The sequence below is a fragment of the Paracoccus simplex genome (genome assembly GCF_042648325.1).
Lineage (GTDB): Bacteria > Pseudomonadota > Alphaproteobacteria > Rhodobacterales > Rhodobacteraceae > Paracoccus > Paracoccus simplex.
The window spans coordinates 1-54,853 of record NZ_JBHRXE010000036.1 but is presented as its reverse complement, the minus strand read 5'-3'; the positions used below and the strand labels follow the sequence as shown (position 1 = coordinate 54,853).

Annotated in this window: 54 protein-coding genes; 25 read left to right on the top strand and 29 right to left on the bottom strand. The window is 68.9% G+C overall.

Going from position 1 to position 54,853, the window contains the following annotated elements; translation table 11 throughout:
• Positions 1-58: 58 nt before the first annotated feature.
• The 3 genes from ACFOMP_RS12700 to ACFOMP_RS12690 form a co-directional block, all read right to left on the bottom strand.
• Positions 59-1,165 carry a ParB/RepB/Spo0J family partition protein gene (locus ACFOMP_RS12700; protein WP_289895841.1) on the bottom strand — a complete coding sequence of 369 codons (1,107 nt, stop codon included), beginning with the start codon at positions 1,163-1,165 and terminating at the stop codon, positions 59-61.
• Positions 1,162-2,466 carry an AAA family ATPase gene (locus ACFOMP_RS12695; protein ID WP_289895840.1) on the bottom strand — a complete coding sequence of 435 codons (1,305 nt, stop codon included), beginning with the start codon at positions 2,464-2,466 and terminating at the stop codon, positions 1,162-1,164. Before ACFOMP_RS12695 ends, ACFOMP_RS12700 begins: the two co-directional genes overlap by 4 nt.
• A gap of 342 nt (positions 2,467-2,808) precedes the next feature.
• A complete protein-coding gene (locus tag ACFOMP_RS12690; RefSeq protein ID WP_289895961.1) occupies positions 2,809-3,045 on the bottom strand; it encodes a hypothetical protein in 237 nt (78 codons plus the stop codon).
• Between ACFOMP_RS12690 and ACFOMP_RS12685 the strand changes: the two genes are divergently transcribed.
• From ACFOMP_RS12685 to ACFOMP_RS12655, 7 genes are all read left to right on the top strand, one after another.
• Positions 2,950-3,624 carry a DnaA N-terminal domain-containing protein gene (locus tag ACFOMP_RS12685; protein ID WP_289895839.1) on the top strand — a complete coding sequence of 225 codons (675 nt, stop codon included), beginning with the start codon at positions 2,950-2,952 and terminating at the stop codon, positions 3,622-3,624. The two genes, ACFOMP_RS12690 and ACFOMP_RS12685, sit on opposite strands and share 96 nt — an antisense overlap.
• 94 nt (positions 3,625-3,718) lie before the next feature.
• Positions 3,719-4,687, top strand: a complete 969-nt coding sequence (bioB, locus tag ACFOMP_RS12680; RefSeq protein WP_289895838.1) for a biotin synthase BioB — start codon at positions 3,719-3,721, stop codon at positions 4,685-4,687.
• Complete coding sequence (locus ACFOMP_RS12675) at positions 4,684-5,805, top strand: 8-amino-7-oxononanoate synthase (RefSeq protein ID WP_379031103.1); 1,122 nt, start codon at positions 4,684-4,686, stop codon at positions 5,803-5,805. The genes bioB and ACFOMP_RS12675 overlap by 4 nt, the downstream gene beginning before the upstream one ends.
• Positions 5,802-6,422, top strand: coding sequence for a dethiobiotin synthase (gene bioD / locus ACFOMP_RS12670; RefSeq protein WP_289895836.1), 621 nt, complete (start codon positions 5,802-5,804; stop codon positions 6,420-6,422). The genes ACFOMP_RS12675 and bioD overlap by 4 nt, the downstream gene beginning before the upstream one ends.
• Positions 6,422-7,705 (top strand): adenosylmethionine--8-amino-7-oxononanoate transaminase, encoded by a 1,284-nt coding sequence (gene bioA, locus ACFOMP_RS12665; RefSeq protein WP_379031100.1) that lies wholly within the window; start codon positions 6,422-6,424, stop codon positions 7,703-7,705. The genes bioD and bioA overlap by 1 nt, the downstream gene beginning before the upstream one ends.
• Positions 7,702-8,304: a pimeloyl-ACP methyl esterase BioG family protein gene (locus ACFOMP_RS12660; protein ID WP_379031097.1), complete on the top strand. Its 603-nt coding sequence runs from the start codon at positions 7,702-7,704 to the stop codon at positions 8,302-8,304. The genes bioA and ACFOMP_RS12660 overlap by 4 nt, the downstream gene beginning before the upstream one ends.
• The gene (locus tag ACFOMP_RS12655) at positions 8,301-9,044 is read left to right on the top strand and encodes a methyltransferase domain-containing protein (RefSeq protein WP_379031095.1); all 744 of its coding nucleotides are present in this window, start codon (positions 8,301-8,303) and stop codon (positions 9,042-9,044) included. The genes ACFOMP_RS12660 and ACFOMP_RS12655 overlap by 4 nt, the downstream gene beginning before the upstream one ends.
• Here ACFOMP_RS12655 and ACFOMP_RS12650 read toward each other — a convergent pair.
• Genes ACFOMP_RS12650 through dld form a run of 7 tightly spaced genes read right to left on the bottom strand, consistent with a single transcriptional unit; the run spans position 9,041 to position 16,767 of the window.
• On the bottom strand, positions 9,041-9,706 hold the full coding sequence (locus ACFOMP_RS12650) for a GntR family transcriptional regulator (RefSeq protein WP_379031092.1): 666 nt from the start codon (positions 9,704-9,706) through the stop codon (positions 9,041-9,043). The two genes, ACFOMP_RS12655 and ACFOMP_RS12650, sit on opposite strands and share 4 nt — an antisense overlap.
• A 54-nt stretch (positions 9,707-9,760) precedes the next feature.
• A complete protein-coding gene (locus tag ACFOMP_RS12645) occupies positions 9,761-10,330 on the bottom strand; it encodes a 2'-5' RNA ligase family protein (RefSeq protein ID WP_289895831.1) in 570 nt (189 codons plus the stop codon).
• Between the two features lie 50 nt (positions 10,331-10,380).
• On the bottom strand, positions 10,381-11,037 hold the full coding sequence (locus ACFOMP_RS12640; protein ID WP_379031089.1) for a LutC/YkgG family protein: 657 nt from the start codon (positions 11,035-11,037) through the stop codon (positions 10,381-10,383).
• Positions 11,034-12,437, bottom strand: a complete 1,404-nt coding sequence (locus ACFOMP_RS12635; RefSeq protein ID WP_289895828.1) for a lactate utilization protein B — start codon at positions 12,435-12,437, stop codon at positions 11,034-11,036. The genes ACFOMP_RS12640 and ACFOMP_RS12635 overlap by 4 nt, the downstream gene beginning before the upstream one ends.
• Positions 12,434-13,204 (bottom strand): (Fe-S)-binding protein, encoded by a 771-nt coding sequence (locus tag ACFOMP_RS12630; RefSeq protein WP_289895827.1) that lies wholly within the window; start codon positions 13,202-13,204, stop codon positions 12,434-12,436. Before ACFOMP_RS12630 ends, ACFOMP_RS12635 begins: the two co-directional genes overlap by 4 nt.
• Positions 13,205-13,213: 9 nt before the next feature.
• Positions 13,214-14,980 carry an L-lactate permease gene (locus tag ACFOMP_RS12625; RefSeq protein ID WP_289895826.1) on the bottom strand — a complete coding sequence of 589 codons (1,767 nt, stop codon included), beginning with the start codon at positions 14,978-14,980 and terminating at the stop codon, positions 13,214-13,216.
• On the bottom strand, positions 14,968-16,767 hold the full coding sequence (gene dld, locus ACFOMP_RS12620; RefSeq protein WP_379031084.1) for a D-lactate dehydrogenase: 1,800 nt from the start codon (positions 16,765-16,767) through the stop codon (positions 14,968-14,970). The genes ACFOMP_RS12625 and dld overlap by 13 nt, the downstream gene beginning before the upstream one ends.
• A gap of 215 nt (positions 16,768-16,982) precedes the next feature.
• On the opposite strand from dld, the gene ACFOMP_RS12615 reads away from it, so the two are divergent.
• The 12 genes from ACFOMP_RS12615 (at position 16,983) to recN (ending at position 30,359) form a co-directional block, all read left to right on the top strand.
• Positions 16,983-17,756 carry an FCD domain-containing protein gene (locus ACFOMP_RS12615; protein ID WP_379031081.1) on the top strand — a complete coding sequence of 258 codons (774 nt, stop codon included), beginning with the start codon at positions 16,983-16,985 and terminating at the stop codon, positions 17,754-17,756.
• A 61-nt stretch (positions 17,757-17,817) separates the two neighbouring features.
• Positions 17,818-18,084, top strand: a complete 267-nt coding sequence (locus ACFOMP_RS12610; RefSeq protein ID WP_289895823.1) for a hypothetical protein — start codon at positions 17,818-17,820, stop codon at positions 18,082-18,084.
• A gap of 114 nt (positions 18,085-18,198) precedes the next feature.
• On the top strand, positions 18,199-19,575 hold the full coding sequence (locus ACFOMP_RS12605; RefSeq protein ID WP_379031078.1) for a GntP family permease: 1,377 nt from the start codon (positions 18,199-18,201) through the stop codon (positions 19,573-19,575).
• The gene (locus ACFOMP_RS12600; RefSeq protein WP_379031075.1) at positions 19,572-20,120 is read left to right on the top strand and encodes a gluconokinase; all 549 of its coding nucleotides are present in this window, start codon (positions 19,572-19,574) and stop codon (positions 20,118-20,120) included. The genes ACFOMP_RS12605 and ACFOMP_RS12600 overlap by 4 nt, the downstream gene beginning before the upstream one ends.
• A gap of 229 nt (positions 20,121-20,349) precedes the next feature.
• Positions 20,350-21,261, top strand: a complete 912-nt coding sequence (gene murB / locus ACFOMP_RS12595; RefSeq protein WP_379031119.1) for a UDP-N-acetylmuramate dehydrogenase — start codon at positions 20,350-20,352, stop codon at positions 21,259-21,261.
• 118 nt (positions 21,262-21,379) lie between these two features.
• On the top strand, positions 21,380-22,303 hold the full coding sequence (locus tag ACFOMP_RS12590; protein ID WP_289895819.1) for a D-alanine--D-alanine ligase: 924 nt from the start codon (positions 21,380-21,382) through the stop codon (positions 22,301-22,303).
• The gene (locus tag ACFOMP_RS12585) at positions 22,291-23,298 is read left to right on the top strand and encodes a cell division protein FtsQ/DivIB (protein ID WP_379031071.1); all 1,008 of its coding nucleotides are present in this window, start codon (positions 22,291-22,293) and stop codon (positions 23,296-23,298) included. Before ACFOMP_RS12590 ends, ACFOMP_RS12585 begins: the two co-directional genes overlap by 13 nt.
• A gap of 21 nt (positions 23,299-23,319) precedes the next feature.
• Positions 23,320-24,654, top strand: coding sequence for a cell division protein FtsA (gene ftsA, locus ACFOMP_RS12580; protein WP_289895817.1), 1,335 nt, complete (start codon positions 23,320-23,322; stop codon positions 24,652-24,654).
• A 218-nt stretch (positions 24,655-24,872) separates the two neighbouring features.
• Positions 24,873-26,531: a cell division protein FtsZ gene (ftsZ, locus tag ACFOMP_RS12575; protein WP_379031068.1), complete on the top strand. Its 1,659-nt coding sequence runs from the start codon at positions 24,873-24,875 to the stop codon at positions 26,529-26,531.
• A 238-nt stretch (positions 26,532-26,769) separates the two neighbouring features.
• Positions 26,770-27,711 (top strand): UDP-3-O-acyl-N-acetylglucosamine deacetylase, encoded by a 942-nt coding sequence (gene lpxC, locus ACFOMP_RS12570; protein WP_289895815.1) that lies wholly within the window; start codon positions 26,770-26,772, stop codon positions 27,709-27,711.
• A 128-nt stretch (positions 27,712-27,839) separates the two neighbouring features.
• The gene (locus tag ACFOMP_RS12565) at positions 27,840-28,682 is read left to right on the top strand and encodes an outer membrane protein assembly factor BamD (RefSeq protein ID WP_289895814.1); all 843 of its coding nucleotides are present in this window, start codon (positions 27,840-27,842) and stop codon (positions 28,680-28,682) included.
• A gap of 33 nt (positions 28,683-28,715) precedes the next feature.
• Entirely contained in the window at positions 28,716-30,359 is a 1,644-nt protein-coding gene (recN, locus tag ACFOMP_RS12560) for a DNA repair protein RecN (protein WP_379031064.1), read from the top strand.
• Here the strand turns inward: recN and ACFOMP_RS12555 are convergent.
• The 5 genes from ACFOMP_RS12555 to ACFOMP_RS12535 form a co-directional block, all read right to left on the bottom strand.
• The gene (locus ACFOMP_RS12555) at positions 30,356-30,682 is read right to left on the bottom strand and encodes a hypothetical protein (RefSeq protein WP_289895812.1); all 327 of its coding nucleotides are present in this window, start codon (positions 30,680-30,682) and stop codon (positions 30,356-30,358) included. The two genes, recN and ACFOMP_RS12555, sit on opposite strands and share 4 nt — an antisense overlap.
• Positions 30,683-30,763: 81 nt before the next feature.
• Positions 30,764-31,639, bottom strand: coding sequence for a 3-hydroxyisobutyrate dehydrogenase (mmsB, locus tag ACFOMP_RS12550; protein WP_379031061.1), 876 nt, complete (start codon positions 31,637-31,639; stop codon positions 30,764-30,766).
• Complete coding sequence (locus tag ACFOMP_RS12545) at positions 31,636-32,643, bottom strand: enoyl-CoA hydratase/isomerase family protein (RefSeq protein ID WP_379031058.1); 1,008 nt, start codon at positions 32,641-32,643, stop codon at positions 31,636-31,638. Before ACFOMP_RS12545 ends, mmsB begins: the two co-directional genes overlap by 4 nt.
• Positions 32,644-33,789: an acyl-CoA dehydrogenase family protein gene (locus tag ACFOMP_RS12540; RefSeq protein WP_379031055.1), complete on the bottom strand. Its 1,146-nt coding sequence runs from the start codon at positions 33,787-33,789 to the stop codon at positions 32,644-32,646. It lies immediately after the preceding gene.
• A gap of 122 nt (positions 33,790-33,911) precedes the next feature.
• A complete protein-coding gene (locus tag ACFOMP_RS12535) occupies positions 33,912-35,411 on the bottom strand; it encodes a CoA-acylating methylmalonate-semialdehyde dehydrogenase (protein WP_379031052.1) in 1,500 nt (499 codons plus the stop codon).
• A 108-nt stretch (positions 35,412-35,519) separates the two neighbouring features.
• On the opposite strand from ACFOMP_RS12535, the gene ACFOMP_RS12530 reads away from it, so the two are divergent.
• The 4 genes from ACFOMP_RS12530 (at position 35,520) to ACFOMP_RS12515 (ending at position 38,466) form a co-directional block, all read left to right on the top strand.
• Complete coding sequence (locus tag ACFOMP_RS12530; protein WP_289895808.1) at positions 35,520-36,413, top strand: LysR family transcriptional regulator; 894 nt, start codon at positions 35,520-35,522, stop codon at positions 36,411-36,413.
• 96 nt (positions 36,414-36,509) lie between these two features.
• Entirely contained in the window at positions 36,510-36,947 is a 438-nt protein-coding gene (locus ACFOMP_RS12525; RefSeq protein WP_289895807.1) for a CBS domain-containing protein, read from the top strand.
• A 107-nt stretch (positions 36,948-37,054) separates the two neighbouring features.
• Complete coding sequence (gene coaD / locus ACFOMP_RS12520) at positions 37,055-37,552, top strand: pantetheine-phosphate adenylyltransferase (protein WP_019353366.1); 498 nt, start codon at positions 37,055-37,057, stop codon at positions 37,550-37,552.
• A gap of 53 nt (positions 37,553-37,605) precedes the next feature.
• A complete protein-coding gene (locus tag ACFOMP_RS12515; protein WP_379031047.1) occupies positions 37,606-38,466 on the top strand; it encodes a DUF2189 domain-containing protein in 861 nt (286 codons plus the stop codon).
• Between the two features lie 47 nt (positions 38,467-38,513).
• On the opposite strand, the gene ACFOMP_RS12510 is transcribed toward ACFOMP_RS12515, so the two are convergent.
• The 8 genes from ACFOMP_RS12510 to pyrC all read right to left on the bottom strand — a co-directional run bounded on the left by ACFOMP_RS12510 (position 38,514) and on the right by pyrC (position 47,238).
• Positions 38,514-38,996, bottom strand: coding sequence for a bactofilin family protein (locus tag ACFOMP_RS12510; protein ID WP_379031044.1), 483 nt, complete (start codon positions 38,994-38,996; stop codon positions 38,514-38,516).
• On the bottom strand, positions 38,986-40,275 hold the full coding sequence (locus tag ACFOMP_RS12505; RefSeq protein WP_379031041.1) for a DUF5930 domain-containing protein: 1,290 nt from the start codon (positions 40,273-40,275) through the stop codon (positions 38,986-38,988). Before ACFOMP_RS12505 ends, ACFOMP_RS12510 begins: the two co-directional genes overlap by 11 nt.
• A 432-nt stretch (positions 40,276-40,707) precedes the next feature.
• A complete protein-coding gene (locus tag ACFOMP_RS12500; protein ID WP_379031038.1) occupies positions 40,708-42,102 on the bottom strand; it encodes a helix-turn-helix domain-containing protein in 1,395 nt (464 codons plus the stop codon).
• A gap of 61 nt (positions 42,103-42,163) precedes the next feature.
• A complete protein-coding gene (locus ACFOMP_RS12495) occupies positions 42,164-43,369 on the bottom strand; it encodes a multidrug effflux MFS transporter (RefSeq protein WP_289895802.1) in 1,206 nt (401 codons plus the stop codon).
• Between the two features lie 63 nt (positions 43,370-43,432).
• Positions 43,433-43,795: a DMT family protein gene (locus tag ACFOMP_RS12490; RefSeq protein ID WP_379031035.1), complete on the bottom strand. Its 363-nt coding sequence runs from the start codon at positions 43,793-43,795 to the stop codon at positions 43,433-43,435.
• On the bottom strand, positions 43,792-45,291 hold the full coding sequence (locus ACFOMP_RS12485; protein ID WP_289895800.1) for a replicative DNA helicase: 1,500 nt from the start codon (positions 45,289-45,291) through the stop codon (positions 43,792-43,794). The genes ACFOMP_RS12490 and ACFOMP_RS12485 overlap by 4 nt, the downstream gene beginning before the upstream one ends.
• 235 nt (positions 45,292-45,526) lie before the next feature.
• Entirely contained in the window at positions 45,527-46,198 is a 672-nt protein-coding gene (locus ACFOMP_RS12480; protein WP_379031031.1) for an orotate phosphoribosyltransferase, read from the bottom strand.
• A complete protein-coding gene (gene pyrC / locus ACFOMP_RS12475; protein ID WP_289895798.1) occupies positions 46,195-47,238 on the bottom strand; it encodes a dihydroorotase in 1,044 nt (347 codons plus the stop codon). Before pyrC ends, ACFOMP_RS12480 begins: the two co-directional genes overlap by 4 nt.
• A gap of 139 nt (positions 47,239-47,377) precedes the next feature.
• Between pyrC and ACFOMP_RS12470 the strand changes: the two genes are divergently transcribed.
• Positions 47,378-47,674 (top strand): antibiotic ABC transporter, encoded by a 297-nt coding sequence (locus tag ACFOMP_RS12470; RefSeq protein ID WP_289895797.1) that lies wholly within the window; start codon positions 47,378-47,380, stop codon positions 47,672-47,674.
• Between the two features lie 78 nt (positions 47,675-47,752).
• Here ACFOMP_RS12470 and gap read toward each other — a convergent pair whose 3' ends face one another.
• The 6 genes from gap to ACFOMP_RS12440 all read right to left on the bottom strand — a co-directional run bounded on the left by gap (position 47,753) and on the right by ACFOMP_RS12440 (position 53,907).
• Positions 47,753-48,754 (bottom strand): type I glyceraldehyde-3-phosphate dehydrogenase, encoded by a 1,002-nt coding sequence (gene gap, locus ACFOMP_RS12465; RefSeq protein ID WP_289895796.1) that lies wholly within the window; start codon positions 48,752-48,754, stop codon positions 47,753-47,755.
• Between the two features lie 234 nt (positions 48,755-48,988).
• On the bottom strand, positions 48,989-49,132 hold the full coding sequence (locus ACFOMP_RS12460) for a hypothetical protein (RefSeq protein ID WP_019352124.1): 144 nt from the start codon (positions 49,130-49,132) through the stop codon (positions 48,989-48,991).
• A gap of 115 nt (positions 49,133-49,247) precedes the next feature.
• The gene (locus ACFOMP_RS12455; protein ID WP_289895795.1) at positions 49,248-50,300 is read right to left on the bottom strand and encodes a flagellar motor switch protein FliG; all 1,053 of its coding nucleotides are present in this window, start codon (positions 50,298-50,300) and stop codon (positions 49,248-49,250) included.
• 60 nt (positions 50,301-50,360) lie between these two features.
• On the bottom strand, positions 50,361-51,677 hold the full coding sequence (purB, locus tag ACFOMP_RS12450; protein WP_289895794.1) for an adenylosuccinate lyase: 1,317 nt from the start codon (positions 51,675-51,677) through the stop codon (positions 50,361-50,363).
• Positions 51,678-52,083: 406 nt separating this feature from the next.
• Entirely contained in the window at positions 52,084-53,490 is a 1,407-nt protein-coding gene (gene glnA / locus ACFOMP_RS12445; protein WP_289895793.1) for a type I glutamate--ammonia ligase, read from the bottom strand.
• Positions 53,491-53,568: 78 nt separating this feature from the next.
• The gene (locus ACFOMP_RS12440; protein WP_289895792.1) at positions 53,569-53,907 is read right to left on the bottom strand and encodes a P-II family nitrogen regulator; all 339 of its coding nucleotides are present in this window, start codon (positions 53,905-53,907) and stop codon (positions 53,569-53,571) included.
• Between the two features lie 153 nt (positions 53,908-54,060).
• On the opposite strand from ACFOMP_RS12440, the gene ACFOMP_RS12435 reads away from it, so the two are divergent.
• A partial coding sequence (locus tag ACFOMP_RS12435) for an NAD(P)H-hydrate epimerase (RefSeq protein WP_379031024.1) occupies positions 54,061-54,853 on the top strand: 793 nt, incomplete at its 3' end.

Genomic DNA, 54,853 nt, shown 5'->3' with positions numbered 1-54,853 from the left:
TAATACCGCACTCATCCCCGGTCAAGACAGGCGCCTGAGGCCTTCCCCGCGGGGAAGGTCAGTCCAGGCTCTCCAGCATCGCCCGCACCGCCGCCTCCAGCCGGCGCCGGTCCACCGCCGAGAAATCCCGCGCCAGCCGGATCTCCAGCCGGCCGTTGGCGGCGGTGCATTTGGCGCTGCCCTGCGGCCGCTCGATCTGGAAGGTGGTGCGGGCCTTCCCCGCGGGGACGGTCGGCCCGGCGCTGCGCGGCGGCGCGGCCTCGGTCTCGTCCCCGCCCTGCCCGGCATAGCGGCGCAGGATCTCCAGCTCGTCCTTGATCGAACGCGTGTCCCAGTCCTTGAGCTCGGCGCGGATCGCGGCGGCGATGCCCGGCACCTCGTCCAGCCGCTGCGCCAGCGCCAGCCCCAGCGCCCGTGGGATTTCGGCGGCATACATCAGCGACTCGCCAAGCGCCTCGACCAGGCGGATGAAGCTGCGGATATAGCTGCGCTTCTGATAGCCCGCCGATTTGAACAGGATCGCCACCGCCTTTTCGGGGTCGTGCTCCTCGGTCAGCGGATCCATGGCGTAATGCAGCGCCAGCTGCGCCATCTCGGCGAAGGAGATGTCCTTGCGCACCAGGTTTTCGTCCACCATGCGCCGATAAAGCTGCTCCAGCTCGTCGCCGCGCGCGGCGATGCCGGCCGGAATGCGGCCCCATTTCCCGGCATCGCCGGTCTCCTCCAGCAGCTGGCGATAGGCCGACAGCCGGCGCCAGCCCTGGATCAGCTCGTAGCGCCCCTCTCCGGCCGGTTCGACCCGGATCGGGTTCGACAGGCCGATGTCGCGGATCGATTCCACCAGTTCGGCCAGCTCGTAATCCGGTCCCGGCGCCCGGTCGCGGATCAGCTTGCGGGTGTCGATGGCATCGAGCGGGATCATGTCGGTGATCAGCCCGGCGCGCTTCAGTCGCACATGCTCCTGGGCCAACGCGTCGTTCTCGGCCCGGATCTGCGCCTCGATGCGGGCGCGGTCACGGGTCGACTCGGCGGTCTCGACGATGGCGGTCGCCATGGGACCGCGGCGATGCTCCTTGTCGTCCTTCCCCGCGGGGAAGGTTTCCGGCGTCTCCGCGGCCGGATCGTCCGGCATCTCGATCTCGAATACCCGGCGCTTCCTGCTCATGCCTCGCCCTCCAGCTTGTCCCAGGCCGCGGCGACCCGCGTCTTGAACTCCTCATAGGCCTGGTCGAAGGTCGCCCGCGCCCGCCGCCAGGTGCCGCGCGTCATCTCGCGGTAGTCGATCTCGTAGATCGAGCTGAGGAACCGGCCGGATTGCTCGACCGCCCGGGTCAGCTCGATCGGATGTTCGGCCATGTGCTGGCCGAAAACCTGCTGAAAGGCACCATACATCGCCTGGTGCAACTCGTTCGACGGCTCAAAACGCGTCATCAGGAAGCGGATGTCGGCAAAGGCCTTGGGCAGCCGGATCTTCCCCGTGGGGAAGTTCTCGAACCCGTGCGCCAGATCCTCCAGCGCCTCCGAGAGCTGGCCGATGAAGCTGGTGGTCGAATCGTATTCCCAATAGCCGGGCCCCGAGGGGATATAGAGCATGTCGGCGGCGAAGACGGCGTTCATCGACTGGTAGCCAATGGCCGGCGGGCAGTCGAACAGGATCAGGTCATAGGCATCGTCCGCCAGGCTGTCGAGGAAGCGCGACACCGCGCCGAAGAACGTCCATTCCGGGTTCAGGTGCCGGTATTGCGCGCTGGCGAACTCGACGAAGGCGGCGTTGGCGCAGCTGGGGATGATGTCGATGGTCGGCCAGGCGGTTGGCTTGATGAAATCGGCCGGCCGCAGCGTGCCGAGGCCCATGTCGCGGATCGAGGCCGGCAACTTGCGCTGGGGCAGGGCGGTGCCGCTTTCGGCGCCGCGGGCGGCGGCGTTCATGCGGTCGGTCTCGCGCTCCAGATCGCGGGCCATGATGCCCCAGACGGTATGGTCCTCGCCGACATCGGTCAGGCCCATGCTGTGCGACAGCGTCGCCTGCGGGTCGAAATCCACCACCAGGATGCGATAGCCGTCCAGCGCCGCCGCATGGGCGAAATGCAGCGCCACCGTCGACTTGCCGGCGCCGCCCTTGAAATTGGCGATGGCGGCGCGGAAGGCGCGCTTGCCCTCGGGCCGCCAGGGCATCAGCGACTTGCGGTTGATGCGGATGCGGCGGCGCAGCTCGTTCACCTCGTCCAGCGAGAACCAGCGCTGGCGGCCGTCCTCCTCGACTTCCCCGAGGGGAAGGTTCGGGTCGGCGGCCAGCTTGCCGCGGAAGGTGGACTGGTTGATGCGGAAGATCAGCTCGGCCACCTCCCAGCTCGAGAAGCGGCGCAAGGTCTTCTCGTTGGCCGGGCTGAAGGTCTGGCGCCGGATCCAGCCCTGCATCTTCAGCGATTGCGCCTGCAGCTTGGCGAGGTCTTCATGCGTGTACATAGGATGCCTGTATTTATAGGACGCAGATTTTCTTCTGTTTCGCTTTTACGCCGGATTTGCAGTTTTGGCAAAACCCGTTTTCAATCAGAGTGTCAAAATCGGGAAATGCTGGGTTTCCAGGGCGATACTCGGCGAATCGGCGGCGCCGATTCGGTGCCGGAACCGGGGAACGCCAACGCCGGATTGGGGGACGCCCGCCTCGAAAGCCGGGCGGATTGGGGGACAAAACCCGGCAATGGGGTGTCATCCAGACTGTCCCCCTATACCATTGATACCGTTTTTTCTTTGAAGATTGAGGCGAGAAATCCGGCTCTGGGGCAAAGCGCTTGACAGAATCGGAAATCAGGACGCAAATACGAAACAGATGGCGAAAAGCGTTTCAGACGGCAGCAGATCGTCGCCGCCATCCAGGGTCACCGACGAAAAGCCGGGGCTCTTCGGGCAGTGAAGAAGGCAGCCGGCCAGAGCCGGGCAGGAGCAGTTATGCAGGTGATCCGCGCCGTCGGCCGAGAGGCCGCGGCAAAGAAATATGATTTGCTCAGTGCGATGATGGCGCACGGGCTTGCCGGCGACAAGCATCGCCAGCGGCTCATCTTGCGGCTCATGGCCTTGATCACCACCAGATATAACTGGCAGCGCGACGAATTGACCATCGGCCAGCGCGAGATCGCGCGGCTGTGGTGCGTGGACGAGCGCACCGTCAAGCGCGAGATGGCCAAGCTGCGGGCGCTTGGCTGGATCGAGATCAAACAGCAGGGCGCGCGCGGGCGGGTGTCGGTGCTGAGCCTCAATCTGGAGCGCATCCTGCTGGACACCAAACGGGAATGGGACAATATCGGCCCGGATTTCGTTGCGCGGCTCGGCGGCACCCAGCCCGAGCCGGCCAGCAATGTCGTGCCGCTGCATCGGCCCGAGCCGATGCCGGCGCAGGGCGTCTGGGCCGAGGCCCGGGCCCGACTGGCCGAGGAGGACCGGGCGCTGTTCGATGCCTGGTTCGCAGGGCTGGCCGAGGCCGGGGCCGCCGATGGATGCCTGACCTTGTTCGCGCCGACGCGCTTCCATGCCACCTATGTGCAGACCCATCTGCTGGATCGGCTGCGCGTCGCCGTGCAGCGGTGCGACGGGCGGATCGCCAAGGTGCGCGTGCTGGGGCCCTAATCTTGGCCAACAATAATAGATAATATATCCATCTTATCGGATGCCGCCGGCGCTTTTATAGATACCTCTTGAAACGAGGCTCAGGAGGACATCCATGCCCCAGCAGGCGCCGCAGCGCACCGCGCAAGAAATCTATAATCTTCCCTTGATGGATCTGCTGTTTCAGGCCCAGACCGTGCACCGGGCGCATTTCGACCCGAACCTGGTGCAATGTTCGAAACTGCTGTCGATCAAGACCGGCGGTTGCCCCGAGGATTGCGCCTATTGCGCGCAATCGGCCCGCAATGGCGCGGAACTGCCGGCCTCGAAGCTGATCGAGGTGCAGCAGGTGCTGGCCGAGGCCAAGCGCGCCCGCGATGCCGGCGCCACCCGCTATTGCATGGGTGCCGGCTGGCGCTCGCCCAAGGAGCGCGACATGCCGGCGGTGCTGGCGATGATCCGCGGCGTCAAGGCGCTGGGGATGGAGACCTGCATGACCCTGGGCATGCTGGACATGGACCAGGCGCTGCGGCTGAAGGACGCCGGGCTCGACTATTACAACCACAATATCGACACTTCGGAACGCTATTATTCCGAGATCATCACCACGCGCAGCTTTCAGGACCGGCTGGACACGCTGGACCGGGTGCAGGCGGCCGGGATCAATGTCTGCGCCGGCGGCATCGTCGGCATGGGCGAGACGGCCGAGGACCGCATTTCCATGCTGGAAACGCTGGCCGGGCTGGAGGTGCCGCCGCAATCGGTGCCGATCAACATGCTGATGCCGATGGCGGGCACGCCGCTGGCCGACGTGCCGAAGCTCGACCCGATCGAGATGGTGCGCACCATCGCCACGGCGCGCATCCTGATGCCCACATCCTATGTGCGGTTGTCGGCGGGACGCTCCGAGATGAGCGACGAGCTGCAGGCCATGTGCTTCCTGGCCGGGGCCAACTCGATCTTCGTCGGCGACACGCTGCTGACCGCGGGCAACCCCGGCGAGGACAAGGACGCGGTGCTGTTCGCCAAGCTCGGCCTGCGGGCCGAGGTGCTGGAAGGCTCGGCCGAGGGCTGCGCGGCATGAGCTTTCCTCGGCACGCGGCGGCGCTGGACGCCCTGACGCAGCGGGGCCGGCTGCGGCATCGGACGCCGGCTGCGGGGCTGGATTTCGCCTCGAACGACTATCTGGGGCTGGCGGGGTCGGACCTGCTGGCCGGCGCGGCGCGGGATGCGCTGGCGCGCGGCGTGCCGGTCGGGGCAGGGGGGGCGCGGCTGCTGCGCGGCAACCATGCCGAGCATGAGGCGCTGGAGACCGAGGCGGCCGCGTTTTTCGGCGCCGAGGCGGGCCTGTATATGGGCGGCGGTTTCCAGGCCAACCAGGCGATCTTTGCGGCGCTGCCGATGCAGGGCGATCTGGTGCTGCATGACGCGCTGGTCCATGCCAGTGCGCATGAGGGGATGCGGCTAGGCCGGGCCGAATGCCGCGGTTTTGCCCATAACGACGCGGGCGACGCGGCGCGGGTGATCGCGGACTGGCGCGACGCCGGCGGGCGCGGCCGGGTCTGGATCGCGGTCGAAAGCGTCTATTCGATGGCGGGCGATCTGGCGCCACTGCAGGCACTCGCGGCATTGGCGGCGCGCGAGGATGCGGTGCTGGTGGTGGACGAGGCGCATGCGACCGGCGTCTTCGGCCCGCAGGGCAGGGGGCTGGCGCATGGGCTGGCCTGCCCGCTGGTGACGCTGCATACCGGCGGCAAGGGGCTGGGCGCCTCGGGCGCGCTGGTCTGTGCCGACCGGGTGCTGGTCGAGACGCTGGTGAACAAGGCGCGGCCCTTCATCTATGCCACCGCGCCCTCGCCTTTGTCGGCGGCGGTGCTGCGGGCGGCCTTGCGGGCGCTGCAGGAGGTGCCGGCGCTGGTCGAGGCCGCGCGGGCCCGCATGGCGCTGGCCCATGAGGCGGCGCGGCGCTGCGGCATCGCGGCGCAAAGCCAGATCGTTCCGGTGATCGTCGGCGAGGATCAGCGGGCGCTGGCACTGGCCGCGGATCTGCAGGTGCAGGGCTTCGACATCCGCGCCATCCGGCCGCCGACGGTGCCGAAGGGGACGGCGCGGCTGCGGGTCTCGGTCACCGGCCATGTCGGGGCCGAGGATATCGCGGCGCTGTTCGCGGCCATCGCGGCGCAGGAAAGGGCGGCGGCATGAGCGTGGTGGTGGTCGCCGGCACCGATACCGGCATCGGCAAGACCGTGTTCAGCGCCGGGCTGACCCGGGCGCTTGGCGCGACCTATTGGAAGCCGGTGCAGTCCGGGCTGGAGGAGGAGACCGACAGCGAGGCCGTGGCGCGGCTGTCGGGCCGGCCGGTTCTGCCCGAGGCCTATCGGCTGCGGCTGCCCGCCTCGCCGCATCTGTCGGCCGAGCGCGAGGGGGTGGAGATCGACCCGGCGCGGCTGGTGCCGCCAAGCCTCGATGGCCCGCTGGTGGTCGAGGGGGCCGGCGGGCTGATGGTGCCGCTGACCCGGCGGCGGCTTTATCTCGACGTGATCGCGGATTGGGGGGCGCCGGTGGTGCTGTGCTGCCGCACCGCGCTTGGCACCATCAACCATGCGCTGCTGTCGCTGGCTGCGTTGCGGGCCGCCGGCTGCCGGCTGGCGGGCGTGGCCTTCATCGGCGAGGAGGCCGAGGACAGTCGCCGGGTGATCTGCGGGATCGGCGCGGTCAACGACCTGGGCCGGCTGCCGGTGCTGGAGCAGGTGACGGCCGAGACTCTAGCCAAGGCCTTTGCCGGCATCGACACCGACGCGATCCGGGGGGCGCTGTGATGCGGGATCTGGATTTCGACCGCCGGCATCTGTGGCATCCCTATTCCTCGATGCGCGAACCCGGGCCGGTGCATGAGGTCGCGGCGGCGGCCGGGGTGTGGCTGGAACTGGCGGACGGGACGCGGATGATCGACGCCATGTCGTCCTGGTGGGCGGCGGCGCATGGCCATCGCCATCCGCGGCTGGTCGAGGCGATGCAGGCGCAGCTGGCCCGGCTGCCGCATGTGATGTTCGGCGGGCTGACGCATGGGCCCGCCGTGGGGCTGGCGCGGCGGCTGGTCGCCATGCTGCCCGCCGGGCTGGACCGCGTCTTCTACAGCGACAGCGGCTCGGTCGCGGTCGAGGTGGCGCTGAAGATGGCGGTGCAGGCGCAGCTTGGGCTGGGCCATTCCGGGCGGGTGGCTTTCGCCTCGGCCCGCGGCGGCTATTACGGCGATACCTGGAAGGCGATGAGCCTCTGCGATCCCGAGACCGGGATGCACCGTCATTTCGGCGCCGCCCTGCAGGTGCAGCATTTCGTGCCGCGCCCGCCCGTTGCCTTCGGCGCGGAATGGCCCGAGGATCCGGCGCAGAACGGGCTTGGCGCGGTCGAGGCGCTGTTTGCGAAGCAAGCCGATCAGATCGCCGGCTTCATCGTCGAGCCGCTGGTGCAGGGCGCCGGCGGCATGTGGTTCTATCACCCGCGCTGGCTGGCCGGGGTTCGGGAATTGTGCGACCGGCATGGCGTGCTGCTGATTTTCGACGAGATCGCCACCGGCTTCGGCCGTACCGGCACGCTTTTCGCCATGCAGCGGGCGGGGGTGGTGCCGGACATCCTGTGCCTCGGCAAGGCGCTGACCGGCGGCATGATGAGCTTTGCCGCCACCGTGGCCTCGGGCCGGGTGGCCGAGGCGATTGCCGACGGGCCGGCACCGGTGCTGATGCACGGCCCGACCTTCATGGGCAATCCGCTGGCCTGCGCCGTGGCCTGCGCGAGCCTCGACCTGCTGGCGGACGGCGCGTGGCAGGCGCAGGTCGCGGGGATCGAGGCGGGGCTGCGGCGCGGCCTTGCCCCGGCGCGCGCCCTGCCCGGCGTGCGGGACGTGCGGGTGCTGGGCGCCATCGGCGTGATCGACCTGCAAGAGCCGGTGGATATGGGCCGCGTGCATGGCTTTTGCCTGAGGAGCGGGGTCTGGCTGCGGCCCTTCGGTCGGCTGCTCTACTGCATGCCGCCCTTTGTCGCCACGCCCGAGGAGGTGGCGCGCATCGGCGCGGCGATGGTCGAGATCGCGGGCTGGCGATGAGGGCGGAGTGGCTGCGCCGCACCGGCGCCGAGGAGCTGATCGTGGTGCTGACCGGCTGGGCGGTCGGGTCCGCGCCGCTGCGGCATCTGGCCGGGCCGGCCGACGTGCTGGTGCTGTCGGATTACCGCGACCTGACGCCGCCGGACTGGCCCCGGGGCTATGCGGCGCTGGATCTGGTCGCCTGGTCCTTCGGCGTGGCGGCGGCCTGCCACATGCCGGACCTGCAGGGCTTTCGCCGCAAGGTGGCGGTCTGCGGCTCCTGGGCGCCCTGCGACGACGCGCTGGGCATCCCGTGCGACCGGATGCGGGCCACGGCGGCGAACCTCTCGGCGGCCTCGCTGCGGCAATTCGCGCGGCGGGCGGGATGTCCGGTGGACCCGGGCGCCGATCTGGCCGCGCTGCGCCAGGAGCTCGAGGCGGTGATGGCCCGGGACAGCGGGCGGGATCCGGGATTCGACCGCATCTGGCTGGGCGCTGCCGACCGGATCTTTCCGCTGCAGAACCTGCGTCGCGCCTGGCGGGACGGGCCGGTCGCGACGCTGGATTGCGGGCACAACCCCTTCGCGCAATGGCGCGACTGGGACGGGGTGCTGGCATGAACGCGCTGGCCGGCCGGGTGGCGCGGTCCTTCGCGCGCGGCATGCAGACCTATGACGACGCGGCGCTGGCGCAGCGCCGGATCGCGGCGCGGCTGTTCGCGGCATACCGCCGCGCCGCGCCGGGGCATCGCCCGGCAAGGGTGCTGGAGGCGGGCCATGGTTCGGGCCACCTGACCCGGCATCTGCTGGGGCTGCGGCCCGGGCGGCTGTGGCTGAACGACCTGGCGGCGCCGCACCTGCCGGGCGTCGCGGCGGATTACCTGCCGGGCGATATCGCCGCGGTGGCGCTGCCCGAGCGGGTGGAGCTGGCGGCCTCGGCCTCGATGATCCAATGGGTTCCCGATCCGGCGCAGGTCGTGGAGCGGCTGTGCCAGGCGGTGGCGCCGGGCGGCTGGCTGGCGCTCTCGGGCTTCGCGCCGGGGCATTTTCCCGAATTGCGGGCCCTGGGCAGCCGGGCGGCGGCGCCGTCCTATCTGAGCGGGGCGCAGATGGCGGCGCTGCTGGCGCCGGGCTGGCGGGTCCGTGGCGCGGGGGAATGGCGCATCGTGCTGCATTTCCCCGGCGCGCTGGAAGTCTTGCGGCACCTGCGCGCCACCGGGGTCAACGGCTGCGCCGGGCAGATCCGCTCGGCCGGGGCGCTGCGCGATTTCATGGCGCGATACGAGGCCCGGCACGGCGGGGCGCAGGGCGTGGCCCTGACCTATGTGGCAAGCTGGCTGCTGGCCGAAAACCGCGCCTAGCCGTGGATGGCGAAGGCGTCGCGCTTGCCGTCGCTGGCCGGCGCCGGGCGGCGGCCGATCCAGCGCACATGGCGCGCCAGCGTGGCGCAGGCCGCGTCCACATCGCCCTTGCGCAAGGCGGCCAGGATGGCGCGATGGTCGTGATCGGTGCGCGTTTCCCAGTTCGACTGCCAGGCGGCGAACAGGAAACGGGCGCTGGCCGCATGCAGGTCGTCGATGGTGGCCAGCAGGCGCGGCATGGCGCAGGGGATCAGGATCAGCTTGTGAAAGCGGCGGTTCGCCGCCTCCCATGAACGCACGTCGCGGGAAGCGTCGCCGGCCTTGGTCGCCTCCTCTGCCGCATCCAGGATGGCCGGGGTCAGATGCGGCGCGGCATGGCGCAGCGCCAGTTCCTCCAGCGCGGCGCGCATCTCGGCCACCTCCTTGACCTCGGGCAGGTCGAAGGCGGCGACGCGCACGCCGCGGCGCGGCTCGCTGATCGCCAGGCCCTGGGCTTCCAGCCGGCGGAAGGCCTCGCGCACCGGGACGTGGCTGGCGCCGAATTCCTCGGCGATATGGTCCTGGCGCAGCCGCTCGCCCGGGCCGATCTCGCCCGATACGATGCGGTCGGCCAGCACGCGGCTGATGCGGACCGCCAGGGTTTCTTCCGATCCTGTGCTCATGGCGGCATGGATAAGCCGGGGGGCGGGGTTTGTCGATAAGGCTTCCGGGCCGTTTCAGGACAGCCGCCAGCGCGCCAGCGGCACATGCCGGCCAAGGCCCTGCAGGCTGTCGATCAGCGTAAGCTCGTCCACCCGCCAATGCACCGGCGGCACGGCGATGCCCTCGGGCGGCAGCGGCTTGCCATAGGCCAGGGTCACATGCGGCGTGACCCGGTGCTTGGGCGCGCCGAGCCCGGCGGCGGCGAGGCGTTGCCAGAGCGTCTGGCACAGCGCGTCGGGGGCGGGGCTTTCCTGCCGGCCGACCAGCACCAGCGGCCGGTCGCGGCGGCGCGGCGGGCCGAAGGTGGTCAGCTGGTCCAGCACCAGGTCGAAGGCGGGGAAATCCAGCCCGTCCAGCGGCCGGCCGAGCGCCTCGACCATGCCGGGCGCCAGCTGCGGGCTGCGGATCACCGGCAGGATGGTCATGTGCAGCGTCGCGCGGCGGAAGCGGTCGCGGCGCTGGGCAAGACGCCAGGCATCCTCGATCCGCGCCGCCACCGCGGGCGGCGGGACGACGACGAAAAGCAGGAAATGCTCGCGGGGGATGTCCTGCGGCGTTCCCTGCGCTTGCGGAGCGTCTTGCATGGCGGGCCTCCCATCGGATGGGGCCATGCTAGGGCAGAACGCGGCGGCGGTCAGCCCGGCTCGGTGCCGAGATCGGCGATCAGGATGACATGCAGGAAGCCCGGGCCATGGGCGCCGCGCACATAGCTGCCCTCGATGTCGGTGGTGCCGCTGGGGCCGGTGATCAGGATGGCGTTGCGCGGCACCGCCCCGGCCGAAAGCCGGGCCGCGTAATCCTCGAGATGCGGCAGCAGCGTCGATTCGCGCAGCAGGACGACATGGTGCAGCGGCAGGAAGGCCAGCAGGATCGGGTTCTGCGGCCCGGAATGGATGACCAGCGAGCCGCTTTCGGCGATGCCGTGCAGCGCCAGGCCGAGGGCGGCGGGCTCGTCCGGGGCGGTGCCCGGATGCGGGGCAAGGCCGGACCAGTCCAGCGCCGCCAGTTCCGGCGCGGGCTGCATGGCGAAGCGGGGCGGCAGGCCGTGGGCGTCGAGATAGCGGGCCATGGCCTGCGGCACCGCGGCCAGGCTGCCGATGCGGTCGATGCTGGTGCCAAGCGCCGCGGCCTTCTGCGCGAAGGCGTCGGGCAGGCCCGGCGCGGCCAGGCGCGGGCGGGCGGCGTCGGGATCGTCGAGCAGCGCGGCGGCCTCGGCCGCGATCTGCGCCCGCGGCTTGCCGGGGCCGAGGGCCGCGCGGATGGCGGACAGGATGCGGTCGCGGGCGGTCATTTGCGGGCCTTCTGCTGGGCGCGGTATTGGTCCATGAAGCTGCGGGCCGCCGGGCGCGGCAGGTCGCGATGCGCGGTCCAGCCGCCGGCCAGCGGCAGGCGCGCGATCCAGCCGGACCTGCCGAACAGCCGCATCAGCGGCAGGCCGATGCGGGTCGCCAGGCGATAGAGCCGGGGGCGGCGGGCAAGCTGCGCCCACAGGCCGATGCCGGCGCGGAGCGGGCCGGGCTCCAGCCCCTCGCGCCAGCTGCGGCGGCGCCAGGCGCGCAGCAGCGTCGGCAGCGGGATGCCGACCGGGCAGACCTCGGCGCAGCGGCCGTTCATGGTGCAGGCATTGGGCAGGTCGCGCGAGGCGGCGAGCCCGTCCAGCACCGGCGTCAGCACCGAGCCCATCGGGCCGGGATAAGTGCCGCCATAGGCATGGCCGCCGATCTGGCGATAGACCACGCAATGGTTCATGCAGGCGCCGCAGCGGATGCAGCGCAGCATCTCGCGGAACTCGTCGGCCAGCATTTTCGTGCGGCCGTTGTCGACCAGCACGATATGCATCTCCTCGGGCCCGTCGGCATCGCCGGGGCGCCTGGGGCCGGCGTGGAAGGTGGTGTATTGCGTCATCTCGCCGCCCGTCGCGGAGCGGACCAGCAGCCGCAGCAGCGCGAAGGCATGCGCGGTCGAGGGCACCAGCTTCTCGATCCCCGCGGTCACGATATGGATGCGCGGCGGCGTGGTGGTCAGTTCGGCATTGCCCTCGTTGGTGACGGTGCAGGTGGCGCCGGTATCGGCGATCAGGAAATTCGCGCCCGAGATGCCGATATCGGCGGACAGGAATTTCTCGCGCAGCACCCGGCGGGCGCTTTGCACCATGGTCGCCGGATCCTCGGCGGCGGGGGGCGGCTGGTGGCCGGCCTTGAAAAGCTCGGCCACCTGCTCGCGGGTGCGGTGCATGGCCGGCCAGATGATATGCGATGGGGCCTCGCCCGCCAGCTGGATGATGTGCTCGGCCAGGTCGGTCTCGACCCGCTCGATCCCGGCATCGGCCAGGGCGTGCGGCAGGCCGATCTCCTCGCCCAGCATGGATTTGGCGCGCGTGACCAGCTTGGCGTCGGCGGCCAGGCAGATGCGGGTGACGATGGCGCGGGCCTCGGCATCGTCGGCAGCCCAGTGGACCTGCGCGCCGCGGGCGGTGGCGTTTTTCTCGAACAGTTCCAGGTAATGGTCGAGATGGGCGACGACGTGATCCTTGATCGCCCGACCGCGGGCGCGGGCGGCGTCGAATTCCGGGAAAGCCGCCAGCGCCGCGGCGCGCTTCCTTTCGGCATTGCCGGTGGTGCGGTCGATGGCGAGCTTCAGAACCGGGTCGGCCAGGGCCGCCCTGGCGCGGTCCTTGAACGGCGCGGTCATGGCGCCTCCTCGCCGATCGCCGGACCCTCGGCGCGGCCGGCCAGCACCTCGACGGTATGGAAGCAGCGGGTTTTCGCGCCCCGGCGGTTGAGCTTGCCGGCCATGTTCATCAGGCAGCCCAGATCGCCGGCCAGCAGCAATTCGGCGCCGGTCTCCTCGATGGCTTCCGCCTTTTCGGTGACGATGGCGTTCGAGATGTCGGCATATTTCACGCAGAAGGTGCCGCCGAAGCCGCAGCAGACATCGTTGCCGGGCAGGCCGCGCATCTCCAGCCCCTCGACATGGGACAGCAGCGCGCGCGGCTGGGCGGCGATGCCCAGTTCGCGCAGGCCCGAGCAGCTGTCGTGATAGGTGGCGGAGGCCTGAAGCCTCCGCCCCGCGGGCGCGTAGCCCATGACATCGGCCAGAAAGCTGGTGATCTCATGGGTTTTCGCCGCCATGGCCCTGGCGCGGGCGGCCCAGTCCGGGTCGCCCGCCAGCAGTTCCGGATAGCCATGCACCATGGTCGCCGCGCAGGAACCCGAGGGCAGGACGACATGGTCGTACCCCTCGAAGGCCGCGATGGTCTGGCGGGCCAGATGCGCCGCGTCGCGGTCGTCGCCGCTGTTCAGCGCCGGCTGGCCGCAGCAGGTCTGGGCCTGCGGCACCTCGACCACGCAGCCCGCTTCCTCAAGAAGCTGAAGGGTTGCGAAGCCGATCTGCGGACGGATGGCGTCGACAAGGCAGGTCACGAACAGACCGACCGTCGGTTTTGGCTCTCCGGGCATGGTTTTCCCCTAGTTGGTCACGGCGGCCGGCACGGCGCCGCGGCTGCGCGACATGAAGAACAGCACGGCGGCGGCCCAGATCGCGGCGGCGACCCACCACATCGGGTTGCCGGTCAGCAGCGCGAAGCCGATCAGCCCGCCCTGCACCACGTAATAGGCCATGGGGATCAGGGTCTGGCGGATGATCGCGCCTTCGCGGTCGGTCAGGCCGACGGTGGCCGAGGCGGCGACGACGTTATGCACGCAGATCATGTTGCCCGCCGCGCCCCCGATGGCCTGCAGCGCCACCACGGTGCCCGCGCCCGCCGCCCCGAGGCCGATCTGTTCGGCGGTCGAGAACTGGAACAGCGAGAACATCATGTTGCTGACCGTGTTCGAGCCGGCGACGAAGGCGCCCATGGCGCCGATCAGCGGCGCGAACATCGGCCAGGCATCGCCCACCACCGACGAGACGCCCTGCGCCAGCACGATGGGCATGCTGGCATGGCTGTCCGAGGCCGAGTTCAGGAACACCTGCACCATCGGCACCGCCAGCAGCAGCGCCGGCGCGGCGGCGATCATGGTGGTGCCCGATGCCTTCAGCGCCCGGCCGTAATCGCGTCCCGACATGCCATGCAGCAGGAGGGTGAACAGCGAGGCCAGGATCAGGATCGTGCCCGGCAGGTAAAGCACCTGCACCGAGGCCTTGATGCCCGAGCCGAACAGATCTTGGAAGGCAAGCGTCATCTCGGGCGAGGTGAGCCAGGCCTTGATCGGCGCGACCGAGCGGGTGATGACCAGCAGGGCGACCACGAAGACATAGGGCGCCCAGGCCTTGACCAGCGACATCACCGGCTTGTGGGCGTGGTGATCCTCCAGATCGTCCAGCTTGCCGACCCAATCCGCGTTCCAGTCGCGGCGCGGCGGGAAGTCGAAGCGGTCCTTGGGGATCAGGAAGCCGCGTTTCGCCGCCGGCACCACGATCAGCAGCCCGATGATCCCGCCCAGCAGCGAGGGGAATTCCGGCCCCAGCGTCGATGCGATGATGTAATAGGGCACCGTGAAGGCCAGCCCGGCGAACAGCGCGAACTTCCAGATGCGGAAGCCCTCGGCAAACGAGCGGTTGGCGCCGAAGAAGCGGGTCAGCATCCCGACCAGGATCAGCGGGATCAGGAAGCCGATCAGCCCGTGGATCATCGCGACCTTGGCGGCGATCTGCAGCAGGTAGTCGCCGAAGGCCATGGGCGCGATGGTGGCCTCGACGATCTGCTGGTCGGCCAGGCCGGTCTTGACCCCCACCAGGATCGGCGTGCCGACCGCCCCGAACGAGACCGGCGTGCTCTGGATGATCAGCGTGACCATGACCGCGGCCATGGCCGGGAAGCCGATGGCGACCAGCAGCGGCGCGGCGATGGCCGCCGGCGTGCCGAAGCCCGAGGCGCCCTCGATCAGCGAGCCGAAAAGCCAGGCGATGATGATCGCCTGCACCCGCCGGTCCGGCGAGATCGAGGTGAAGCCGGCCCGGATCGAGCGGATGCCGCCGCTTTCCTCCAGCGTGTAGAGCATCAGGATGGCGCCGAACACGATGTAAAGCAGGCTGAGGGCGGTGACGACGCCGTTCACCGTGGCGCCCAGAACCGTGTTCAGCTGCGTGCCCCAGATCAGCAGGGCGGTGGCGACGGTGACCAGATAGGCCACCAGCATCGAGAACTTGGCCGATTTCGCCAGCACCACCAGCAGCACGAAGACCGTGGCGATGGGCAGCAGGGCCAGGATGAATGTGATTAGTCCAGCCATCTTTCCTCCTCAGATGGGGCGGGCGGTTCCGCCGTTGCGGGTGCGCAGTCCTGCGCGGTCGTCTTGGATGGCGCGGCCTGGTGCCAATGCGCGCATTTCGAGGTCTGGCCGATGCCGGGATTCAGGCTGTTGGTCGGGTCAAGCTGCCGATAGAAGCCCGCCAGCTCCGGTTTGGCGCGGTAAAGATGGCCGACATTGTGCTCGGCCGGGTATTCGGCGCCGCGTTGGTCCAGCAGCCGCCACATCTCATGTTCCACGGCAAGGCAATCGTGGCCTGCCTTCACCACGTAATCCTGATGGAAGACGTGGCAGAAGAAATGCCCATAATAGAGCTTTTTCGCGAGTTTCGCATCCAGATCGGGCGGCAGGCGCTCGACCCAGTCGCGGTCGTTGCGGCGCAGCGCGATGTCCAGCGCCACGATGTCCTGCACCGCGCCGGCATGGATGGCGCGATAGCGCACCGCGGCGCCGGCCACGGCGAAACGGTGCAGGAAGGCGGCCTTGCCCTCCTCGGGGGTGCATTCGAACATGTCGCCCCGCGCCGAGGGGAACAGCCCCGACAGATAGTCCCGCGCCTCGGCGATGCCGGCGCCGCCCATGCGCAGCAGCAGGTGGTGTTCGTAGCGGTCGCGGAAAGCGTTCATGCGCTTGGGCAGATGCTGGGGCATCAGCGCCGCGATCCCCTGCGCCAGCCGGTCCGACAGCGTGGCGCCCAGCCCCAGCCGCTCGGTCAGCGCATCCATGCGCGCCTTGGCGGCGAACAGGGCCGGCATGCGGTCGGTGCCGGCATGGCGGATGAACAGGAAGGTGTCCTTGCCGTATCGCGCCGCCACATCATAGGCTTCGCGGTGGATGTATTCGCCGGCGATGGGCAGGCTGCGGAAACGGCCCAGGATATACCGGCGGATCTCGGTCAGTTCAGCCGGGTCGTTGCTGCCGATGTAGAAGACCGCCGTGTCCTTTTCCGCCGCGAAGGTGTCCAGCCGCACGGCGAAGACCGCCAGCTTGCCGGCGCAGCCCGAGGATTCGTGCAGCCGGCGCGGATCGGCGTTGAAGCGGGCGGGCGTCGCGGCCTCGATGTCGCGGACATGCTCGGCATAGTCGCGGTCCGAGGCCCAGGCGTCGGTGGGCGCGGGGGCGGGCAGGTCGCCCGCCTCGACCCGGGCCAGGATCTGCTCGGGCGTGTCGCCCAGATCAAGGCCCAGATGGTTGACCAGCGCCACCGAGCCGTCCGCGCGCACCTCGGCGTAAAGGCTCATCTCGGTATAGGCCGGGCCGCGCTGGATCAGCGCGCCGCCCGAATTGTTGCAGATGCCGCCCAGAACCGAGGCGCCGATGCAGCTTGAGCCGATCACCGAATGCGGCTCGCGGCCCAGCGGGCGCAGGCGCTTTTCCAGCGCGTCCAGCGTGGCGCCGGGCAGGCACAGCACCTGTTCGCCGGCGCCGAGCAGATGGATGCCGCGCAGGCGCATGACCGAGATCAGCACGATCTCGCGGTCGTAATCCTGGCCCCAGGGCGTCGAGCCGCCGGTCAGCCCGGTATTCGCCGCCTGCAGGATCACCGCCCGCCCCGAGGCGACGGCGGCATTCAGCACCCGCCACAGCTCGACCAGCGTGCCGGGCCGGACCACCGCCGCGACCGGCCCCTCGCCATAGCGGAAACCGCGGGCATAACGGCGGGTGGCGCGGGGCGCGGTCAGCACCTGCGCCGCGCCGACGATCTGGCGCAGCCGGTCCAGCAATTGCCCACGGTCTGCGGCTGCCGCGGTCTCGCCGGGTTGCGTCATGGCTTTCCCCCCTCGCGTCGCGCGGCCCGCTGCCGCGCATGGCGCGGCCCGAGCAGATCGCTTTACCTTCCCCTTTACTGTGGTAAAATAATTTGACCATTTGGGTCAAGCGGGAAATCCATTGCACCAGATCCGGCGGTTCAGCTATCTTCCAAGGCCGGATGCCGCAGGCTAAAGCCCTGAAATCCGGGCAGCCCCTCAAGGAGGAGTCGAGCATGGCCAGCGAAGTGAACAAGGGCGCCCCTGCCGCGGAAACCACCGCCCGGCATATCGAGGATCTGATTCTCGAAGGCTCGCTGCGCCCCGGCGACCCGCTGCTGCCCGAGCGCGAGATGGCGCTGCGCCTGAACGTCTCGCGGCCGACGCTGCGCCAGGGCATCCGCCTGCTCGAGGACAAGGGGCTGGTCGTCGCCGATCCGGCCGGCGGGCGGCGGGTGGCGCCGCTGGCCACCTCGATCACCGATCCGCTGATCGAGCTGATGGCCTCGCGCGGCGAGGTGGTGGACGACTATCTGGAACTGCGCGGCACGCTCGAGGGCATGGCGGCGAGCCTGGCGGCGACGCGGGCCAATGACGTGGACCGCGCGACGCTGACCCGCTGCATGCAGCGCATCGCCCGGGCCCATGACGAGGCGGATTTCCGCGACGAGGCCGAGGCCGATGTCGACCTGCATGTCGCGGTCTACGAGGCCAGCCACAACGTCGTGCTGCTGCAGATCATGCGGGCGCTGTCGGGCATGCTGCGCAAGGGCGTGTTCCACAACCGCGAAAAGCTCTATGCCCGGCCCGAGGTGCGCGACGTGCTGCGCGCCCAGCACCGCGCCATCTACGATGCGATCATCGCCCGCGACCCCGAGGCGGCGGCCCGCGCCGCGCAGGATCACATGAGCTATACCCGGCGCGTCCGCGCCGAGATCATGGCCGCCGAGGCGCGGCTGGAAATCTCGCTGCGCCGCATCGAGGGCGGCAGCCTGACCAGCCGGAACTGAACGGCTTTGCCGGTTCCGGCATCTGTGCCATCATGATCCTGCAACCTCAGGGAGATGGCGCATGGACAGGATGGACAGGCTGGCCGCCCGCATCGACGGTCTCGAGGGGCGGCTGATCGCGCAGCGCCGCACGTTGGGCAGGCTTTTGGCGCTCTCGCCCGAAAGCGTCCGGGCCGAGCTGCTGGAATGGCTGGAAAACCGCGAGGTGATGCTGGACGGCCAAGAGGATCCCGGCGCGCTTTCCGGTCCCGAGGCGGCATTGGAACTGGCGCTTTCGGACGAGATGCGGCTGCTGCACGAGCATCTATCCGCCGCGGCGCGGCGCTAGCGCTTTCAAGCGGCGCCCGTTAACGCTAACACGGCCGGACCGCCGCGAATCCGCGCAGGACCGCGGCCGAAAACCGGGGCTGACCCGACGACCATTTCGCTAGGAGGAGCTTTCATGAACCCTGTCGAGCCCGTCCACAGCACGCCGGTGCTTCTGCTCATCGCCGCGGCGGCGGTGCTGGTGCTGCTGGTGTTCATCATGCGGTTCCGGCTGCATGCCTTCGTCTCGCTGGTGCTGGTCAGCCTGCTGACCGCGATCGTCGCCGGCATTCCCATCGGCGAGGTGATCCCGACGCTGCTGCAGGGTTTCGGCGCGACGCTGGCCACGGTGGCGCTGCTGGTCGGATTCGGCGCCATGATCGGCCGGCTGCTGGAGATCACCGGCGGCGCGCAGGTGCTGGCCGACCGGCTGATCGGCCAGTTCGGCGCCGACCGCGCGCCCTTCGCGCTGGGCGTGGCCTCGCTGCTGTTCGGCTTCCCGATCTTCTTCGATGCCGGGCTGGTGGTGATGCTGCCGATCATCTTCAGCGTCGCCTATCGCTTCGGCGGCTCGGTGCTGCTTTACGCGCTGCCGGCCGCCGGCGCCTTCGCGGTCATGCACGCCTTCCTGCCGCCGCATCCGGGGCCGGTGGCGGCCGGCGACCTGCTGGGCGCCGATATCGGCCTGCTGGTGCTGGTCGGCCTGGCGGTGGCGCTGCCGACCTGGTTCCTGGGCAGCTATCTGTTCGGCCTCTGGGCCGGCAAGCGCTTCGTGCTGCCGGTGCCGGAACTGCTGGGCGCCACCGAGGCCGGGCAGCATGACCGCCTGCCGCCGACCTTCGGCACCGTGATGCTGGTGCTGCTGCTGCCGCTGGTGCTGATCTTCCTCAACACCGGGCTCAGCACCCTGGTCACCATGGGCGCCGTTGCCGGCGACGCTTTCTGGGTGACGCTGCTGCGGCTGATCGGCCAGACCCCGGTGGCGCTGCTGATCACCGTGATCGTCGCCATGGTCCTGCTGGGCCGCGGCCGCTCGGCGGTCGAGATCGAGAAGCTGATGGACAGCGCCCTCGGCCCGATCTGCGCCATCATCCTGGTGACCGGCGCCGGCGGCATGTTCGGCGGCGTGCTGCGCGCCAGCGGCATCGGCGAGGCGCTGGCCGGCAGCCTCGACGCCATCGGCATGCCGCTGATCGTCGCGGCCTTCGTGATCTCGATGGCGCTGCGGGTGGCGCAGGGCTCGGCCACGGTGGCGCTGACCACCACCGCCGGGCTGATCGCGCCCACGGTGGCGGCGACCACCGGGCTTTCGGAATTCGACCGCTGCTTCCTGGTGGTGGCCATCGCCGGCGGCGCCACGGTGCTGAGCCATTTCAACGATTCCGGCTTCTGGCTGGTCGGCCGCTTCTTGCAGATGGACGAGAAGACCACGCTGAAGACCTGGACGGTGATGGAGACGCTGCTGGGCGGCATCGGCTTCGGCTTCGCCCTGATCGGCTGGTGGCTGCTGTGAGCGCGGCCCTGCAGCACATCGTCGTCATGGGCGTGTCCGGCAGCGGGAAAAGCACCACCGGCGGCGCCCTGGCCAAGCGGCTGGGCTGGCCCTTCATCGAGGGCGACAGCTTCCACCCCGCCGCCAATGTCGCCAAGATGCGGGCCGGCACGCCGCTGACCGATGCCGACCGCGAGCCGTGGCTGCACGCGCTCGCCGCCGAGATCGGCCGCAACCAGGCGCGCGGGCAATGCTCGGTCATCGGCTGCTCGGCGCTCAAGCGGGCCTATCGCGACATCCTGCGCCGCGGGGCGCCGCGGGTGCGTTTCCTGCATGTGCACGGCGCGCGCCGGATCCTCGAGGATCGCCTTGCCCATCGCGAGGGGCATTTCTTCCCCGCGAGGCTACTCGATTCCCAACTCGCCACCCTGGAGATGCTGGCCGAGGACGAGGACGGCGCCCTGGTCGACATGGCGCTGCCGGTCGAGAAGCAGGTGGATGCGGCGCTGCGCCTGCTGTCGGGGCCGGGACAATGCATCGGACCGGCGCATCGGCCGGTGCCCTGAATGGTTGCCGGGCGGCGGATGACCATGCCGCGGCGCGCGCGCGCCCCGCGGGTTTTCCGGTGCACGGCCTGTGTACGCGCGGTGTACGCAGGCCGGACGCGGATCACGGCCGGATCCCCGGCGATTGCTGGGGAAAATCCGCGCCGCCGCGCTTTGCGGCATCCGCCCGGCAACGCACGCCCGATTGACGGCGCGCGCAACGCTGATTAACCACCGCGCCATGACCCGGATGCTTCCCGCGCCGCGCGGCGCCCTGACCCCGAACCGGCCCCTGGCCGAGCTGACCTGGCTGCGCGTCGGCGGCCCGGCGGACTGGCTGTTCCAGCCCGCCGACGAACGGGATCTGGCCGAATTCCTCGCCGCGCTCGACCCTGCGGTGCCGGTCTTCCCGATGGGCGTCGGCTCGAACCTAATCGTGCGCGACGGCGGCATCCGCGGTGTGGTGATCCGCCTGGGTCGCGGCTTCAACGGCATTGAAATCGCAGGGGAAACCGTCACGGCCGGCGCCGCGGCGCTGGACGCCCATGTCGCCCGCAAGGCGGCCGAGGCCGGGCGCGACCTGACCTTCCTGCGCACCATTCCCGGCAGCATCGGCGGCGCCGTGCGCATGAATGCCGGCTGCTACGGCAGCTATGTCGCCGACCACCTGCTCTCGGTCCGCATCGTCACCCGCCGGGGCGAGATCGCCGAGTTGCCGGCCGCCGACCTGCGCCTGGCCTATCGCCATTCCGAGATCCCCGAGGGCGCCGTGGTCATTCAGGCGACATTCCGGGCTTCTGCCGGGGAACCCACTGAACTCGTTGCGAAAATGGACGACCAGCTTGCCCGGCGCGATGCCAGCCAGCCGACCCGCGACCGCTCGGCCGGCTCGACCTTCCGCAACCCGGCCGGCTATTCCTCGACCGGACGCGCCGATGACAGCCACGCGCTGAAGGCCTGGAGCCTGATCGACGCCGCCGGCCTGCGCGGCCACCGGCTGGGCGGGGCGCAAATGTCTGAAAAACATCCGAATTTCCTGCTCAACGCCGATGGCGCCACCGCCGCCGAGCTCGAGGCGCTGGGCGAGCTGGTGCGCGCACGGGTGCGGCAATCCAGCGGCCATGACCTGCAATGGGAAGTCATCCGCGTCGGTGAGCCGTAACCCGCCGTTATCCCCGGAAATCTTGCCCAAGACGCGAAAAGGGACTTTTGCGATTCCGCCTTAGCCGCTATCCTGCCGTAATAAATTCCCGGATCAACCGGGGCATGAGGCAGAAAAATTGGCGGGCAGGTCGAGCAGGACAGCCCCGAAAGTCGTGGTCCTGAAGGGTGGGCCCTCGGCCGAGCGCGAGGTTTCCCTCTCGTCCGGGCGGGAATGCGCGAACGCGCTGCGGCAGGCGGGCTATGAAGTCGTCGAATTGGATGCGGGCAGGGATCTGCCCGCGCGTCTGGCCGAGCAGGCGCCGGACGTGGTCTTCAACGCGCTGCATGGCCGTTGGGGCGAGGACGGCTGCGTCCAGGGCCTGATGGAATGGCTGGGCATCCGCTATACCCATTCCGGCGTGCTGGCCTCGGCGCTCGCCATGGACAAGTCGCGGGCGAAACAGGCGTTTCGCGAGGCGGGCATCCCCGTCGTCGAAAGCGTCATCGCCGATGCCGAGGAGGTGCGCACCCGCCACGTCCTGCCGCCGCCCTATGTCGTCAAGCCGAATGACGAAGGCTCCTCGGTGGGCGTCTACATCGTCCACGAGGCCGCGAACGCCCCGCCGCAGCTTTCCGACGCCATGCCGGCGCGGGTCATGGTCGAGACCTATGCCCCGGGCCGCGAGCTGACCGTGGCGGTGCTGGGCGACCGCGCGCTCGGCGTGACCGAGATCGTGACCGAGGGCTGGTATGACTATGACGCGAAATACAAGCCCGGCGGCTCGCGCCACGTCCTCCCGGCCGAGATCCCCGGCGACATCGCCGCGGCCTGCCGCGACCTGGCCGTGCGCGCGCATCAGGCGCTGGGGTGCCGGGGCCTGACACGCAGCGATTTCCGCTGGGACGATGCGCGCGGCCTGGACGGGCTGGTGATCCTGGAAGTGAACACCCAGCCCGGCATGACGCCCACCTCGCTGGCGCCCGAACAGGCGGCGCATGTCGGCATGGATTTCCCGGCGCTCTGCCGCTGGATCGTCGAGGAGGCGCTATGCCGGGCCTGAACCCCTTCCAGCGCGGGCAGGGCGACGGCGGCCGGCCGGCGCCGGTGCGTCATGTGCCTTCGCGTCCCGCGCCGCAGCCGCAGCGCCCGGTGCGCAAGGATCCGGCGCCCTCGCGCCTGGCCTATCGGCTGAACCGGATGATGCTGCGGCCGCTGGTGCGGCGGCTGGTGCATGTCGGCCTGCCGGCCTTTCTGGCGGCGCTGGTGGCCGGGATCTGGCTGTCGGACGACACCCGCCGCGCCAACCTGACCGGCGGCATAGACGCCATCGTGGACCGCATCCAGCACCGCGAGGCCTTCATGGTCAAGATGATGACCATCGAGGGCGCCTCGCCGGTGGTCGACAAGGGGCTGCGCGCCATGCTGCCGGTCGACCTGCCGGCCTCGAGCTTCGAGATCGACCTGGAAAAGCTGCGCGAGCGGGTGCTCAAGCTCGACGCGGTCGAGGCGGTGGACCTGCGCATCAAGCCCGGCGGCATCCTGTCGGCCGTGGTGACCGAGCGGGTGCCGGCGGTGCTGTGGCGCCATGCGCGCGGCGTCGAGATCCTGGACAAGACCGGGCATCGCGTCGCCTCGGTCACCGCGCGCGACATCCGCGGCGACCTGCCGATCATCTCGGGCGAGGGCGCGGCCCGCGCCGCCGCCGAGGCGCTGGCGCTGATCGACGCGGCCGGGCCGATCCTGCCGCGCCTGCGCGGGCTGGAACGCATGGGCGAGCGGCGCTGGGACGTGGTGCTGGATCGCGGCCAGCGCATCAAGCTGCCCGAGACCGGCGCGCTGCAGGCGCTGGAACGGGCCATTGCGCTGGACCACGGCCAGCACATGCTGGAACGCGACATCACCGTCGTCGACCTGCGCAAGCAGCAGCGGCCGGTGGTGCGGCTGGGGCTGGAGGCGCAGAACGCCATCCGCCGCGCCCGCGGCCAGCCCGAGCTTGGCGCGGATGGCCAACCCGTCGCGGCCAAGGCGGCGAACGGCAAGAAGAAAAGCGGCTGACAGTCTGGAGGGGCAGGAAAGATGAAGGATCTGTACGAGGGCCAGCGGGCGATGCGCAACATGCGCCGCCAGGCCATGCAGCGCGGCGTCATCGCGGTTCTGGACATCGGCACCTCGAAGATCGCCTGCCTCGTGCTGCAATTCGACGGTCCCAGCCAGTTCCGCGAGACGGACGGAGTCGGTCCGATGGCCGGCCAGTCGAATTTCCGCGTCATCGGCACCGCCACCACCCGCTCGCGCGGGATGCGCCACGGCGAGATCGAGACCATGGCCGAGACCGAACGCGCCATCCGCACCGTGATCCAGTCGGCGCAGAAGGTCGCGGGCGTCCGCGTCGATCACGTCATCGCCTGCGTCTCGGGCGCGCGCCCGTCCAGCTATGGCCTGGCCGGCGAGATCGTGCTGCCCGCCGGCAAGGTGGGCGAGGGCGACGTGGCCCGTGTTCTGGCCTCGTGCGAGGTGCCGGATTTCGGCCGCGGGCGCGAGGTGCTGCACGCCCAGCCGGTGAACTTCGCCCTGGACGGCCGCTCGGGACTGTCGGACCCGCGCGACCAGTCCGGCAGCCGGCTGGCCTGCGACATGCATGTGCTGACCATCGACGGCGACGCCGCCGGCAATCTGGTGCATTGCATCCGGCGCTGCGACATGGAACTGGCGGGGGTGGCCTCGGCCTCCTATGCCTCGGGCCTTGCCGCGCTGGTCGAGGACGAGCAGGAACTGGGCGCCGCCTGCATCGACCTGGGCGGCGGCACGACCGGCGTATCGGTCTTCATCAAGAAGCACATGATCTTCGCCGATGCGGTCCGTGTCGGGGGTGAGCTGATCACCCAGGACATCGCCAAGGGCCTGCGCGTCAGCCATGCCGTGGCCGAGCGGCTGAAAACCCTGCATGGCGGGCTGGAGGCCACCGGCCGCGACGACCGCGAGATGATCGAGCTTGGGGGCGAGACCGGCGACTGGGACACCGACCGCCGGGCCGTCAGCCGCGCCGACCTGATCGGCATCATGCGCCCGCGGGTCGAGGAGATCCTGGAAAACGTCGCCGGCATCCTGGATGCGGCGGGGTTCGATTCGATGCCCTCGCGCCAGATCGTGCTGACCGGCGGCGGCAGCCAGATCCCGGGGCTGGACGCGCTGGCCTCGCGCATGCTGGGGCAGAACGTGCGCATCGGCCGGCCGCTGCGCATCCAGGGCCTGCCGCATAACGCGACGGCGCCCGGCTTCTCCTCGGCCATCGGGCTGGCCCTGCTGACCGCGCATCCGCAGGACGAATGGTGGGATTTCGACATGCCCGCCGAACATTATCCGGCGCGCAGCCTGCGTCGGGCCTATCGCTGGTTCCGCAACAACTGGTAGACAGGCGGAACCCGGATGCGGTGGTGTGGGCCGGGGTTCACACCAGATGCTGGAGAATGGGCAAGATACCGCCGAAATCATATCGGCCAACCGCCATATTTGGTGGTTTGACCGTGTTTTTCGGGTGACGCTGGGGCCGAATCTGGCTAGGCTGGCCAGCACACGGGGATTCGACCGGACTGCGCACATGTCCGGCGCAAACATGAGGCAGGCGAGACATGGAACGGCAGATCCACCTGATGCTGAACGATGACCAGGAACTGAAGCCGCGCATCACCGTCTTCGGCGTCGGTGGTGCAGGTGGCAACGCGGTCAACAACATGATCGACAAGCAGCTGGAGGGCGTCGAGTTCGTCGTGGCGAACACCGATGCCCAGGCGCTGCAATCCTCCAAGGCCGACAGCCGCATCCAGATCGGCCCCAAGGTGACCGAAGGGCTGGGCGCCGGCGCCAAGCCCTCGATCGGCGCCAAGGCCGCCGAGGAAACCATCGAGGACATCGTCGACCACCTGATGGGCGCGCATATGTGCTTCATCACCGCCGGCATGGGCGGCGGCACCGGCACCGGCGCCGCGCCGATCATCGCCCAGGCCGCCCGTGAAATGGGCATCCTGACCGTCGGCGTGGTGACGAAGCCGTTCCAGTTCGAGGGCACCAAGCGCATGCGCCAGGCCGAGGAGGGCGTCGAGGCCCTGCAGAAGGTCGTGGACACGCTGATCATCATTCCGAACCAGAACCTGTTCCGGCTGGCCAACGAAAAGACCACCTTCACCGAAGCCTTCGCCATGGCCGACGACGTGCTCTATCAGGGCGTCAAGGGTGTCACCGACCTGATGGTGCGCCCGGGCCTGATCAACCTCGACTTCGCCGACGTGCGCGCGGTGATGGACGAGATGGGCAAGGCGATGATGGGCACCGGCGAAGCCTCGGGCGAGAACCGCGCCGTGCAGGCCGCCGAGAAGGCCATCGCCAACCCGCTGCTGGACGAGATCAGCCTGAACGGCGCCCGGGGCGTGCTGATCAACATCACCGGCGGCTACGACCTGACCCTGTTCGAGATGGACGAGGCGGCCGAAAAGATCCGCGAGAAAGTCGATGCCGATGCGAACATCATCGTCGGCTCGACCATGGACCCGTCGATGGAAGGCACGATCCGCGTTTCGGTCGTGGCGACCGGCATCGACGCCTCGGCGGCCGAGATCCCGGCGCCGCGCCGCGGCATGAAAGAGCCGCTGACCCAGAACCCGCCGGTCACCCAGAAAGCGGTCGAGGACGATCTGCCGGTGCCGCCGCGTCGCGTGGCCCCGGCCGCCGAGGCCGCCCCGCAGCCGGTCGCCGCGCCCCAGCCCATGGCCGCGCCGCGCGTGCAGCCCTCGGCCCCCGCCGCGCGCTACGAGGAAGAGGACATGCCGCGTCCGGCCTACCAGCCCGACCCGCGCCAGCCTTCCGCTCCGGGCCGCGATCCGCTGAACGGCGATGCCGGCGGCAGCGTCGCGCCCAGCCGCGCGCAGCAGGCTCCGGCCGGCACGCCTTCGGACGCGGTGATGCAGCGCCTTGCCGCCGCCGTGCAGAAGGCGCCCGAGCGGCAGGCCGCCGCCCAGGGCCGCGCGGCCCAGCCGCAGCAGCAGCAGTCCGCCGCCGATCCGGCACGCCCGCATGGCCGCATGGGCGGTCTCAGCCGCATGCTCGAGCGCATCTCCGGTCATGGCGAGCAGGCCGAGAAGCCCGCGCCCTCGACCATCGCCGAACGGGTGAGCGAGCGCGTCGCGGCCCGCAACCGCACGGGCTTCGATGCCGGTTTCGACGATCTGGCCAGCCCGGACCGGGCCGGCGACAATGTCGAGATCCCCGCCTTCCTGCGCCGCCAGGCGAATTGAGGCGTTCACATTATTTCAGCCCGAAATCGGAAAGGACCGCCCCAGGCGGTCCTTTTTTCCTTATGAAATCATTGACCTGCGTGCCGCGCCCCCGGGGTCGGTGCCGCGCTGCGGCGATTGTTTCACCCCGTCACAAAACGTTAATTGAGCAACCGGCGCCGCATGCCTAACTGAAGTTCACCCGGCGGGAATCCCCCGCTGCGGATAACGATAGTCACCAGATTCGGCAGGCAAGACCATGCAAACCACCATCGCTCAGAAAGCCCAGTTCCGCGGCGTCGGGCTGCATTCGGGTGCGGCCGTGCGTCTGACGATTCTGCCGGCTCCGGCCGATCACGGCATCGTCTTCCTGCGCACCGATCTGGGCCGCGCCCGGATTCCGGCGCGCTGGGACCATGTCACCCCCTCGCAGCTCTGCACGCTTCTGGACAACGGCCTGGGCGCGACCGTCTCGACGGTCGAGCATGTGATGGCGGCGCTGTCGGGCACCGGCATCAACAATGCCGTGGTCGAGGTGAACGGGCCGGAAGTGCCGATCCTGGACGGCTCCTCGGCGCCCTTCGTGCAGGGCATCCTCGAGGCCGGGTTGCGCCAGCAGCCCGATGCGCCCCTGCGCGCCATCCGCGTGCTGCGCGAAGTCGAGGTGCAGCAGGGCGAGGCCTTCGCCCGCCTGTCGCCCGCCGACCGCCTGGAGATCCATTTCGACATCGACTTCGCGGATGCGGCGATCGGCCATCAGGAAAAGCGCCTCGACATGGCCAATGGCAGCTTCGTGCACGAGTTGATGGACAGCCGCACCTTCTGCCGCCAGGCCGATGTGGTGAAGATGCAGCAGAACGGCCTGGCGCTTGGCGGCACCTATCTGAACGCCGTGGTCATCGACGGCGACAAGGTGCTGTCGCCCGGCGGGCTGCGCCACCGCGACGAGGCGGTGCGCCACAAGATGCTGGACGCGGTGGGCGACCTGGCGCTGGCCGGGGCGCCGCTGCTGGCGCGCTATACCGGCCACCGCGCCGGCCACGCCATGACCAACCGGCTGTTGCGGGCGCTGTTCGCCCAACCCGAGGCTTGGGAATGGGTGACGCTGACCCCGGCGATGGAAAGCCGCCTGCCTGGCGCCGGGGTGCTGGCGGCGGCCGCGCATCTTGTTCCCCATACCCGGCAACTGGCCGTCGCCTGACGGTGACGGCCGCCTTGCCGATTTGCGGTTTTGGCATTTTGCGCAGGCAGATTTTCTGTGCTAGGACGACCGGGCCGCGTGGGCCTTCCGCTCGTGCGGCGGCATGAATTTCTGACGGGCAGGGTGGAATGACAGGCATCAGATCGGGTTCCTTGGTCGCGGCTGTGCTGTCGGTCGGCCTTCTGGCAGGATGCGGCGGCGGGGCGGGCAATCAGCCCGAATCATTCGAGAATTTCACCGCCGAACAGATCTACAAGCGCGGCGAATACGAGCTCGAGAATTCGCGCAAGCCCAAGGACGCGGTGAAGTATTTCTCCGAGGTCGAGCGGCTTTATCCCTATTCCGATTGGGCCAAGCGGGCGCTGATCATGCAGGCCTATTCCTATCATCGCGCCCGCGACTACGAAGAGGCGCGGGGCGCCGCGCAGCGCTTCATCGACACCTATCCGGGTGACGAGGATGCGGCCTATGCGAAATACCTGCTGGCGCTGTCCTATTACGACCAGATCGACGAGGTCGGCCGCGATCAGGGCCTGACCTTCCAGGCCCTGCAGGCGCTGCGCGAGGTGATCGAGCAGTATCCCGATACGGAATATGCCCGCTCGGCGATCCTGAAATTCGACCTGGCCTTCGACCATCTGGCGGCGAAAGAGATGGAGATCGGCCGCTACTACCTCAAGCGCGGCCATTACCCCGCGGCCATCAACCGCTTCCGCGTCGTGGTCGAGGAATATCAGACCACCACCCACACGCCCGAGGCGCTGATGCGGCTGGTCGAGGCCTATCTGGCGCTTGGCCTGAACGATCAGGCGCAGACGGCGGGCGCGATCCTGGGCCACAACTTCCAGTCCTCGCCCTTCTACGAGGATGCCTATGCGCAATTGCGCGGCCATGGCCTGAAGCCCGAGGCGCGCGGCGACAGCTGGCTGACGCGGGTCTACCGCCAGGTCATCCAGGGCAAATGGCTGTGAGGCGGCGCTGAAGCGCGCCCTGCAGGTGGGGTCATGCTGCGTTCCCTAGACATCCGCGACATGCTGCTGATCGACCGGCTGGAGCTGGAGTTCCAGCCGGGCCTGAACGTGCTGACTGGCGAGACGGGGGCGGGGAAATCGATTCTGCTCGACTGCCTTGGCTTCGTGCTGGGCTGGCGTGGCCGTGCCGATCTGGTGCGGGCCGGCGCCGGCCAGGGCGAGGTGACGGCGGTCTTCGACCTGCCGCCCGGCCATCCCGCCCGCACCCTGCTGGACGAGGCCGGTTTTCCGGTTTCGGACGAACTGATTATCCGTCGCGTCAATGCCGGCGACGGCCGCAAGACCGGCTGGATCAACGACCGCCGCGCCTCGGGCGAGGTGCTGCGGACGCTTTCGGAATTGCTGGTCGAGCTGCATGGCCAGCATGACGACCGCGGGCTGCTGAATCCGCGCGGCCACCGGCTGCTGCTCGACGCCTTCGCCGGGGTGGATCTGGGGCCGACCCGTGCCGCCTGGGCCGCCCGGCGCGAGGCGCGCGCCGCGCAGGCCGCGGCCGAGGCGGCGCTGGCAGCGGCCAAGGGCGAGGAGGAATTCCTGCGCCATGCCGTGGCCGAACTGGACAAGCTCGACCCGCAGCCCGGCGAGGAAGCCGAACTCGACACCCGGCGCCGCGCCATGCAGGGCGCCGAGCGCATCCGCGCGGACGTGGCGCGGGCCGCGCAGGCCTTGGGGGCGGAGGGGGCCGAGGGCGCGATGCTCGATGCCGTGCGCTGGCTCGACGGCGCTGCCGAACGGGCGGAAGGCCGGCTGGAAGCCCCGGCCGCGGCGCTGCAGCGGGCGTTGATCGAGCTGGGTGAGGCGGTTTTGGGCGTCGAGGCGGCGCTGGAGGCGATGGATTTCGACCCGCGCGACCTGGAGGCGGCCGAGGAGCGGCTGTTCGCTTTGCGTGCGCTGGCGCGCAAGCATGACGTGCTGGCCGACGACCTCGCGGGGCTGGCCGATGAGTTGCGGCTGCGGCTGTCCCGAATCGATGCGGGCGAAGGAAACCTGGCGCGGCTGCGCGAGGCCGTGGCGCCGGCCGATGCCGCCTATGACGCCGCGGCAGCGGCCCTGTCGGACCGGCGCGCCACGGCCGCCAAGCGGCTTGATGCCGCGATGGCGGCCGAACTCGCGCCGCTGAAGATGGAGCGCGCGGTGTTCGAGACCCGGCTCTCCGGGGCCGATCCCGGCCCGGAGGGCTGCGACGGCGTGGCTTTCACCGTCGCCACCAATCCGGGCGCGCCGGCCGGGCCCTTGGACCGCATCGCCTCGGGTGGCGAGCTGTCGCGCTTCCTGCTGGCGCTGAAGGTCTGCCTGGCACGCGGCAACGACGCGCTGGTGCTGATCTTCGACGAGATCGACCGTGGCGTCGGCGGCGCCACCGCCGATGCGGTCGGCCGGCGTCTGGCCCGGCTCGCCGAGGGGGCGCAGGTGCTGGTTGTCACCCACAGCCCGCAGGTCGCGGCGCTTGGCGGCCATCATTTCCGGGTGGCGAAATCGGTTGAGGGCGGCATGACCACGTCGCGCGTCGCCGCCCTGACTGCCAGCCAGCGCATCGAGGAAATCGCCCGCATGCTCTCGGGCGAGGAGATCACCCCCGCCGCCAAGGCGGCGGCGCGGGCGCTGCTGCAAGGCTAGTCCATGATCCGGTCCACCTGCCGGATAATGGACAGGATCTGCGCGTTTTCGGGATTATAGCGGATCAGCTTGCCGTCCACGATGCCATAAAGGCTGCCCGCGGGCGGCAGGCTCATGCCATAAAGCCCTGGCCGGGTGACCTGGTGCAGCCGCGCCTTGTCCAGCCGGTCGCCGACCCGCGGCGGGGCCGGCTGGCTGGCCGCCTGCGCCGCCGGTTCCGCAAGCGTGTCGACCGCCCGCCCCACCTGTTCGGCCAGCGCGACCGAGGTAAGGATGACGGCCATGCCGGCCGCGACGAACAGGTGCTGGCGATTGCGAAACATGGCTGTCAGCCTGGCACAGGGAACTTGATCGAAGGCTCAACGCCGCAAGCCCCCGATCGGCTCCCTCACAAGAACGAGAAATCAGCCCGGGCGATGCCGTTTCTTGAACCTTGGCAGCATGGCGGAGAAATCGCGGCCCTTTCCGTCCTCGTCCTCGACGAAGCGGGCATAAAGCGCGGCGGCAAGCTCGCCCATCGGCGTGTCGGCATCGGCGGCCTCGGCGGCCTGCTGGCTGAGCCGCAGGTCTTTCAGCATCAGCTCGGCCGCAAAACCGGGCTTGTAGCCGTTGTCGGCCGGCGATTGCGGACCGACGCCCGGCGCCGGGCAATAGGCGTTCATCGACCAGCTGTAGCCCGAGGAGGTCGAGACCACGTCGAACATCTTTTGCCGGTCCAGCCCCAGCTTGTCGGCCAGCGCGAAGGCCTCGCAGGTGGCGATCATGGTCACGCCCAGGATCATGTTGTTGCAGATCTTCGCCGCCTGACCCGCGCCCGAGACGCCGCAATGCACCGCCTTCTGGCCCATGATGTCGAAAAGCGGCTTCACCGTGTCGAAGGCTTCGGCGCTGCCGCCGACCATGAAGGTCAGCGTGCCGGCGGTGGCGCCGCCGACCCCGCCCGAGACCGGCGCATCCAGCGCGCCCAGGCCCGCCGCCTGGGCCTGCACCGCAGCCGCGCGGGCGCTTTCCACATCCACCGTCGAGCAGTCGCAGAACACCGCGCCCGGCTGCATGGCCGGGACGATCTCAGCCGCGACCGCGCGCAGGATGGCGCCGTTCGGCAGCATGGTGATGACGACCTCGGCGCCCGCGGCCGCCTCGGCGGCGCTGGCGGCCTTGCCGACGCCATCGGGCATCGGTGCGGTCAGGTCGAAGCCTGCGACCTCATGCCCGGCCTTGGCCAGATTGGCCGCCATCGGGCCGCCCATGTTGCCCAAGCCGATGAATCCGATCTTCATGTCCGGTCCTCCCATTCGATTTCGTCCTTGCCCAGCGGCGCCAGCATCGCCGCGACATGCGCGGGGCCGGCATCGGCCGCCCATTGCGGGTTGCGGTCCTTGTCGATGATCTGCGCCCGCACGCCTTCCAGGAAATCGCTCTCGGCCGTGGCGCGGGCGGTGAAGCGCAGCTCGCGCGCCAGGCTGTCGCGCAGGCGGACGTCAGCGCGCGCCGCACGCACCAGCGCCAGCGTCGCCGCCATCGACAGGGGCGAGTTGCGGCGCAAGGGTTTCAGCGCCGCTTCGTCCCCCGCCGCCTCCAGCGCGGCCATGATCTCGGCGACGCTCGGACCGCCGAAGGCGGAAAGGTCGCGGCGCTCCAGCGGCGCCTCGGGGCGGGGGCAGCTTTCGATCGCCGCCACGTCGCCGGTTTCGGCCAGCCGCTCGATCAGCGCCGGCCATTCCGTCTCGGGGATGTAGGCGTCGGCAAAGCCGGCGAAGATTGCGTCGCCCGGCCCCATGCGCGCCCCGGTCAGGCCCAGATACTCGCCGACATGCCCCGGCGCATGGCCCAGCAGCCAGCTGCCGCCCACGTCCGGGATCAGGCCGATGCCGGTCTCGGGCATGGCGATCTGCGTGCTGTCGCCGACGATGCGGTGGCTGGCATGGCCGCCGACGCCGACGCCGCCGCCCATGACGAAGCCCTGCATGAAGGCGACGATGGGCTTGGGATAGTCCTTGATCCGGGCGTTCATGCGGTATTCGTCGCGGAAGAAGTCGCGCCCGACCCGATGGTCGCCCTCCAGCCCGGCGCGATAGACCGCGGCGATGTCGCCGCCCGAGCAGAAGGCGCGCTCGCCCTCGGCGTCGATGACGACCAGCGCCACCTCGGGATCGTCCTGCCATTCGCACAGCGCCGCGTCGATGGCCAGCGCCATGTCGTGGCTCAGCGCGTTCAGCGCCTGCGGCCGGTTGAAGGTCAGCCGCCCGGCGCGGCGGTCCTTGCGGATGATCATATCGGCCATTCAGTCACGCTCCGCCAGCAGGGCGCGGCCGACGATCAGCCGCATGATTTCATTGGTGCCTTCCAGGATCTGGTGCACGCGCAGGTCGCGCACGATCTTCTCGATCCCGTAATCGGCAAGATAGCCGTAACCGCCATGCAGTTGCAGGCACTGATTGGCGACCTCGAAGGCGCGGTCGGTGACATGCAGCTTGGCCATGGCGCAGAACTTGGTGGCGTCGCGTTCGCCCCGGTCCAGCTTCCAGGCCGCCTGGCGCAGGAAGATGCGCGAGGATTGCAGCGCCGTCTCCATCTCGGCCAGGCGGAATTGCAGCGCCTGGAACTGGTCGAGGGTCTGGCCGAAGGCGCGCCGCTCGCCCATGTAGCGCAGGGTCGCGTCCAGCGCCGCCTGCGCGCCGCCAAGCGCCCCGGCCGAGATGTTCAGCCGCCCGCCGTCCAGCCCGGCCATGGCATAGGCGAAGCCGCGGCCCTCCTCGCCGATCAGGTTTTCCTCGGGGATGATGCAATCGTCGAACTGCACCTGCGCGGTCGGCTGCGCCTTCCAGCCCATCTTGTGCTCGGGGGCGCCGAAGCTGAGGCCCGGCGTGCCGGCCTCGACCACCACGGTCGAGATGCCCTTGGGGCCGGCCGCGCCGGTGCGGACCATGACCAGATAGGCGTCGGAATAGCCGCCGCCCGAGATGAAGGCCTTGGCGCCGTTCAGCTTCCAGCCGCCCGGCACCCGCTCGGCGCGGGTGCGCAGCGCCGCGGCGTCCGAGCCCGAGCCCGGCTCGGTCAGGCAATAGGAAAACACCGTCTCCATGCTGCACAACCCGGGCAGCCAGCGCGCCTTGTTCTCGGCCGTGCCGAACTTGTCGATCATGCCGCCGCACATGTTGTGGATCGACAGGAACGAGCCGACCGAGGGGCAGGCCATGGCCAGCGCCTCGAAGACCAGCGTGGCGTCGAGCCGCGAAAGCCCGGTGCCGCCGTGCTCCTCGTCGACATAGACGCCGCCGAAACCAAGCTCGGCGGCCTTGTGCCACAGCGCGCGCGGGATGGTGCCCGCCTCTTCCCAGGCGCGGGCATGGGGTGCGATCTCCGTCGCCCCGAAATCCCGGGCCAGATCGAATATCGCCTGCTGCTCTTCGCTCAGCGCGAAATCCATGCTCACTCCCCCATGTCTTTCGTGATGATGTCTTGCCCGGTCATGGCCGGAAAATGTTGCGCGAGTTTTGCAGGCTCGCGCAGAAATGGGCAGGGGTGCCGCCGCCCCCGCCCGAAAATGGCTTAGTCCATCGCCTTGAAGTTCAGCGCCACGCCGTCCTTGATGCCCGAGAACCAGCGGGCGGTGACGGTCTTGGTCTTGGTGTAGAAGCGGAAGGCGTCCGGGCCGTACTGGTTCAGGTCGCCGAAGGCCGACTTCTTCCAGCCGCCGAAGCTGTAATAGGACAGCGGCACCGGGATCGGGAAGTTGATACCGACCATGCCCACGTTCACCCGGCTGGCGAAGTCGCGCGCCGTGTCGCCGTCGGCGGTATAGATCGCCGTGCCGTTGCCATAGTCGTTGTCCATGACCAGGTTCAGCGCATCTTCATAGCTCTGCGCCCGCACGGAGGACAGCACCGGGCCGAAGATCTCTTCCTTGTAGATCTCCATGTCGCGGGTCACGTTGTCGAACAGCGACGGGCCGCAGAAGAAGCCGTTCTCATAGCCCTGGATCTGCAGCCCGCGGCCGTCCACGACCAGCTTGGCGCCCTGTTCCACGCCGGACTCGATCAGCCGGCCGATGCGCTCCTGCGCGGCCTTGGTGATGACCGGGCCGAAATCCACGTCCTCGCCGGCGGTATAGGGGCCGACCTTCAGCTTCTCGATCTTGGGGATCAGCCGTTCGATCAGCGCGTCGGCGGTCTTGTCGCCGACCGGCACCGCGACCGAGATCGCCATGCAACGTTCGCCCGCCGCGCCGAAGCCGGCGCCGACCAGCGCGTCCGCCGCCTTGTCCAGATCGGCGTCGGGCATGATCAGCATGTGGTTCTTGGCGCCGCCGAAGCATTGCGCGCGCTTGCCGTTGGCGGCGGCGCGGCCATAGATGTATTGCGCGATCGGGGTCGAGCCCACGAAGCCCACCGCCTGCACGGTCGGATGGTCGAGGATCGCGTCCACGATCTCCTTGTCGCCGTTCACGACCTGCAGCACGCCGTCGGGCAGCCCGGCCTCTTGCGCGAGCTTCGCCAGCATGATCGAGGTCGAGGGCACGCGCTCGGACGGCTTCAGGATCATCGCGTTGCCCGAAGCCAGCGCCGGGCCCATCTTCCACAGCGGGATCATCGCCGGGAAGTTGAAGGGCGTGATGCCCGCGACCACGCCCAGCGGCTGGCGCATCGAGTAAAGGTCGATGCCCGGCCCGCCATTGTCGGTGAACTCGCCCTTGAGCATGGCGGGCGCGCCCATGCAGACCTCGATCACCTCAAGGCCGCGCTGCACGTCGCCGCGCGCGTCGGGCAGGGTCTTGCCGTGTTCGCGCGAGACCAGCTCGGCCAGCGCGTCCATGTTGTCCTGGATCAGCTGGCCGAATTTCATCATCACCCGGGCGCGGCGCTGCGGGTTGGTGGCGGCCCAGGCGACCTGCGCCGTCTCGGCGCTTTTCACCGCGGCGTCCAGCTCGGCCGGGGTGGCCAGCGGCACCTTGGCGATCACCTCGCCCGTGGCCGGGTTCATGACATCGCTGAAGCGGCCCGAGGTGCCCTTGACCTCTTTGCCGTCGATCCAGTGGCTCAGTTCTTCCATGGGTGCCTCCCGAGGGTTTCGCATCTTCGGGCGGATCATAGACTTGCAGCATTGCCGGAAAAAGAGGAAGTCTGGCAAAAGCGTTTTGCATTTCTGCAAAGGTTGGGAATGGACTGGGACGATCTGCGCATCTTTCTGGCCGTGGCGCGCGCCGACAGCCTGTCGGGGGCGGGGCGGCGGCTGGGCATCGACGCCTCGACCGTGGGCCGGCGGGTGGCGCGGCTGGAAAGCGCGCTGGGGGCCAAGCTGTTCCTGAAGACGCCGCAGGGCTATGCGCTGGCCCCCGAGGGCGAGCGCCTGCTGCCCCATGCCGAGACCGTCGAGGCGGCGCTGAGCGGCGCCGAGGAGGCGTTGAGCGGGCCCGGCGACCTGACCGGGCAGCTGCGCATCGGCGCCCCGGACGGTTGCGCGAACTACCTGCTGCCGCAGCTTTGCGCGCGTCTCTCGGAAGCGCATCCGCGGCTGGAGATCCAGATCATCGCCCTGCCGCGGGTCTTCAACCTGTCCAAGCGCGAAGCCGACATGGCCATCGCCGTCTCGCAGCCGCAGGCTGGCCGGCTGGTGGTGCAGCGGCTGACCGACTACCAGTTGCACCTGGCCGCGCATGAGGATTATCTGCGCGCCCATCCGCCGCTCCGCCGGCGCGAGGATCTGCGCGGCCATCGCATGATCGGCTATGTCGCCGACATGATCTTCGACCGCGAGCTGGACTACCTGACCGAGACCGGGGCGGAATGGGCGCAGCTGACCTCGAACTCGGTCTCGGTGCAGATGCAGGCGATCCGGGCCGGGGCGGGGCTAGGCATCGTGCATGACTTCGCGATTCCCTTCTGTCCGGGGGTGCGGCGGGTGTTGACCGACCAGATCTCGCTGACCCGCAGTTTCTGGCTGATCCGCCATGCCGACGACCGCCGCTCGCAGCGGATGAACCGGCTGGCGGATGCGCTGGCGCAGGGCATCCGGGCCGAAGTGGCGCGGCTGCAGGCGCTGGTCATACCTTGATCGCTGCACTGCAACAGCGGACTTGACGCAAGCGCGGGTTGAGGTGACGCTGAGCGTCAGAGGCAGCCTTCGCCCGCCCGACCCGAGGAGGAACAAATGCTCGTCAACCAGATCCTGTCGATGAAAGCCAGCGGCGAAATCTTCACCGTCGCCCCGGATGCCAGCGTGGCCGATGCCGCCAAGCTGCTTTCGGACAAGCGCATCGGTGCGATCGTGGTGTCCGAGAATGGCAGGATCCCGCTGGGCATCCTGTCCGAGCGCGACATCGTGCGCGAACTGGGCAAGCGCGGCGCCTCGGTCCTGGACCTGCCGATCTCGGAGTTGATGACCCGCAAGCTGATGACCTGCACCACGGGCGAGGACGCGCTGGCGATCCTGGACCGCATGACGCAGGGCCGGTTCCGCCATATGCCGGTGGTGAACGAGCAGGGCGAGATGGTGGGCCTGGTCTCGATCGGCGACACGGTTTCGGCCCGGCTCAAGGAACTCGCCGCCGAGAAAGAGGCGCTGACCGGCATGATCATGGGGAACTGAGACCCGGCGCCCGCCCGCCGCGCGGATCGGCAGGCAGGCGCATGGCCTTGCATTTCCTTGCCGAACTTTGTTTGACTGCAGGAATTCGGCGAGGAGACCCACCCATCATGCGCATCGGGCTTTACCCAGGCACCTTCGATCCCATCACGCTGGGCCATCTCGACATTATCCAGCGGGCGCTGGAACTGGTGGACCGGCTGGTGATCGGCGTCGCCATCAACCGCGACAAGGGTCCGCTTTTCGCGCTCGAGGACCGCGTCGCCATGGTGCGCGAGGAATGCGACCGCATCGTCGCGGCCCGCACCAGCGGCGAGATTGTCGTCCACCCGTTCGAGAACCTGCTGATCGACTGCGCCCGCGACGTCGGGGCCACGGTGATCGTGCGCGGCCTGCGGGCGGTGGCGGATTTCGAATACGAATTCCAGATGGTCGGCATGAACCGGGCGCTGGATTCCAGCATCGAGACGGTGTTCCTGATGGCCGATGCGCGGCGCCAGGCCATCGCCTCGAAACTGGTCAAGGAGATCGCGCGGCTGGGCGGCGACGTGTCGAAATTCGTCTCGCCCGCGGTCAAGGACGCGCTGATCGACCGTTTCGCGCGCTGAGGCTTTTTCTTTACCATCGGCCTGCTAACCTCGCCCCGTTGACGGAGGAGCAGATGGCAGTGACCGATTCGGACCCGAAGCCCATTCCCACGCCGATCCCCGAGCCCGAGCGACGGCCGCTGCCCGATCCCATGCCAGACCCCGGGCCGGACGAGATTCCCTTGCCCCAGCTGATCGGCTTCGACGCCATCCCGGCGGTTCTGGCGGCGGGATGGCGGGATTTCCGCCGGGCGCCGGCCTTTGGCCTGCTGTTCGCGGCCTTCTATGTCGCGGGTGGGCTGGTGCTGACCGCGGTGGCCACGGCGGCGGGGCAGGAATGGTGGCTGATGCCCTTCATCGTCGGCTTCCCGCTGATCGCACCCTTCGCCGCCGTCGGGCTTTACGAGGTCAGCCGGCGCATCGAATCCGACCGGCCGCTGATCTGGCGCGAGGTGCTGGCGGTGGTGGTGGCGCAGAAGGACCGGCAGGTGCCCTCGATGGCCATGGTCATCCTGTTGATGTTCATGTTCTGGGTTTTCGTCGCCCATACCACCTTCGCGCTGTTCATGGGCGTCTCGGCGCTGACCAACATCACCTCCTCGGCCGAGATGCTGCTGCAGGGCCGCGGTCTGGTCATGCTGCTGACCGGCACGGTGGTCGGCGCGGGTTTCGCGGCCGTGCTGTTCTCGATCACCGTGGTCGGGTTGCCGCTGATCCTGGACCGCGAGGTCGACCTGGTGTCGGCCATCATCGCCAGCTTTCAGGCGGTGGGGGCGAACCTGACGGTGATGCTGGCCTGGGCGCTGGTCATCGCCGGGATGCTGTTCGCCGGCATCCTGCCGCTGTTCCTGGGGCTGTTCATCGTGCTGCCGGTGCTGGGCCATGCCAGCTGGCACATGTATCGCCGGATGATGCCGGATCCGGAACCGGCATGAAACAAGGGCGGCCCGGCGGCCGCCCGTTCTGCCGGCTTATCCTTGGCTCACTCGGCGTCGCGTGCGACGGGCGGGGCCAGTTTCGGCGTCACGCCATTGGCCAGCGGATCCTCCTGGCGCTGCACCGAACCCTCGAAATGCGCGCCGGATTCAATGGCGATGGTCTTGTGGATGATGTCGCCTTCGACGCGGGCAGTTGCGGTCAGGCGCACCTTCAGGCCGCGCACGCGGCCGACGACGCGGCCGTTCACCACGACCTCTTCGGCGACGATCTCGCCGCGGATGGTGGCGCTTTCGCCGACGATGAGCTGATGGGCGCGGATGTCGCCCTCGACGGTGCCTTCGACCTGGACGTCGCCCTGGGTCTGGATGTTGCCGGTGACGGTCAGGTCCGAGGACAGCACCGAAGGCGTGGTGCGCGTGCGCGCCGCGGGAAGGTCGTAACTCGTGTCAAGGCTGCGCGCGGGCTCGGGCTCGGGGGTCGGCTGGGTGCGGGGGCCGGGTTCGGTCACACGGGTTTTAGAAAACATTCTGGGCTGCCTTGATGAAGCTCATGGGATTCACGGCACGGCCGTTCACGCGAACCTCGTAGTGAAGATGCGAGCCGGTCGATCTGCCGGTATTGCCCATATCACCGATCCGGCTGCCGCGCGATATCTTTTGGCCGGCCTTCACGCGAATCTTGGACAGGTGGCCATAGCGGGTCTCGGTGCCCAGCTCGTGCTGGATCTTGATCAGGTTGCCATAGCCGCGCTGCCAGCCGGCGAAGATCACCTTGCCCTCGGCCGTGGCGTAGACCGGCGTGCCGACCGGCGCCGCCATGTCAATGCCCTCGTGCGCGCGTCCCCAGCGCCGGCCAAAGGGCGAGGTATAGCGGAAGGCCGACTGCACCGGCATGGCCAGCGGCATCTTCTCGACAGCGATGCGATAGCTGTTCATCTGGTCCAGGGTGATCAGGATCTCGTTGGCCTTCGCCTCGCCCTGGCTGATCTCGGCATTGCCGCTGGAGGAATAGCCGACCGGGTTCAGCGGCCCGCCCTGGCCGGAATAGCCGCGGCGCACGGTCTGCAGGATGTCGTCGGGATTCATGCCGACGCTGCGGAACATGTCGTCCAGCGGTTTGACCGAAACCGTGACCGCGTCCTCGAGCTGGGTCAGGATTTCGTCGTTGCGGGCGACGATCTGGTCGCGTTCCAGGGTGACGGCCTCGGCCAGGCGGCGGGCATCCTCGGCCTGCTGCACGGCATCGGCGCGGTCGGTGGCTGCCTGCTTCAGCTCGCCCGACAGGATGTCCAGTGCCGCCTGCAGCTCGGTGGTGCGCGCCGCCGGCAGGCCGCCGGGGTGCTCCGCATCGTCCCGGGCCTGATGCTGGGCGGTGACCGCTTCTTGCAGGCTGGCCTGCACGGCGCCCAGCCCGGTTTCCAGCTCGCGCCGCAAGGCCTCGGATTCCAGCAATTGGGACTGCATGCGCGAAACCTGGTCCAGCGCCACCGCGAAGCGGTTCTGCGCCGCCACCGCTTCGGCGGCGCGGCTGTCGCGCTCGGCCGAAAGATCCGTCAGGCGGGCCTCGAAAGCGTCCTGCGAGCGGCGGGCCTGATCGCGCGACGACCCGGCGCTGATCGCGTCGATCGCCAGGATCGAGCTGGCGATGATGCTCCAGCCAAAGACCAGCGCGATGCCGCCCAGGGCGATCAGCTGGGTGACCGGACGCAACCGCAGGAAGCGGGTGGTCTTGTCCGACTTCAGGAAGAGGCGCTGCTCTGGCAGCCAGCGCTCGAGCACCGAATTCAGGCTATGGGTGATGCGCAATGTCCCGGGTCCATCTTGTTTTTGTCGGACCAGCCGAGCAGGGCGGTCGTGACGCTGCGCATGGATAAATCCGACCTGTGCTCAAAGCGCAACATTGCTGAAATATATGCGGGGTGGGTGGGCGGATTGATGCCGACGCCTGCGATCCGGTCGGGTGGATCTTTGCCGGTGCTGTCAGAGCCGGGTTTCGTCAACCTGCGATTGTTATTCTAGGTAACAGGGCCAAGCCATGGGGTTCGTGGCAGAAACCGGCCGCCAAGCCGCATCGGCCCTGGCGCGGGCCGCACAGCTTGCGCCGTTTCTTGCCGGGCGCGGAAAACTGCCTTTCAAACGGGCAGAGCCGGATCCGGCCCCAATTTCCCACCCGGCAGGGTGTGGCGAATCCGTCGCGCCCCCGGAACCTAACCGCAGCGGCGGCGTTTGCGGCCGCTTTCAGGCGATCTCATAAGGCAGCGGCCCCGGCCGGTCGGCAGGAATACGGATGTGCCGGTCCACCGGCGGCACCGAGCGCTGATGGCAGTTCGGCCGCGGACAGATCCGGCACGAGACGCCGATCGGCTCGAACAGCTGCGGATTGCCCAGGTCCAGCCCGTCGGCATAGACCAGATCGCGGGCATGGCTGACCTCGCAGCCCAGCCCGATGGCGAAGCGCCGCACCGGCGCGCCGAAGGCGCCCGCAGGTTTGGACACGTCCCGCGCCAGCAGCAGGTAGCGTTTGCCGTCCGGCGTCTCGGCCAACTGGCGCAGGAAGCGGCCCGGCGTCTCGAAGGCCTGGTGCACGTTCCAAAGCGGGCAGGCGCCGCCGAAGCGGGCGAATTGCATGCGCGTGGCCGAATGGCGCTTGGTAATTGTGCCGGCCTGGTCGACACGGACGAAAAAGAACGGCACCCCACGGTCGCCGCCGCGCTGCATGGTGGACAACCGATGCGCCACCTGCTCCAGCGAGGCGCCGAACAGATGCGCCAGCCGCTCCAGGTCGTGCCGCTCGACCCGCGCGGCTTCGAGGAAGCGGGCATAGGGCATCATCGCCGCGCCGGCGAAATAGTTCGCCAGCCCCAGCCGGGCGATGTCGCGGGCCGAGGCGCTGCGGAACCGCGCCAGCTCCAGCGTCGCCTCCAGCAGGTCGCCGCGGCTTTCCAGCGCCAGCAGGTGCAGCAGCTGGAACGCCTGGGTCGCAGTCTCGGCCGCCCCGTTCAGGGTGATGCGCTTGTCCTCGCGCAGGTAGACCGCGCCGCTGCCCAACTCGGCCTGCGTCACCTCGATGCCGCGCTCGGCCAGGCCGGCGATGGCGCGCTCCAGCGGCCGCAGGCTGGGGCGCGAACGGGCGAAATGTTCGGCCGCGCGGTCCACCGCGTCGATGTAGTTGTCGCAGTAATGGAAGAAGTCGCGCACCTCCTCCCAGGGCGAGGGGGTGGCATTCTGGGCACCGGCGCCAAGCGCCTCGTCCAGCGCGGCCAGCCGCTCCTGCCCCTCGCGATGGGCGCGGTAGAGATCGAGGAAGGCGCGGGCCAGCGCCGGCGCGTTGGTCGCCGCCAGCCGCAGGTCGGCACGCGGCGGCGGGCTGTCGAACAGCGGATCGGCCAGCGCCTCGGCCATGTCCATGACCATGCGCTCGGCATCGCCCACCGCCATGGCGCCCAGATCGACCGAGAATTCCGAGGCGAGCTTCAGCAGCACCCCGGCCGAGACCGGGCGGTGGTTGTTCTCCATCTGCGACAGATAGGGCAGCGAGACGCCCAGCCGGTCGGCAAAGGCGCGCTGCGTCAGCCCGGCGCGCGAGCGTGTCTCGCGCAAGGCGACGCCGGCATAGATCTTTTGGGTGGCCATTGGACCTCCTGCTTTTGCAACGACAGGGATATGCTTTGCAAAGGTCATCGGGCAAGGGGCTTCAACCGCGGCGGATCAGCTGCCGCTCGCGGATCATCACCCAGAGGATGAACAGGATCGAGGCAACGGCCGAGGCGGCCATGATGACCAGCAGCGGCACTGCGCCGCTGTCGTCATGCAGCAGCGCCCCGGCCAGAGCCGCCAGCCCCGCGCCGCCCGCGACCGCCATGGCGCCGCCCAGGCCGCTGGCGGTGCCGGCCAGTTCCGGCCGCACGCTCATCATGCCGGCATTGGCGTTGGGCAGCAGCATGCCGTTGCCCAGGCCCATGAAACCGACCGCGCCGAAGAACACCAGGGGCGTCAGCCCGCCGGCCAGATCGACCAGCAATGCGGCCAGCAGGAAGGCCGAACAGATCACCGCCCCCGCCAGGATCATCCGATTCATGCCGATCCGGGTCGAAAACCGGGCCGAGATGAAATTTCCCAGCGCATAGCCGATCGAGGGACCGGCGAACCAGTAGCCGACCTCGGCCGGCGTCAGGTGCAGCACCACCTGCCCGACGAAGGGCGCGCCGCCCAGATAGGCATAGAACGACCCCGCGCTCAGCGTCGCGGCCAGCGCATAGCCCCAGAAGCGTTGCGAGCGCGCCAGAACCGGATAGGTCGCGACCTGCTGGCGCAGCGGCACGCCGCCGCCGCGCGCCGTCTCGTCAAGATCCCAGGCGCACAGCGCCATCACGCCCAGCCCGGCCAGGCCCATGGCGACGAAGCTGGCCTGCCAGCCCAGCGTCTCGTCCAGCACGCCGCCCAGCGTCGGTGCGATCATCGGCACCAGCGACATGCCCATGGTGACATAGCCGATCATGCTGGCTGCCTGATCGGCCGGGACAATGTCGCGCACCACGGCGCGGCTGATGACGAAGCCGGTCGTCACCACCGCCTGCAGCAGCCGGAACGCCATGAACCAGCCGGCATTGGGCGCCAGCAAGGTGCCCAGCGTCGCCAGCAGGAAGATCGCGAAGGAGCCGAGCACCACCGGCCGGCGCCCGAAACGGTCGCTGATCGGGCCGCAAAGCAGTTGCAGCACCGCGCTGACCGCCAGGAAGGCCGAGACCGACAGCTGCATGAAGCCGTATTCGACGCCGAAATCCCGCGCCATCGCGGGCAGCGAGGGCAGGAAGATGTTCATGGACAGCGCGCCCGTGGCCGAGATCGAAACCAGGGTGATCAGGCTGGGCCGGCGCGGGGCGGAGGAGAGGGCGGTCATGCCGCCTAGATTGCCCGAGCGGCAGGCGAAGGCAACCGCCTGTTTGCGCGATGAAGTCTCGCCTCAATGCGCCGCCGCGCCGAACCGGTGAAAGATCAGGAAGGCGCCGAAGCAGATGAAGGCGAAGCCGAGGCCGATATTCCATGTCAGCCGCTCGCCCAGCCAGAGCCAGGAGAACAGCACGAAGATCGACAGGCTGATCACCTCCTGAATGGTCTTGAGCTGGGCGGCGCTGAAATGGCCATAGCCGAAACGGTTCGCCGGCACCTGCAGCAGGTATTCGAAGAAGGCGATGCCCCAGCTGACCAGGATCACGACGAGAAGCGGCGCGGTCTTGAACTTCAGGTGCCCATACCAGGCGACGGTCATGAACAGGTTCGACAGGATCAGCAGGCCGACGGTGACAACCGGTACCGGCAGGTTCATTCGGAGCGGTCCCAGTTGCGATGCTTCTCGAGATTGCCGAAACGGGTGAAGCGGCCCTCGAAGGACAGCTCGACCGTGCCGATGGGGCCGTGGCGCTGCTTGCCGATGATGATCTCGGCCTTGCCGTGGCAGGACTCCATGATCTGCTGCCAGGCCGCCATCTTGTCCAGGTCGTGGTCGGCGGGCTTTTCGCGCTCGCGGTAATATTCCTCGCGGAAGACGAACATCACGATATCGGCGTCCTGTTCGATCGAGCCGGATTCGCGCAGGTCGGACAGCTGCGGGCGCTTGTCCTCGCGGCTCTCGACCTGGCGCGACAGCTGCGACAGGGCGATGACGGGAATGTCCAGTTCCTTGGCGACGGCCTTGAGGCCCTGGGTGATCTCGCTGACCTCGTTCACCCGGCTGTCCTTGGCCGAGGCGGCGCGCAGCAGCTGCAGGTAGTCGACGATCAGCAGGTCGAGGCCCATGGTGCGCTTGAGCTTGCGCGCCCGCGCCGCCAGCTGGTTGATCGGCAAGGCCGGGGTGTCGTCGATATAGAGCGGACAGTTCTGCAGGTCATGCGCGGCCTTCACGAAGCGGCGGAACTCGTCCTCGGTCATGTCGCCGCGGCGGATCGATTCGCTGGGCACCTCGGCCGCCTCGGAGAGGATGCGCGCGGCCAGCTGTTCGGCCGACATCTCCAGGCTGAAGAAGCCGACGACGCCGCCCGCCACCGTGCCATGCGTGCCGTCGGGCAATTCGCCCAGCCGATGCACCTTGGCGACGTTGAAGGCGATGTTGGTCGCCAGCGAGGTCTTGCCCATCGACGGCCGCCCCGCCAGGATGATCAGGTCCGAGCGGTTCAGCCCGCCCATCTTGCCGTCGAGATCGACCAGCCCGGTCGAGACGCCGGAAAGGCCGCCGCCGCGGCTGAAGGCGGCATTGGCGGCGTTCAGCGCCCCGGTGACGGCGGCCAGGAAGCTCTGGAAGCCGCGCTCGGCCACGCCCTGTTCGCCGAGCTTGTAGAGCACCTGCTCGGCCTCCTTGATCTGCTCCTCGGCGGAATCGCTGACCGAGACGGTCGAGGCGCGCGAGGCGATGTCCTGCCCCAGCCCGATCAGTTCGCGCCGCAGGGCGAATTCGCGGATCATCTGCGCGTAATCGCGCGCGGCGTGGGACGAGATCGCCGCGCCGGCCAGCCGGGCCAGATAGGCCGGGCCGCCCAGTTCCTTCAGGCCGGCGTCATGCTCCATGAAGGCCTTGACCGTCACCGGGCTGGCCAGCGCGTTCCGGCCAATGCGTTCGGCGCAGATCTCGTAGATGCGGCGATGGACCGGGTCGTAGAAATGCCCGGCCTTGATGATGCGCGAAACGTGGTCATAGACCTCGTTATTGGTCAGGAGCGCGCCCAGCAGCTGCTGTTCGGCCTCGATCGAGAACGGCACCGCCTGTCCGGCGACGGCCTCGGCGATCTCGCCGGGTTTCCTGACTTCGACGGCGCGCAACTCGCTCATCCCCTGGTCTCCGACCTTCGACTCGGCTGGGGGCCGTTATCCACCTTATGCGCCCCGGGGTCCATCGGGATATGCTGTGGATAAGCTGTGGGCAGAATGCCGCGCCTGCATTGGTGGCAAGGGCGGCAGGGGTATTTGGGCAACAGAGAAGGACGCGCGGTTCTCCGCCTTCTTCGTTGCCCGAAAACCCCTGCGGCCGGGCGGCCGGGCAAGGCGCCCGCAGGCCGGGGCCCGGTCAGGGATGCGCCGCCTGCCAGGCGCGCGGATCGGTCAGGAAGCTCTCGACCTCGGAAAGCGTCGCCTCGTCGTAGAAGCCCTGGGCCTTGGCCTCGGCCAGCACGTCCCACCAGGTGCAAAGATGATGCAGCTGCACGCCATGGTCGGCCAGGCGCTGCGTGGTTTCCGGGAAGATGCCGTAATAGAAGATCACCGCGGTATGGCCGCAGGTCGCGCCGGTCTCGCGGATCGCGTCGACGAAGCTCAGCTTCGAGCCGCCGTCGGTGGTCAGGTCCTCGACCAGCAGCACGCGCTGGCCCTCGGTCATCGCGCCTTCGATACGGGCGTTGCGGCCATAGCCCTTGGGCTTCTTGCGCACATAGGTCATCGGCAGTTCCAGCCGTTCGGCGACCAGCGCCGCGAAGGGGATGCCCGCCGTTTCGCCGCCGGCAATATTGTCGAAGGCGTCAAAGCCCGCGTCGCGCAGCACGGTGGCCGACAGGAAATCCATCAGCGTCGAGCGGATGCGCGGATAGGAGATCAGCTTGCGGCAGTCGATATAGGTCGGCCCCTTGAGGCCCGACGCATAGGTATAGGGCTCGGCCGCGTTGAAATGCACCGCCTTGATCTCCAGCAGCATGCGGGCAGTCAGGCGGGCGATTTCCTCGCGCGGGGGGAAGGGCAGGGTCATGCGGGATCCTCGACATGCCAATAAAGCGGAAAGCCGGGATCGAAGACGGTGACGGTCTCGTCGCCGGCGGGAATATGGGTCGGGTAGGCGGCGGGCGTGTCGCGTTTCACCAGCCGGATGCGGTCCGGGTTCGGCTCCATGCGGTAGAAGCCGGCGCCGTTCAGCGCGGTGAAGGCCTCGAGCCGGTCGAGCGCGCCCTCCTCCTCGAAGACCTGCGCCAGGATCGACATGGTGTTCGGCGCGGTGAAGCAGCCGGCGCAGCCGCAGGCCGATTCCTTGGCGCGGTCCGGGTGCGGCGCCGAGTCGGTGCCGAGGAAGAAGCGCGCATCGCCCGAGGTTGCCGCCTTGCGCAGCGCCAGGCGATGCGTTTCGCGCTTGGCGACCGGCAGGCAATAGTAATGCGGCCGGATGCCGCCCGCCAGGATATGGTTGCGGTTGATGACCAGATGATGGGTGGTGATGGTCGCGCCGATGTCGGTGTTGGCCGCGACGTAATCCACCCCGTCCGCGGTGGTGATATGTTCCATCACCACGCGCAGGCCGGGTGTGGCGCGGCGGATCGGGTCCAGGACGCGGTCGATGAACACCGCCTCGCGGTCGAAGATGTCCACCGCCGGATCGGTGACCTCGCCATGGAAGCACAGCGGGATGCCGGCCCCGGCCATGGCCTCGAATACCGGGCGCACCTTGTCGAAATCGCGCACGCCCGAGGCCGAATTGGTGGTCGCCCCGGCCGGGTAGAGCTTCACCGCCGAGATGATTCCCTGGGCATGGGCGGCCAGCACATCGGCCGGATCGGTGGTTTCGGTCAGATAGAGCGTCATCAACGGACGCAACGTCACTTCCGGGCCCAGGGCGGCGCGGATCCGGTCGCGATAGGCTGCGGCCTGCGCCCCGGTCACCACCGGCGGCACCAGGTTCGGCATGATGATCGCCCGGCCGAAATGGCCGGAAAATGAAGCCACTGCCTGCAGCATGGTGCCGTCGCGCAGGTGCAGGTGCCAGTCGTCGGGACGTCGGAGCGTTACGGATTTGGTCATGATTTCCCCTGTATACCGGGTGCGGCATCAAGGCCATAGCGCAATCACTTGTACCAAAGAAGCGCTTGGCATTCCTGTATCATGGGCGCAGCCTGCTTGCCTGCTCGACGTGCGAAGGGAATTCGGAATGGGCTTCGGAATGATGAATTTTTCGGCCATGCAGGCGCCGCTGCTGCTTTGGCAGCAGATGGCCCACATGGCCTGGGAATCGCAGATGGTCATCGCGTTGCGCACCGCCGGCATGATGGGCATCCTGCGACAGGATGCCTCGGAGCCGCAGCGCATGGTGGTCGAAAAGGCCGATGCCGCGACCGAGGCTTTGCATGCCGCGCTGCGCGCGGCAGGGCGCGGCGCGCGCGCCGACAGGGTGATGGCGGCGGCGCTGCGGCCCTATCGCAAGCGCACCCGGGCGAATGTGCGGCGCCTGTCGAAATAGCCCGCCTCGGTCAGGAGCGCCCGAACGGAAAACGCGCCCCGTTGGGGCGCGTTTCCGTTATCGCTTGCTGGGATGGGTTCAGATCAGCTTGCCCATCGCCACGGCGGTGTCGGCCATGCGGTTCGAGAAGCCCCATTCGTTGTCGTACCAGCTGAGGATGCGGACCAGCTTACCCTCCATCACCTTGGTCTGGTCCATGTGGAAGACCGAGCTGTGGCTGTCGTGGTTGAAGTCCGAGGAGACCAGCGGCTCGTCGGTATAGCCCAGGATGCCCTTGAGCGGGCCGTCGGCGGCGGCCTTGATCGCGGCGTTGATCTCCTCGACCGAGGTGTCGCGCTTGGCTTCGAACACCAGGTCCACCACCGAGACGTTCGGGGTCGGCACGCGGATGGCGACGCCGTCCAGCCGGCCCTTGAGCTCGGGCAGCACCAGGCCGACGGCCTTGGCGGCGCCGGTCGAGGTCGGGATCATCGACAGCGCCGCGGCGCGGGCGCGGTACAGGTCCTTGTGCATGGTGTCCAGCGTCGGCTGGTCGCCGGTATAGCTGTGGATGGTGGTCATGAAGCCGCGGGCGATGCCGATGCTGTCATTGAGCACCTTGGCGACCGGCGACAGGCAGTTGGTGGTGCAGCTGGCGTTCGAGACGACGATGTCGTCCTTGGTCAGCGTGTCGTGGTTCACGCCGAAGACGATGGTCTTGTCGGCATTGTCGCCGGGGGCCGAGATCAGCACGCGCTTGGCGCCGGTCGACAGATGCGGCTGCACCTTGTCCTTCGAGGTGAAGATGCCGGTGCATTCCATGATGACGTCGATATCGCCCCAGGGCAGTTCGGCCGGGTTGCGGATGGCGGTGACCTTGATCGGGCCGCGGCCGACGTCGATCGAGTCGCCCGAGACCGTCACCTTGGCGGGAAAGCGGCCATGGACCGAGTCGTAGCGCAGCAGATGCGCGTTGGTTTCGACCGGGCCCAGGTCGTTGATCGCCACGACCTCGATATCATTGCGCCCCGATTCGATGATCGCGCGCAGCACGTTCCGACCGATACGACCAAAGCCGTTGATCGCCACCTTGACAGCCATGGGGGTTCCTCCGCCGCTGATGAAGTTTCGCGGTGCAAATAGCCCGCATCGCCGGGGGAATGCAAATGCCTGAAACCGGCTGCGACCGAAACAGCGCCGAAAATCGCATGTTAGCGACGCAAGCCGGCGGGGCCCGACCCCATGCGGGCGGTCGCCGACCAAGATCGGCCAGCCCCGTGCCTTCAGGCCAGCCGTTCTGCCGGCGAATCGAGAGGGGCGGGGCCGCCCCGAAGCCTAGCGCCAGAAACTGAGATATTCGATCAACCCGGCGAATTGCTTGCCCAGGAAAAGCGGCATGCCCCAGTGCAGGAACAGGGCGTCTGCGACGAAAAGCCCCAGGATCAGCAGGCCCAGCACGATGGCGATCTGATTTGTCATGCCTCTTTCCCGTAGCCCGGCTTCAAGCGGCCCGTCGCGCGGCCAGGGCGCGCGCTTCGGCCAGAGTGCTAGGGCAGAGCCGCGCTGCAGGCAAGGCCCTGTCCCGGCGCCCGCCCTAGCCGGGCGTCTCCTCGCCCGCCTCCCCGTCCTCCTCGAGCTCCGGGGCGATCAGGAACAGGTCGCCCGCGGCCTCCATGCGGCGGATGGTGGCGACCACCTCGTCCATCGCCTCCTCGGCATCGCGGGTCGAGATCTTGCCGAGTGCTTCCATTTCCTCGCGCATCGACTCGGCCAGGCGCGAGGAGATGCCGCCCAGCAGGAATTCCACGGTCTCGCGTGCCTCCCCCTTGGCGCCGGCCAGCGCCTTGAGCAGCACGGCATTGTCCGTCTCGCGCGTGACGCGGGCGATGTCGCGCGGGTCGATGCGGTGGGGGATGTGGGCCCAGGTGAAGATGGTCTTGCGCACCTCGCCGGCGAAGGCGGCGTCGTCATCGTCCAATCCGGCCAGCACGCTGTCGCGCATGGACGAGGGCGAGAAGTTCAGGATCGCCCCGACCTTTTCGCCGGCCTTGCCCTGCAGCGGCGGCTGCGGCACCGCATCGGCGGCCTGGATCAGCGCCTTGCCGATGCGCCGCAGCGCCTCGGCCTCGATGCCGCCGGTCAGCGACATGGCATAGGCGATCCGCCGCGCCAGGGCGGGGTCGAGCAGGCCGAAGACTTCGGCCGCGCGCGGCACCGGCAGCTTGGAGAACATCACCGCCGCGATCTCGACCGCCTCGGTCCGCGCCAGCTCGGCCAGCAGCGCCGGCCCCATCGCGGCGATGCGGTCCCAGGGGTCGCCGGCGCCGTTCAGCGCCGCCATGCGCCGCAGCCGGTCGCTGGTGTCGGGCGAGAGATGGCCGTCGAGCAGGTCCAGCGTGCCGTCGATGTCGCCGGGAAAGGACAGGCCCACCGCTTCCAGCCGGTCGCAGAATTCGGCCACGATGGCGTTGCGGGTCTCGCGGTCGATGACGCCCATCAGCGCCATTTCCTGGGCCAGGTCGGTCTGCAGCCCGGGCGGCAGCCGGGCGAGGTCGATATCCTCGCCCTCGGCCAGCACCAGCCGCACGATCACCGCCGCCTTCTGCCGGGCGGTCAGCCCCGCCCCCCCGATCGCCGGAACGCCCATGGATTGCCCCCGATTCATCCGTCCTTGGGGGCAATCTGGCAGGAAAAGGCGAAGGTCCGGTTAACGCGCGCCGGACCCGCCGAAGACGCGGGCGAAAATCGTGTCCACATGCTTGGTGTGATAGCCGAGGTCGAACTTCTCCTCGATCTCGGCGGGCGAGAGCGCGGCGGTGACTTCGGCATCGCCCAGCAGCTCGGTCTTGAAATCGGCGCCCTGTTCCCAGACCTTCATGGCGTTGCGCTGCACCAGGCGATAGGCGTCCTCGCGCGACACACCCGCCTGGGTCAGGGCCAGAAGCACCCGCTGCGACATGACCAGACCCTTGAACTTGTTCATGTTCTTCAACATGTTCTCGGGATAGACCACCAGCTTTTCGATCACCCCCGCCAGGCGGTTCAGAGCGAAGTCCAGGGTGATCGTCGCATCGGGGGCGATGCCGCGCTCGACCGAGGAATGGCTGATGTCGCGCTCGTGCCAGAGCGCCACGTTCTCCATCGCCGGCACCACCGCCATGCGCACCAGCCGGGCCAGGCCGGTCAGGTTCTCGGTCAGCACCGGGTTCCGTTTGTGCGGCATGGCCGAGCTGCCCTTCTGGCCGGGGCTGAAATATTCCTCGGCCTCGAGCACCTCGGTGCGCTGCATGTGGCGGATCTCGACGGCGATGTTCTCGATCGAGCTGGCGATCACGCCCAGCGTGGCGAAGAACATCGCATGGCGGTCGCGCGGGATGACCTGGGTCGAGATCGGCTCGGGGCGCAGGCCCATTTTCGCGCAGACATGCTCCTCGACCGCCGGGTCGATATTGGCGAAGGTGCCGACCGCGCCCGAGATGGCGCCGGTCGCGACTTCCTCGCGGGCGCGTTCCAGCCGTTCGCGGCCGCGGGCCATCTCGGCGTAGAAGCGGGCGAAGGTCAGGCCCATGGTGGTCGGCTCGGCATGGATGCCGTGGCTGCGGCCGATGCGGACGGTGTCCTTGTGCTCGAAGGCGCGTTTCTTCAGCGCGGCCAGCACCTTGTCCATGTCGGCCAGCAGGATGTCGGCGGCGCGCACCAGCTGCACGTTCAGCGTGGTGTCCAGCACGTCCGAGCTGGTCATGCCCTGGTGGACGAAACGCGCCTCCTCGGCGCCGATATGCTCGGCCAGATGGGTCAGGAAGGCGATGACGTCATGCTTGGTCACCGCCTCGATTTCGTCGATGCGGGCGACGTCGAACTCGACATCCCTGGCCTTCCAGACCGCCTCGGCATTCTCGCGCGGGATCACCCCCAGATCGGCCTGGGCGTCGCAGGCATGGGCCTCGATCTCGTACCAGATGCGGAACTTGGTCTCGGGCGACCAGATGGCGACCATTTCGGGGCGGGCATAGCGCGGGATCATCGGAAGCTCCTTGGGTTTGCGGGGCTTTTAGCGGCTTGCCCCCGAGGCCGCAACCAAAGGGTGCGGCGGTCCGGGGCGGCGGGAAGGGGCTGTCGCAAATCTTCCATCGCCGGGCGTGCACCGGGCGTACACCGGGCGCACACAGGGCGTCTGACGACGGCCGGCGCGAGCGGGTCCGCGCCGCGGGGCCGGGCGCGGCCGGAACGGGTCCGGAAACACGGAGAGCCGGGGAGAAGGGCGCGGGGTGCGCGCAGCCTGGGCCCGGCACGGGCGGTCGCCTTCCCCGTTCCGACCGGAAGGGGGGACGCGCCGCAGCCGCTCGGGGCGAGGGCAAGCCGTGCCGGGCCTGCCGGCCGTGGAGAAGCCGCCCCGAGGGGCGGCTTTCCGTCATTGTCGCGGCTGCGGATCAGCAGCTGTAATACATCGCATATTCGATGGGATGCGGGGTGTGCTCATAGGCATAGACCTCTTCCCATTTCAGCTTGATGTAGCCTTCCAGCTGGTCGCGGGTGAAAACGTCGCCGGCGAGCAGGAAGTCCATGTCCTTTTCCAGCTCTTCCAGCGCCTCGCGCAGGCTGCCGCAGACGGTCGGGATCTCGGCCAGCTCCTCGGGCGGCAGGTCGTAGAGATCCTTGTCCGAGGCCGGGCCGGGGTCGATCTTGTTCTTGATGCCGTCGAGGCCGGCCATCAGCAGCGCCGCGAAGGCGAGATAGGGGTTCGCGGCCGGATCGGGGAAACGCGCCTCGACGCGCTTGGCTTTCGGGCTTTCGGTCCACGGAATACGCACGCAGCCCGAGCGGTTGCGGGCCGAATAGGCGCGCAGAACCGGAGCCTCGAAGCCGGGGATCAGGCGCTTGTAGCTGTTGGTCGCCGGGTTGGTCAGCGCGTTCAGCGCCTTGGCGTGCTTCAGGATGCCGCCGATGAAATACAGCGCCTCTTGCGAAAGATCGGCATATTTGTCGCCCGCGAACAGCGGCTTGCCGTCTTTCCAGATCGACATGTTCACATGCATGCCCGAACCGTTGTCGCCCTTCATCGGCTTCGGCATGAAGGTCACCGTCTTGCCATAGGCGGCGGCGACGTTGTGGATGACGTATTTGTATTTCTGGATGTTGTCGGCCTGTTCGACCAGCCCGCCGAAGATCATGCCCAGTTCGTGCTGGCAGGTGGCGACCTCGTGGTGGTGCTTGTCGACCTTGATGCCCATGCGCTTCATCGTCGACAGCATCTCGCCGCGGATGTCCTGGGCGGTGTCGATCGGGTTCACCGGGAAATAGCCGCCCTTATGGGCCGCGCGATGGGCAAGGTTGCCGTCCTCGTAGACGGTGTCGGTGTTCCAGGCGGCATCGACCGAGTCGAGCTCGAAGGAGACCTTCTGCGGCGTCACCGAATAACGCACGTCGTCGAACAGGAAGAACTCGGCCTCGGGGCCGAAATAGGCGGTGTCGCCGATGCCCGAGGATTTCAGATAGGCCTCGGCCTTCAGCGCCGTGCCGCGCGGGTCGCGGGCATAGGGCTCGCCGGTGTCGGGCTCGACGACGTTGCAATGCACGCAAAGCGTCTTTTCGGCATAGAACGGGTCGATATAGGCCGAGGCGGCGTCCGGCATCAGCTTCATGTCGGACTGGTCGATGGATTTCCAGCCGGCGATCGAGGAGCCGTCGAACATGAAGCCTTCCTCGAAGAAGTCCTCGTCCACCAGATCGGCGACCAGCGTCACATGCTGCAGCTTGCCCTTGGGATCGGTGAAGCGGACGTCGACATATTCGACCTCTTCCGTCTTCATCAGATCCAGAACGTCCTTGACTGTCATTGGGATCCTTCCTCCATCAGTCGGCCCGGCGCCGCCGCCGGGCAGGTGTCGGTTGTTGCGGGAATGCGGGTCCGGGGATCAGACCGCGTCGTCGCCGGTCTCGCCGGTGCGGATGCGGATGGCCTGTTCGACCGGGATGATGAAGATCTTGCCGTCGCCGATCTTCTCGGTGCGCGCGGCCGAGATGATGGCATCAACGGCGGCCTCGACCATGTCGTCGGGCAGCACCATCTCGATCTTCACCTTGGGCAGGAAATCCACCACATATTCGGCGCCGCGATACAGTTCGGTATGGCCCTTCTGCCGGCCGAAGCCCTTTACCTCGGTGACCGAGAGGCCCTGGACGCCGACTTCCTGAAGCGCCTCTTTCACATCGTCCAGTTTGAAGGGCTTGATGATGGCTTCGACTTTCTTCATCGCCTGATCCTTCTCTCGCGACTTGCCTGCGCCCTGATTGGCGGGTTTGATGATGCGCGTCCATGCGGCTTGATGGGGAAAGCGGCATGCGGGCGGGGAATCCGGGGCATGTGCCCTGATATTGAGCAGGTTGCCTGAATTATGTGCGACAGAATGGTCCCGAAGCGCGAGATCCTGACGACTCGGCAGATGCGGGCGGTCGAGGCTGCCGCCATCGGCAGCGGCGAGATCACCGGCGCGGCGCTGATGGAGCGGGCGGGGGCGGGCGTGGTGCGCGAGATGCTGGCGCTGTGGCCGGAACGCGAGCGCCCGGGGCGGGCGGTGATCCTGTGCGGCCCCGGCAACAATGGCGGCGACGGCTATGTGGTGGCGCGGCTGCTGGCCAAGCGCGGCTGGCAGTTGCGGCTGGCGGCGCCGGCCCCGCCGGCCAGCCCGGATGCGCAGCTGGCCGCGGCCTGCTGGCCGGGCGAGATGGTGGCGCTGTCCGATCTGGGCCCCGAGGATTTCCCGGCCGGCGCCCTTTGCATCGACGCGCTGTTCGGCACCGGGCTGGCCCGGCCGCTGGCGCCCGGGATCGCGGCGCCCCTGCGGTTGGCGGCGGCACGCGGCTGCCGGATCGTCGCGGTGGACATCCTGAGCGGGCTTTGCGCCGACAGCGGCCGGGTGCTGGGCGGGCTGGACCTGCCCGAGGCGGCGCTGACCGTCAGTTTCCAGCGCGCCAAGCTGGGCCATGTGCTGGCGCAGGGCGGCGCGCTCAGCGGCGCGCTGCGCATCGTCGATATCGGCCTGGACGGCTGGATGGCGGCGGCGGGCGAGCCGGCGCGGCTGGCCGGGCCGGTGCCGGCGCTGGCCAAGCGGGCCGGGCACAAATACGACCACGGCCATGCGCTGCTGCTGGGCGGGGGAGCCGCGCTGCCGCTGCTGCTGCCGCTTGCGGCGCTGGCCT

Excerpts from the sequence above, each read along its gene's own strand:
- ACFOMP_RS12525 (WP_289895807.1), top strand. The coding sequence starts at position 36,510 with ATGCTCGTCAACCAGATCCTGTCGATGAAAGCCAGCGGCGAAATCTTC.
- pyrC (WP_289895798.1), bottom strand. The coding sequence starts at position 47,238 with ATGACCAAATCCGTAACGCTCCGACGTCCCGACGACTGGCACCTGCAC.
- ACFOMP_RS12700 (WP_289895841.1), bottom strand. The coding sequence starts at position 1,165 with ATGAGCAGGAAGCGCCGGGTATTCGAGATCGAGATGCCGGACGATCCG.
- ACFOMP_RS12645 (WP_289895831.1), bottom strand. The coding sequence starts at position 10,330 with ATGCAAGACGCTCCGCAAGCGCAGGGAACGCCGCAGGACATCCCCCGC.
- ACFOMP_RS12500 (WP_379031038.1), bottom strand. The coding sequence starts at position 42,102 with ATGGCCACCCAAAAGATCTATGCCGGCGTCGCCTTGCGCGAGACACGC.
- glnA (WP_289895793.1), bottom strand. The coding sequence starts at position 53,490 with ATGACAGTCAAGGACGTTCTGGATCTGATGAAGACGGAAGAGGTCGAA.
- bioA (WP_379031100.1), top strand. The coding sequence starts at position 6,422 with ATGCGGGATCTGGATTTCGACCGCCGGCATCTGTGGCATCCCTATTCC.
- ACFOMP_RS12535 (WP_379031052.1), bottom strand. The coding sequence starts at position 35,411 with ATGGAAGAACTGAGCCACTGGATCGACGGCAAAGAGGTCAAGGGCACC.
- murB (WP_379031119.1), top strand. The coding sequence starts at position 20,350 with ATGCTTCCCGCGCCGCGCGGCGCCCTGACCCCGAACCGGCCCCTGGCC.
- ACFOMP_RS12510 (WP_379031044.1), bottom strand. The coding sequence starts at position 38,996 with ATGTTTTCTAAAACCCGTGTGACCGAACCCGGCCCCCGCACCCAGCCG.
- purB (WP_289895794.1), bottom strand. The coding sequence starts at position 51,677 with ATGATCCCGCGCTATGCCCGCCCCGAAATGGTCGCCATCTGGTCGCCC.
- ACFOMP_RS12660 (WP_379031097.1), top strand. The coding sequence starts at position 7,702 with ATGAGGGCGGAGTGGCTGCGCCGCACCGGCGCCGAGGAGCTGATCGTG.
- ACFOMP_RS12625 (WP_289895826.1), bottom strand. The coding sequence starts at position 14,980 with ATGGCTGGACTAATCACATTCATCCTGGCCCTGCTGCCCATCGCCACG.
- ACFOMP_RS12690 (WP_289895961.1), bottom strand. The coding sequence starts at position 3,045 with ATGCTTGTCGCCGGCAAGCCCGTGCGCCATCATCGCACTGAGCAAATC.
- ACFOMP_RS12545 (WP_379031058.1), bottom strand. The coding sequence starts at position 32,643 with ATGGCCGATATGATCATCCGCAAGGACCGCCGCGCCGGGCGGCTGACC.
- ACFOMP_RS12635 (WP_289895828.1), bottom strand. The coding sequence starts at position 12,437 with ATGACCGCGCCGTTCAAGGACCGCGCCAGGGCGGCCCTGGCCGACCCG.
- ACFOMP_RS12455 (WP_289895795.1), bottom strand. The coding sequence starts at position 50,300 with ATGGGCGTTCCGGCGATCGGGGGGGCGGGGCTGACCGCCCGGCAGAAG.
- ACFOMP_RS12565 (WP_289895814.1), top strand. The coding sequence starts at position 27,840 with ATGACAGGCATCAGATCGGGTTCCTTGGTCGCGGCTGTGCTGTCGGTC.
- ACFOMP_RS12555 (WP_289895812.1), bottom strand. The coding sequence starts at position 30,682 with ATGTTTCGCAATCGCCAGCACCTGTTCGTCGCGGCCGGCATGGCCGTC.
- ACFOMP_RS12585 (WP_379031071.1), top strand. The coding sequence starts at position 22,291 with ATGCCGGGCCTGAACCCCTTCCAGCGCGGGCAGGGCGACGGCGGCCGG.
- ACFOMP_RS12480 (WP_379031031.1), bottom strand. The coding sequence starts at position 46,198 with ATGACCCTGCCCTTCCCCCCGCGCGAGGAAATCGCCCGCCTGACTGCC.
- ACFOMP_RS12615 (WP_379031081.1), top strand. The coding sequence starts at position 16,983 with ATGGCCAGCGAAGTGAACAAGGGCGCCCCTGCCGCGGAAACCACCGCC.
- bioD (WP_289895836.1), top strand. The coding sequence starts at position 5,802 with ATGAGCGTGGTGGTGGTCGCCGGCACCGATACCGGCATCGGCAAGACC.
- ACFOMP_RS12655 (WP_379031095.1), top strand. The coding sequence starts at position 8,301 with ATGAACGCGCTGGCCGGCCGGGTGGCGCGGTCCTTCGCGCGCGGCATG.
- ACFOMP_RS12440 (WP_289895792.1), bottom strand. The coding sequence starts at position 53,907 with ATGAAGAAAGTCGAAGCCATCATCAAGCCCTTCAAACTGGACGATGTG.
- coaD (WP_019353366.1), top strand. The coding sequence starts at position 37,055 with ATGCGCATCGGGCTTTACCCAGGCACCTTCGATCCCATCACGCTGGGC.
- ACFOMP_RS12675 (WP_379031103.1), top strand. The coding sequence starts at position 4,684 with ATGAGCTTTCCTCGGCACGCGGCGGCGCTGGACGCCCTGACGCAGCGG.
- ACFOMP_RS12540 (WP_379031055.1), bottom strand. The coding sequence starts at position 33,789 with ATGGATTTCGCGCTGAGCGAAGAGCAGCAGGCGATATTCGATCTGGCC.
- ACFOMP_RS12610 (WP_289895823.1), top strand. The coding sequence starts at position 17,818 with ATGGACAGGATGGACAGGCTGGCCGCCCGCATCGACGGTCTCGAGGGG.
- ACFOMP_RS12515 (WP_379031047.1), top strand. The coding sequence starts at position 37,606 with ATGGCAGTGACCGATTCGGACCCGAAGCCCATTCCCACGCCGATCCCC.
- ACFOMP_RS12490 (WP_379031035.1), bottom strand. The coding sequence starts at position 43,795 with ATGAACCTGCCGGTACCGGTTGTCACCGTCGGCCTGCTGATCCTGTCG.
- ACFOMP_RS12460 (WP_019352124.1), bottom strand. The coding sequence starts at position 49,132 with ATGACAAATCAGATCGCCATCGTGCTGGGCCTGCTGATCCTGGGGCTT.
- ACFOMP_RS12695 (WP_289895840.1), bottom strand. The coding sequence starts at position 2,466 with ATGTACACGCATGAAGACCTCGCCAAGCTGCAGGCGCAATCGCTGAAG.
- dld (WP_379031084.1), bottom strand. The coding sequence starts at position 16,767 with ATGACGCAACCCGGCGAGACCGCGGCAGCCGCAGACCGTGGGCAATTG.
- ACFOMP_RS12650 (WP_379031092.1), bottom strand. The coding sequence starts at position 9,706 with ATGAGCACAGGATCGGAAGAAACCCTGGCGGTCCGCATCAGCCGCGTG.
- ACFOMP_RS12640 (WP_379031089.1), bottom strand. The coding sequence starts at position 11,037 with ATGACCGCCCGCGACCGCATCCTGTCCGCCATCCGCGCGGCCCTCGGC.
- mmsB (WP_379031061.1), bottom strand. The coding sequence starts at position 31,639 with ATGAAGATCGGATTCATCGGCTTGGGCAACATGGGCGGCCCGATGGCG.
- gap (WP_289895796.1), bottom strand. The coding sequence starts at position 48,754 with ATGGCTGTCAAGGTGGCGATCAACGGCTTTGGTCGTATCGGTCGGAAC.
- ACFOMP_RS12685 (WP_289895839.1), top strand. The coding sequence starts at position 2,950 with ATGCAGGTGATCCGCGCCGTCGGCCGAGAGGCCGCGGCAAAGAAATAT.
- bioB (WP_289895838.1), top strand. The coding sequence starts at position 3,719 with ATGCCCCAGCAGGCGCCGCAGCGCACCGCGCAAGAAATCTATAATCTT.
- lpxC (WP_289895815.1), top strand. The coding sequence starts at position 26,770 with ATGCAAACCACCATCGCTCAGAAAGCCCAGTTCCGCGGCGTCGGGCTG.
- ACFOMP_RS12630 (WP_289895827.1), bottom strand. The coding sequence starts at position 13,204 with ATGCCCGGAGAGCCAAAACCGACGGTCGGTCTGTTCGTGACCTGCCTT.
- ftsZ (WP_379031068.1), top strand. The coding sequence starts at position 24,873 with ATGGAACGGCAGATCCACCTGATGCTGAACGATGACCAGGAACTGAAG.
- ACFOMP_RS12495 (WP_289895802.1), bottom strand. The coding sequence starts at position 43,369 with ATGACCGCCCTCTCCTCCGCCCCGCGCCGGCCCAGCCTGATCACCCTG.
- ACFOMP_RS12530 (WP_289895808.1), top strand. The coding sequence starts at position 35,520 with ATGGACTGGGACGATCTGCGCATCTTTCTGGCCGTGGCGCGCGCCGAC.
- ftsA (WP_289895817.1), top strand. The coding sequence starts at position 23,320 with ATGAAGGATCTGTACGAGGGCCAGCGGGCGATGCGCAACATGCGCCGC.
- ACFOMP_RS12605 (WP_379031078.1), top strand. The coding sequence starts at position 18,199 with ATGAACCCTGTCGAGCCCGTCCACAGCACGCCGGTGCTTCTGCTCATC.
- ACFOMP_RS12470 (WP_289895797.1), top strand. The coding sequence starts at position 47,378 with ATGATGAATTTTTCGGCCATGCAGGCGCCGCTGCTGCTTTGGCAGCAG.
- ACFOMP_RS12485 (WP_289895800.1), bottom strand. The coding sequence starts at position 45,291 with ATGAGCGAGTTGCGCGCCGTCGAAGTCAGGAAACCCGGCGAGATCGCC.
- recN (WP_379031064.1), top strand. The coding sequence starts at position 28,716 with ATGCTGCGTTCCCTAGACATCCGCGACATGCTGCTGATCGACCGGCTG.